The organism is Bradyrhizobium sp. 142 (assembly GCF_023074015.1).
Classification (GTDB): domain Bacteria; phylum Pseudomonadota; class Alphaproteobacteria; order Rhizobiales; family Xanthobacteraceae; genus Bradyrhizobium.
In genome coordinates, this window is the sequence record NZ_JADPKQ010000420.1 from 1 (window position 1) to 45,505 (window position 45,505).

Annotated in this window: 35 protein-coding genes and 2 pseudogenes; 23 read left to right on the forward strand and 14 right to left on the reverse strand. The window is 58.2% G+C overall.

The annotated features are described in order from the left end of the window. Positions 1 to 636 precede the first annotated feature (636 nt). The 5 genes from IVA82_RS38865 to IVA82_RS38885 form a co-directional block, all read right to left on the reverse strand. On the reverse strand, positions 637 to 942 hold the full coding sequence (locus tag IVA82_RS38865) for a hypothetical protein (RefSeq protein WP_247387689.1): 306 nt from the start codon (positions 940 to 942) through the stop codon (positions 637 to 639). Positions 943 to 1,313: 371 nt separating this feature from the next. After that, positions 1,314 to 1,910, reverse strand: a complete 597-nt coding sequence (locus IVA82_RS38870) for a DsrE family protein (protein WP_247387691.1) — start codon at positions 1,908 to 1,910, stop codon at positions 1,314 to 1,316. 34 nt (positions 1,911 to 1,944) lie between these two features. Then, entirely contained in the window at positions 1,945 to 2,505 is a 561-nt protein-coding gene (locus tag IVA82_RS38875; RefSeq protein ID WP_247387692.1) for a hypothetical protein, read from the reverse strand. After that, entirely contained in the window at positions 2,502 to 3,521 is a 1,020-nt protein-coding gene (locus IVA82_RS38880; protein WP_247387693.1) for a TAXI family TRAP transporter solute-binding subunit, read from the reverse strand. The genes IVA82_RS38875 and IVA82_RS38880 overlap by 4 nt, the downstream gene beginning before the upstream one ends. 124 nt (positions 3,522 to 3,645) lie before the next feature. Next, complete coding sequence (locus IVA82_RS38885) at positions 3,646 to 5,157, reverse strand: hypothetical protein (protein ID WP_247387695.1); 1,512 nt, start codon at positions 5,155 to 5,157, stop codon at positions 3,646 to 3,648. 472 nt (positions 5,158 to 5,629) lie between these two features. Here IVA82_RS38885 and IVA82_RS38890 point away from each other — a divergent pair, with 472 nt between their 5' ends. After that, a complete protein-coding gene (locus IVA82_RS38890; protein WP_247387697.1) occupies positions 5,630 to 6,037 on the forward strand; it encodes a hypothetical protein in 408 nt (135 codons plus the stop codon). 1,664 nt (positions 6,038 to 7,701) lie between these two features. Here IVA82_RS38890 and IVA82_RS38895 read toward each other — a convergent pair. After that, positions 7,702 to 7,917, reverse strand: a complete 216-nt coding sequence (locus IVA82_RS38895) for a hypothetical protein (RefSeq protein ID WP_247387698.1) — start codon at positions 7,915 to 7,917, stop codon at positions 7,702 to 7,704. 715 nt (positions 7,918 to 8,632) lie between these two features. On the opposite strand from IVA82_RS38895, the gene IVA82_RS38900 reads away from it, so the two are divergent. From IVA82_RS38900 to IVA82_RS38910, 3 genes are all read left to right on the forward strand, one after another. After that, on the forward strand, positions 8,633 to 8,878 hold the full coding sequence (locus IVA82_RS38900) for a hypothetical protein (RefSeq protein ID WP_247387699.1): 246 nt from the start codon (positions 8,633 to 8,635) through the stop codon (positions 8,876 to 8,878). Positions 8,879 to 9,082: 204 nt separating this feature from the next. Then, complete coding sequence (locus IVA82_RS38905) at positions 9,083 to 10,204, forward strand: serine/threonine protein kinase (RefSeq protein ID WP_247387701.1); 1,122 nt, start codon at positions 9,083 to 9,085, stop codon at positions 10,202 to 10,204. Beyond that, positions 10,191 to 11,264: a nucleotidyltransferase family protein gene (locus tag IVA82_RS38910; RefSeq protein WP_247387702.1), complete on the forward strand. Its 1,074-nt coding sequence runs from the start codon at positions 10,191 to 10,193 to the stop codon at positions 11,262 to 11,264. Before IVA82_RS38905 ends, IVA82_RS38910 begins: the two co-directional genes overlap by 14 nt. A gap of 170 nt (positions 11,265 to 11,434) precedes the next feature. Here the strand turns inward: IVA82_RS38910 and IVA82_RS38915 are convergent, their stop codons facing one another. Continuing rightward, positions 11,435 to 11,821, reverse strand: coding sequence for an H-NS histone family protein (locus IVA82_RS38915; RefSeq protein WP_247387703.1), 387 nt, complete (start codon positions 11,819 to 11,821; stop codon positions 11,435 to 11,437). A gap of 710 nt (positions 11,822 to 12,531) precedes the next feature. On the opposite strand from IVA82_RS38915, the gene IVA82_RS38920 reads away from it, so the two are divergent. Continuing rightward, positions 12,532 to 12,900, forward strand: coding sequence for an H-NS histone family protein (locus IVA82_RS38920; RefSeq protein ID WP_247387704.1), 369 nt, complete (start codon positions 12,532 to 12,534; stop codon positions 12,898 to 12,900). Between the two features lie 63 nt (positions 12,901 to 12,963). Here IVA82_RS38920 and IVA82_RS38925 read toward each other — a convergent pair whose 3' ends face one another. The 3 genes from IVA82_RS38925 to IVA82_RS38935 all read right to left on the reverse strand — a co-directional run bounded on the left by IVA82_RS38925 (position 12,964) and on the right by IVA82_RS38935 (position 18,961). Further along, positions 12,964 to 14,424, reverse strand: coding sequence for an exopolysaccharide biosynthesis polyprenyl glycosylphosphotransferase (locus IVA82_RS38925; RefSeq protein WP_346658778.1), 1,461 nt, complete (start codon positions 14,422 to 14,424; stop codon positions 12,964 to 12,966). Between the two features lie 118 nt (positions 14,425 to 14,542). After that, on the reverse strand, positions 14,543 to 16,552 hold the full coding sequence (locus IVA82_RS38930) for a hypothetical protein (RefSeq protein WP_247387706.1): 2,010 nt from the start codon (positions 16,550 to 16,552) through the stop codon (positions 14,543 to 14,545). Between the two features lie 75 nt (positions 16,553 to 16,627). Next, a complete protein-coding gene (locus IVA82_RS38935) occupies positions 16,628 to 18,961 on the reverse strand; it encodes an AAA family ATPase (RefSeq protein WP_247387727.1) in 2,334 nt (777 codons plus the stop codon). 382 nt (positions 18,962 to 19,343) lie between these two features. Here IVA82_RS38935 and rfbC point away from each other — a divergent pair, with 382 nt between their 5' ends. The 15 genes from rfbC to IVA82_RS39010 all read left to right on the forward strand — a co-directional run bounded on the left by rfbC (position 19,344) and on the right by IVA82_RS39010 (position 40,150). Next, on the forward strand, positions 19,344 to 19,901 hold the full coding sequence (gene rfbC / locus IVA82_RS38940; protein WP_247387707.1) for a dTDP-4-dehydrorhamnose 3,5-epimerase: 558 nt from the start codon (positions 19,344 to 19,346) through the stop codon (positions 19,899 to 19,901). 14 nt (positions 19,902 to 19,915) lie between these two features. Then, a complete protein-coding gene (gene rfbB, locus IVA82_RS38945) occupies positions 19,916 to 20,980 on the forward strand; it encodes a dTDP-glucose 4,6-dehydratase (RefSeq protein WP_247387708.1) in 1,065 nt (354 codons plus the stop codon). A 2-nt stretch (positions 20,981 to 20,982) separates the two neighbouring features. Next, positions 20,983 to 21,972: a dTDP-4-dehydrorhamnose reductase gene (gene rfbD, locus IVA82_RS38950; protein ID WP_247387709.1), complete on the forward strand. Its 990-nt coding sequence runs from the start codon at positions 20,983 to 20,985 to the stop codon at positions 21,970 to 21,972. Further along, positions 21,881 to 22,786 carry a glucose-1-phosphate thymidylyltransferase RfbA gene (gene rfbA / locus IVA82_RS38955; protein ID WP_247387710.1) on the forward strand — a complete coding sequence of 302 codons (906 nt, stop codon included), beginning with the start codon at positions 21,881 to 21,883 and terminating at the stop codon, positions 22,784 to 22,786. The genes rfbD and rfbA overlap by 92 nt, the downstream gene beginning before the upstream one ends. 89 nt (positions 22,787 to 22,875) lie before the next feature. Then, positions 22,876 to 28,512, forward strand: coding sequence for a DUF4082 domain-containing protein (locus IVA82_RS38960; RefSeq protein ID WP_247387711.1), 5,637 nt, complete (start codon positions 22,876 to 22,878; stop codon positions 28,510 to 28,512). A gap of 10 nt (positions 28,513 to 28,522) precedes the next feature. After that, positions 28,523 to 28,858 carry a hypothetical protein gene (locus IVA82_RS38965; RefSeq protein WP_247387712.1) on the forward strand — a complete coding sequence of 112 codons (336 nt, stop codon included), beginning with the start codon at positions 28,523 to 28,525 and terminating at the stop codon, positions 28,856 to 28,858. Next, positions 28,836 to 31,052: a peptidase domain-containing ABC transporter gene (locus IVA82_RS38970; protein WP_247387713.1), complete on the forward strand. Its 2,217-nt coding sequence runs from the start codon at positions 28,836 to 28,838 to the stop codon at positions 31,050 to 31,052. Before IVA82_RS38965 ends, IVA82_RS38970 begins: the two co-directional genes overlap by 23 nt. Then, the gene (locus IVA82_RS38975; RefSeq protein WP_247387714.1) at positions 31,049 to 32,476 is read left to right on the forward strand and encodes an HlyD family type I secretion periplasmic adaptor subunit; all 1,428 of its coding nucleotides are present in this window, start codon (positions 31,049 to 31,051) and stop codon (positions 32,474 to 32,476) included. Before IVA82_RS38970 ends, IVA82_RS38975 begins: the two co-directional genes overlap by 4 nt. A gap of 451 nt (positions 32,477 to 32,927) precedes the next feature. Further along, positions 32,928 to 33,440, forward strand: a complete 513-nt coding sequence (locus IVA82_RS38980; RefSeq protein WP_247387717.1) for a glycosyltransferase — start codon at positions 32,928 to 32,930, stop codon at positions 33,438 to 33,440. Between the two features lie 247 nt (positions 33,441 to 33,687). Then, positions 33,688 to 34,749, forward strand: coding sequence for a Gfo/Idh/MocA family oxidoreductase (locus IVA82_RS38985; RefSeq protein ID WP_247387718.1), 1,062 nt, complete (start codon positions 33,688 to 33,690; stop codon positions 34,747 to 34,749). A 50-nt stretch (positions 34,750 to 34,799) separates the two neighbouring features. Continuing rightward, positions 34,800 to 36,275, forward strand: a complete 1,476-nt coding sequence (locus IVA82_RS38990; RefSeq protein ID WP_247387719.1) for a lipopolysaccharide biosynthesis protein — start codon at positions 34,800 to 34,802, stop codon at positions 36,273 to 36,275. A gap of 34 nt (positions 36,276 to 36,309) precedes the next feature. Further along, positions 36,310 to 36,810: an acyltransferase gene (locus IVA82_RS38995; protein ID WP_247387720.1), complete on the forward strand. Its 501-nt coding sequence runs from the start codon at positions 36,310 to 36,312 to the stop codon at positions 36,808 to 36,810. A gap of 101 nt (positions 36,811 to 36,911) precedes the next feature. Continuing rightward, positions 36,912 to 38,090, forward strand: a complete 1,179-nt coding sequence (locus IVA82_RS39000; RefSeq protein ID WP_247387721.1) for a DegT/DnrJ/EryC1/StrS family aminotransferase — start codon at positions 36,912 to 36,914, stop codon at positions 38,088 to 38,090. After that, positions 38,090 to 39,088, forward strand: coding sequence for an NAD-dependent epimerase/dehydratase family protein (locus IVA82_RS39005; protein ID WP_247387729.1), 999 nt, complete (start codon positions 38,090 to 38,092; stop codon positions 39,086 to 39,088). Before IVA82_RS39000 ends, IVA82_RS39005 begins: the two co-directional genes overlap by 1 nt. A gap of 210 nt (positions 39,089 to 39,298) precedes the next feature. After that, positions 39,299 to 40,150, forward strand: a complete 852-nt coding sequence (locus IVA82_RS39010) for a glycosyltransferase (RefSeq protein WP_247387722.1) — start codon at positions 39,299 to 39,301, stop codon at positions 40,148 to 40,150. A 104-nt stretch (positions 40,151 to 40,254) separates the two neighbouring features. Here IVA82_RS39010 and IVA82_RS39015 read toward each other — a convergent pair whose 3' ends face one another. Next, entirely contained in the window at positions 40,255 to 40,458 is a 204-nt protein-coding gene (locus IVA82_RS39015; RefSeq protein WP_247387723.1) for a hypothetical protein, read from the reverse strand. Between the two features lie 92 nt (positions 40,459 to 40,550). Between IVA82_RS39015 and IVA82_RS39020 the strand changes: the two genes are divergently transcribed. Both IVA82_RS39020 and IVA82_RS39025 read left to right on the forward strand, forming a co-directional pair. Then, the gene (locus IVA82_RS39020) at positions 40,551 to 40,913 is read left to right on the forward strand and encodes a UDP-N-acetylglucosamine transferase subunit ALG14 (protein WP_247387724.1); all 363 of its coding nucleotides are present in this window, start codon (positions 40,551 to 40,553) and stop codon (positions 40,911 to 40,913) included. 348 nt (positions 40,914 to 41,261) lie between these two features. Then, on the forward strand, positions 41,262 to 42,416 hold the full coding sequence (locus IVA82_RS39025; protein WP_247387730.1) for a DegT/DnrJ/EryC1/StrS family aminotransferase: 1,155 nt from the start codon (positions 41,262 to 41,264) through the stop codon (positions 42,414 to 42,416). Positions 42,417 to 42,421: 5 nt separating this feature from the next. Here the strand turns inward: IVA82_RS39025 and IVA82_RS49235 are convergent, their stop codons facing one another. Then, positions 42,422 to 42,961 (reverse strand): hypothetical protein, encoded by a 540-nt coding sequence (locus IVA82_RS49235; RefSeq protein ID WP_346658777.1) that lies wholly within the window; start codon positions 42,959 to 42,961, stop codon positions 42,422 to 42,424. Between the two features lie 141 nt (positions 42,962 to 43,102). Between IVA82_RS49235 and tnpB the strand changes: the two genes are divergently transcribed. Continuing rightward, positions 43,103 to 43,351, forward strand: a complete 249-nt coding sequence (gene tnpB, locus IVA82_RS39030) for a transposase (protein WP_247387726.1) — start codon at positions 43,103 to 43,105, stop codon at positions 43,349 to 43,351. A gap of 205 nt (positions 43,352 to 43,556) precedes the next feature. Here the strand turns inward: tnpB and istB are convergent. Beyond that, a pseudogene (gene istB, locus IVA82_RS39035) lies at positions 43,557 to 44,294 on the reverse strand (IS21-like element helper ATPase IstB). 15 nt (positions 44,295 to 44,309) lie between these two features. After that, a pseudogene (locus IVA82_RS39040) lies at positions 44,310 to 45,090 on the reverse strand (transposase); the annotation flags it as partial. Positions 45,091 to 45,505 lie beyond the last annotated feature (415 nt).

Sequence of the window (45,505 nt, forward strand, 5' to 3'; positions counted from 1 at the left end):
TTGCGTTATCGTCGGGCCGCGACAATCATCCTCCCGCCGCGACCGCCAAAATGGCCATCCTGATTGTCGCTGGCTTCCCATCCAGATTGTCGCGCTACATACGACAGCGCGCGCGGCTTAAGCCTGCCCCGCGACCTCACAGAACCCTCCAGATTCTGCGCCGGTTTGTTCTCGCTATCTGCCCCGAACATCGGCCCGCCATCATGGGAGGCTTCAATGCAGCCAAGGCTTTCCATGACGATCATTGGTGTCCACGTCAGAACGATAGAATTCGACGATGCGGTGCTTCATTGAGACCCGGACACGATAACCAGCGGACATCCACGCTCTCGCTTGAGGACCTGCTCTCTTCAGTGTGCTCCACCACGCAGTGAAGGTGTAAGCTGATTTCGGCAGAGGCTTCCCCAAGATCGATTCAATTTCTGAAAAGGTCAGGCGGAGACTTTGACCGTTCTCCGTTCGCAGCCTTTCATGCAGTGGCTGGTAAATCGACCTTGGCATGCGAGCACTATGTCGACAAAATTGGCCGGCTAACCGGCATTGGAATAGCAGTCTGGTGTATTTAGAGCGCGGAGGCAAAAGGCAATATCATTTAGGTCTGCAAGACCTCGCGGAGCCTGACGCAGCGAGAGTCCTTCAGTGTTCTTTTAGCTCTAGGTCTCTCAACAGCACGTGGAGAAAGTCGCTGGCGTGGTCATAGCGTGCACAACCATTCGCGATCTCGCGGGTGCGCGGCTCCAGTGTGCTGGCGATGGTTTCCGAGCCGAGTAGCTCAGCCTCGTCCGAGCACTGCTGTAGCAGCCGATCAGGAATGTCTTGAGCGGATCCAAACAGCTTCAACACACAATATTCGCCATCGTGCTTGTGGTCGTGATGGGCCTTCGCTGCATAAAAAGCGATCAACCCACGAAAGGCATCACGGGAAACGGCAGGTTTTGGCATTTAACCTCCCCCAAAATAAAATCGACTCGCGCTTTGAGTTAAGAAATCTGGCGTTTTGGCGAAACAAAATCCAGTGGAATTTAATCGCTTGCCTTCGAAAAAGAGGTCATCAGAACTGACGTAAATTGAAGCACCGTGAGTCACAGTTCGCGCCGTCCTGTGTCCGAATTGCCTCCGATACCGTATACCGCTACGGGATAATGAACCTTAGCGGTCGGTCTTGTGCTGCCCGGTGAATAGCGCGCGATAGAACCGGTCCCCGATCGAGGCCCGTTCGATTGCATCGGATGCGGCGACCCACGCGGATAATTGGGGCATCGCGACCGCAGGCCGGCGCCTTGCCGCTCAATAGGCATTGTCCGGTTGCCATTTCATGGCTTGACGTAGGTCCATCCCTGCTCCTGCAGCTGCATCACCCTAACGACGCCCGACCTCACCACCTGGGCTTGGGGAACAATGGGAATGTCCTTGTTTTCGGCCTTTTGCATTTTCTCTTGCGTGTTTCCACAGGCTTTGAATGATACTTCCGGCGTGCTCAGAGCCATTTCCTCGATTCGCGCTTTCACCGGCGACGTATCATCGCGGAGCATATGCAGGCCGGGGCCGAAGGTAATCACCTCAACTTTCACCGCTTCACCAACCTCCTTGTAGTATTGCGTGACGTTGAGCGCATTGTTCAATGCAAGATTCATTGACGCAGAGTCGCTTGTGTTGACCTGAAGGATTAAGCGGTGCTCTTTCTTGGCAGCAGACGGTGGCGCGACGCGCGCCAGCTCAGATTGTTTTTGCGTCGCGCCCCTCGCCGATGAATTCGCGTGCGTCCTTGCCGTGCTATGTGTTGCGGCAGCAGGCGAGCTTGTCTGTGCCGGGAGTAGGCGAGCCTCCTGTGCCACGGAACTAGACAGCCCGACCAGGAGCGAGATGATTGTCGCGATCATGGCTATGATAATCTGCGGAAATTTACTCATTATGATGTTTCTCCGAGCAAGCTGAGGTTCATGATCAATTGTTGGGCTTCGCGATGGCGCGTGGCCATTTGCATGTTGCCGCCAATTTTGCACGCACGCTCTCGATACCATCGAGAGCGAACACTGCACCGGCGCCGGTCCCCGTCCGGCGTGACACATGCACAGAAAGTTCGCTATGGTCGGGGATTGATTGCAACAGGCGAACGACATCGCTTTCAAGCGCGACACCGCGCGCCGACGTGATTGTCGAGACCTGAAAAGGTGGATCATCATTGATGCGCAGGGAAAGGGCATAGTCCTCGCCGCGGCCCGACAAGCCGGCTCCCTCAAGCAACACTTCAGTCAGGCCGCCGCGACAGCGTATCGACAGGCTCATTGCTGCGTCGGAACTGCCACCTTGAGATGGTAGCGTAGCCTTGATGATCGATGAATAGTCAACTGGCGATGTGGTTTCGCTAACGATCCACGCCCCGGCTCCATGCGCGGGCCGATCAGAGACGCGAACCGGCGCCATAGGGTCTTCGGCGCCTTGGGCCCGAGCGAGGTCGTTTGCGATCGCGAGCGTCACGACGAGAGCGATCAGGGTGACCGTCATTGCGCCGCCTGGCTCGAACGCGGCAGACGATCGAGCCAGGCCTGCGCCGCGGGGAAGCGCGTCAGGCCAGGGACCGTCGCCGCCAAGTTGATCGACTTCCATTTCGGATCGAAACCGGGCTCCTGCAGCTTGTCGATCCGCGAGAACAGGCGGTCAACAAAGCGCGCCACACGGTGAAAGCGATTGGATTTGATCGGCCAATTGAAAGCGACCAGCACGGTTGGAACGGCAATAGTTGTCACGCGTTCCCCCTGCCTGATCAGGTTCGGGTAATCAGCTGCGTCCAGCAAAGATGGCAGATAGTAATCTTCGAACTTGCGCTCGTAGGGGACCGGCAAGAACTTGAAGCCGGCATCCCAACGACCACGCACGAATGCATCCACCGGCTTTGATGTTATGAAAACGACGGCGGCCAGCTCACCCCTGCGCATTTGTTCCATCGCAACCTGATGGGGGATGAACGTCTTGTCGACCTCGATCCCCAGCCGGCTGAAAATCAGCGGGCCCGAATAAGCTGCGGCGGTACCTTGGGTGTTGAAATTGACCTTCTTTCCGACCAGATCAGTCAAGCTCTGAATTTCTGGCCTGACGAATATGTGCAGTTCAGACGGAAACAGGTTGAGCACATAGGTGATCCGTCGCTGGATGTCCGGCACTTGGCTCTTGTACTCGTCAAGTGCGTCGGAATTGATGATTGCTGCATCAATGCCACGCAAATACAGCAGCGAATTGACGTTTTCGGTTGCGCCGCGGGTCACGATGGGCAGCACATGGAGGTCCTTTCCATCATCGGCCACTCGCGCCATTTCCGCGGCAAGCCGAATGGGAGCTCCTTCCAGCAGACCTCCGGCAATTCCAACAGTCCAATCGTTCATGGCCGCAATTTCCGGCCTTGCATGCTCCGCACGAGCCCGCTGAGTCTGCTGGGCCGTTGCTAGGCAAGAGCCCATGATCAGAAGCGAAGGGGCTATCACCGTGAGGAGAAGCCAAGGGCGTATTCCAACCAGCTGCTTCATCGATCCAGCTCCCCTGGGAACGTCCATTCTGTTTTGTCCGTTGCGCTCTTCACTTCAATACGTAAGTTTATGTTCGATCTGACAAGTCGAGACAGCGCACGACTATTTGTCTGCACCGATGCTGCTAATGACCAAGTGCGTCGAACCGCTCCTCCGCCTCCTTGAATCCTCCGGCTGCTGCTCTGGCGTAAAGCTCTCGCGCCTTGGACGCGTCGCTGCGCGTTCCGTTAGCGCCCCATTTGGTAAGCACTCTCGGATCATACGTTTCGGCGAGTGCGAAACTTGCCGGCGCACTCCCTAATTCGACAGCACGCTCTAGGACAACTCGTGCCGCGCCAATGTCGCCTTGCCGAAGCAATCCGGTTGCGCGAGCGATCAACCGCACGAGCTCGGCTGCGTGTTCGTTCCCGAGAACCGGAGATTGCGCCTTCGGCTCAGCTGGTATGACCACGAGCTCTCGCGGGGATTGCTCGGGCGGCGGCTGCGGCGAACGCAGCAGCAGTGTCCGGAGCAGTTCCCTTGTCGGCGAATTGCCGGCTCCACCTTCACCCGACACCGCCGCGGGTAGCCACGGTCCGACATTCGGGCGTGCTGCGGCAAGTTCTTGCTCATCTCCGCTAGATTGATGGCGTTCTCGCCCGAGCTGCTTTTTCAACTGTTCGGCTCGATCATCGTTTGCTGCGGCTTGCGCTTCATACGCGAAGAGTTTGGAACGCGCCAACGAGAGCTCTTGCGCCAGCGCATCGGCTTTTTCGTGCTCTTCCTTTAATGCGAGCTTCAGTTTGGCCGAGGCATTCTCCGCCGTTCGCTTGGTCTGCGCCGTTTCTTCGGTTGCCTTCGCGATCTGCCGTGATCGGTTGTCGAGCTCGATTCGCGTCGTCGCGAGCGTCTCCTCCAGCTGTTTGGCACGATCGTGCTCCTGTCTGAGGCTCGCCTGTACGTCGGCCAATGCTTTCTCCGCTGCCTCTTTCGCACTGATCGCTGCGGCTTGTCTGGTTAGCTCTGCCGACTGGGTCTCCAGGTCATGGTGGGCGGCTGTCAGATCTCGCTCCAGCCTGTTTGCCCGATCTCGCTCCCGCTCGGCAGCTTGTTGCAGTTCTCTCGGATCACTCTGTGCCGGGTGTTTGAGATCGCGACCGTCGGTGCCGATTTCGCGGCTTAGCCGCGCCTGCAATTCGAGATCGTTGCGCGCCGTGGCAAGTTCCCGTTCCAGACGCTGCGTGTGCGAGCGCTCCTCCCGGAGAGATTTCTGCAGCTTCTCGGTTTCATTCTCGGCGGCCTCCGCAATGCTGGTCCATTGCTCGCGTGCATGCTGCAACAGCCCCAGCACGGTATCCTGCTCCCGTCGGCATGTTCGAAGGTCAACAGCAAGGGCCTGTATCCTCTCCTGTTCCGGGGCGAGCGCTTGCCGCGACCGCTCGGTATTGCTGATTGTGGCTTGTGCGAGCTTGAGGATTTTCGTGTCGGCGGATTGTTTCAGCTGCGCCGGGCGCCGCTCCCCCGAGCCAGTCGCGCCGCGCAAGTGCGTCGTAACGGCATGGGTGTCGATCGCCGGCCGGTTTGGCTGCTGCGCGAGAACGGGTATCGTCAACACCGACATTACCGTCAGGATAGTCGGTGCAACCCACACCGACATTGTTGCGCACGTGCGCGCACAGCTACGAACGCAATCCGGAGCAAACCATACGTCTCCGCGGCGAACGGGCGATCCAAAGCCCGACCCTACCTGCATCGGCGCTTGTGGCCCAACCCACGACATTAGTGCGCCACTCCGTTTTTCTAATCGCGATTATCGAGAAACAAAATTAAACTCTATTATCATGTTATTCAATGATTTATATTATTAATCTAGCCGTCGACCGATGCGACTGGCCACTTTCCCTTGAGAAGGAGATGGTCCAATGCTCCAACGAATCCCATCGCTCATCGCTGCGATTATCACGAGCGTATCTATGCTGGTCCTGGTCCAAGGAGGCGGTGCAATAGCGGGCTCCGCGGGAGCGGGAAGTGGGACGGGTACGAGCAGCGCCAACACTGGCGGGTCAGCGCCGTCGGGCATGGGCACGAATGCAAGCAGCGCCAACCCTGGTCCGTCGGCGCCTCCAGGAATGGGGACGCAAGACACCGGCACTGGTACAAACCTGAACAGCAACATCCGAAAGAACAATCCGAACGTTCAACCCGCCACGTCAAAGTCGCGGGCGGCGGCGCAGGCCAGAAGAAATGCCGGCGTTGGCCACGCTCAAAATGGACTGCCGATCGGAGCTATTGGCACTGGCACGAGCAACGAGGAGCAGATGATCGTTGGACCGTCATCCAACCGAAAAAGACCGGCAGCGGAAGCCGGCGGAAATATCGGTGGAGCATTTGGGAGGGGCTCCAGCCTTTCGGACCGGGTGAGCCGGCCGCGCGCCGCACGAGCTGGGGAAAAAGTGCTGGACGCCGAAGCGCAGATCCAGCGGCGAACGACGGTTTCGCACAAGCGGATTCCCGACCTGAAAAACGGAACTCCGTAGTTTGAGCAGCCGAGCCGGGCAGCGAGCGCGCTCCGGCATCGACCTGCTCAGGTCTCCATGGCGCCGGGCCGCTCATTCGAAATGAGCGTGCTGTCTGGTTGGGACTGGCAACGACGGGACCGTCTGTTCAATTCTCGGCCGGAACGCGGCCGGGCCATGCCGAAAGGCCCCAGTACTTGAACCCTTTGGCACTGTCGGTTGACCAGTACAACAACCTTCCTGTCCAGGGACGGACTGCCGTTTGAAATTGCTGATGCTAAGGCGCGTGTGACGAGCAGCAACGATCGGGGAACGACCTGTCATTCTGCGTTAGTGTGTTTCAGCCGGAAGACGCCGGCAGGGCTTGGTTCTCTATAAGACGCCTTGAAGAGGGCTGACGCCCGGCAGACGGCCGAGCGGGGCGTATAGAGATAGGCGAGAGCATTCACGCGGTGATGCGCGCGCTCGATTCCGCGGTATTCGGATCATCTCCGATTGGTGGGAGCGAGGAGCCAGCCGTGCATTGTTCGAAATGCTTGCGAAGGACGTCATTAGCCAAGTGCTCCCAGAACTCAGCTTCGGCGAGAAGCTTCCAGCTTCGATCCGGATGATGCGCAGAAGTCTGTCGGCACAGCGACGCCATCGCGCGCAAGCGGCGTACGATCTCCATCCACTCCTCCCATTAGTTTTTCCCCACCTTATTTTCCGTTTTGCGTCGGATTAATTATAATTATATCGAAGAACTAAATTCGCCTTCCATGGCGCATTACCGATGCGATTTGTAGCGAAGGACTTTCGCTTTGCTTTCGAATCGCCCTTCAGATGAAGCGCTGCTTCATAAAACTAAATAGACAGGTAATAAAATAGTCAGGGCTTAAATCCCAACTCAGGTGCGGGGACTCAGCAGCATGCCGCTCGTGGGTGATCTCGGTCAGAGCCGGAAACAGATGCAATGGTGGATCCAAATGCAGCCTTTTCCAATCACGGGGCTTCACTCGCATCGGCCTGCCTCGAACCTCTGCTGAGCGCGGGCGCCCGATTGGGAAGCAATCGAGCGGCTTGGAGCTGTGTCAAAGAGTGATCGGGGACTTCAACGCCGCTATCATTGGACCCGTGTGCGGCAACTCGTGCCATATCGGGGCCTTCGCATCCGCGACGCCGACCCTAATCTCCCTCTTTCTCCAAGACTTCGGCCTTCCGCCCTTCGCACTTGCTCACGAAGCGTCTGCAATTGAGCAAGCAGGCTCACCAGTTCCATCGTCGTTTGATGCAGAACAGCCAGGCGGCTGCAACCCCCACTACTCACTACAACACCCCCAAACAGGTCTTTGCGGGATCAGCAACCGGAAGCTTGAGTTTGTGACGACCTGCCGGTGCGACGCTTGACGCACGGTTCATGGGGCCGTCAGTTCGCTTTACGACGATAGGCCAGAATATTTCGCATCCCTCCGGAGCATCCTTCCGGCAAGCCGTGACAGAAATACCTGCCTCAAAAGAAGAATCTGGATGAGTGCTGCGACATGATTGAGCGCATCTAGTCCCTACGAAGCCCAGTTCTGAGCCGGTGCGGCGGCAATGCCGCTTCAGATTAGCTCCGCCGGCGTGGTGCCAAATGAAGCGGTCCGCCCGAATTAGTGTAAAGCCAATCAGTTCGACTCCGCGCTTGTACCGAGGCCCGCTACGCATCAGCACAGCGGCGCATCACCGAATATCTCCCTGGGCCTTACGACCGGCTCCTCGACCCAGGCCTCGCGAGCGAACCAGTTGTGGTTGGCGCGACAGACCGGGCAATGAGTATTGCCATAAAACACAACGGTCCGCAGGAAAGTCTCACGGTCGGACCTAATACCAGTAGGAATCACGCGACCAGTTTGCGGACATTTGACCATGATCATACCCACGTGAGCCTCCCTAGGAAATTATTCGTTGTTTAATAGAAGAGAACCGGCCGGCTGGAGTGCGTCATCATCTCAGTGTGGGTTACTTGGGGGGCATCGCACACTGGGAGCGCTTGTTCGAGCAAGGGCGGCTTGCTCGTGACGGCGTTTCCAACCGGCCGGATCGCTGCTTGAGCGATTCCTTGGATGCCGCCGGTCTTTGGCTAGGCAGCGCGGGGTGTTGATTATGCGGCCGCCCTCGAAAGCTTCTGGGACGGCACTGAAAACGGGCACAATCTGAGCGGGTGGGGGTTTTGTGCGTGCTGTGCCGCTCGCGACGAAGACGATCATGCCGCCCGTGATGGGCAAATTGGCTAATTCGATCACCGGCTTCACTCCACTCTCGTCAACGAAATATTCTTAGTTGGAATTTAATCTGCAAATTAAGTCCTGCGCTGTCGGTCTGGTTTGCGACTCTAGGCAAATTTTATTTTTGTGCTGTCCTGCACGCAGGTGGTAGTACCACTGAAGAGGCCAAGACCGTCGCGGCGGGTTCTACGACGCCGTTCCCCGTTCGCTGTCGTTTCGACGCAGGGGCGCACTTCTTTGTATTTGAATGATTGCATTCGGTTCAAACATGAAATAAATTTTGATTATATAGAGCAGATATAAATCTCGTTGTTAATTACTGTCAATGACGTAAGCTGTTTTCGTTAATTTTTTTCGGTCGGAGGAGACGATGCGAGAATCAGTCCAGAAGAAGCACAACTCCACCTCGGCTGCGCAGCAGTTGGCCCAAATGCGCGAGAAACTAGCGAGCATCAGCGAGAGGGAGCGCGTTCTAAGAGAGCGGAGTGCTGATCGCGAGGTTTACCGCTATTTGCTGGACTCTCACCGGTTGACCGCGGGGGCGAGTTTTCTCGGAGAACAAGTGTTGAATATTTCTCCATCTGGGGTGAGCGAGGGTGGTCAGCTGGCGGCGTAACTGGGCCGAATGGTCATTTCGAAGCGAAGCGCAGTCAGGTGATGTGCACCCGCGCCGGATGTGGACTTGCATCGCTGCAGTACGGCGATGAAGCTCAATTTCCTTGGCAACTGCAGCTCGTTTGAACGCGCCGGATAGTACATCGCAGGATGTTGTCGCCACCGCGTCGACACAGTGGCGAGACAGATAACATTGATATTGGGCATGGCCATGCTGGAAAAAACATCGGCAGAGATGGTGTTGAGACCCGCCGCGGGTGCAGTCTTCGCGCTGCTGGACGGTCGATCAGTGCTTTTCAGCGAGACAAGGCAGAAGATCTATGAGCTGGACCAGGTGGGGGCATTCATCTGGTGCAAGTTGGCGCAGGGCGCCTCTTTGGAAGACGTCCATCAGGAGCTCGGCCAGCTAGGCATTGGCGAGCGCGCAGCGCGCGAGTTCACGTGGCAGGCGATGAACATCTGGATCGATCGAGGGTTGCTTGAGCTCGACTGGCGAATGTCGGCCAATTGCGCCTTCTCAACGGTTCTTGGTCAGCGCAGGATCAGTATCCGGGCTGCAAATTGGGACCTCTTGCAACAGTTGATTTCGCTATTTTGTGTTCCGGACGACGGCGGCGGGGAGGAGGATATTGCGATCGAGACAATGGTGCTGGACGATCAGGTATTCTTCCGCGGGAATGACGCGAGCATCCATAGATGTGAAGCCGCAGCTTTGGCACCTACAATCAAAGCTCACATCACCGAGCGACTTATCCGAAGCAATCAGTGGGCTTTCGCGCTCCACGCCGCTTCTCTTGCGAAGTGCGGCATGGGCTTGCTGCTGTGCGGCCAACCGGGAGCCGGCAAGTCGACTCTTGCGCTAGAACTGGTGAACGCTGGATTTCAGTATGCCGGCGATGATGTTGCGCTGATTGGGGCCGACGGAACGATCTGCGGCATCCCATTTGCTCTCACCCTCAAGGAGGGATCGTGGGAGTTGCTGTCGCGACTGTATGGCGATTGGAACGGCGTGACGCACAGCCGGTCCGATGGCGCCGAGGTGCGGTATTTGCCGATTGCGGATGCGCACAATGGATGCCTTTCCGCCAGCTGGATCATCTTTCTGAACCGGGTTGCAAGCGGCCCAGTCCAACTGACCTCGCTGGATCAGCTTGATTCGATCAGGCGGCTCGTTGAGGGCGCATTTGCCGCGGACGGAAAGCTGTCGCAGGCCGGCTTTTTCGCTCTGAAGCGGATTGTCGCGGGCGCGCGATCGTTTCAACTTACCTATTCCGAATCGGCGAAGGCTCGGCGGCTGCTGATGGATTTGTGCAATGGCAAGACATAGTGCGGCACTGACGAGCCTTTGCAATTGCTTGCGGGGCTTGCCGCCCGTCGAAGTGGAGTGGACCTCCGTAATCGGGCTCGCAAACCAGACGTTAACGACGCCTGCGCTCATTGATTTCGTCGATCAATTTGCATCGGTGTTGCCGGAGGACGTCTGCACGTATATCCGCCAGATCTATCGCCGAAACGTGCTGCGCAACGAGCGGTTGGCCGGTCAATTGGAAGAGGCCGTCATTGCGATGAACGGCCGGGGAATTACGCCGGTGTTGCTCAAGGGTGCGGCAACGCTAGCCACCTCGCCTGTCGAGCGGCGAGGAGTTCGGCTGATGTGTGATCTGGATATCATGGTTATGCCGGACGAAGCTGAAAGAGCAGTCACCGCTCTGCGCGACATGGGGTATCAGATTCATAGGCGGTCCCCTCCCGAAATCCACAGATGGTATGTCGAGCTGAATCGGTCCCGGGATGTCGGAAACATCGACCTGCAGGGGGTCGCTCCAGACCCGGCGTACTTCTACAGTGGCCCGGGACGTGCTCTGAACCATTGCATCCCTGTGCAGCTGGGGCGGGGGAGCGCGTATGTCCCCACGCCCACCCATCGAGCGCTTATGTTGATCATCCACGATCAGTTTCAAGACTTTGGTTATTGGCTCGGCAACCTCGATCTGCGACATCTTCTTGACTTGCGGGATCTGAACAGTTCCCTCGGGGGCATCGATTGGAACGAGCTTACTTCTTTCGTCTCGGGCGGACTGATGAAGAACGCGGTCGAAACCCAGTTATTCGCTCTCGCCGAGCTACTTGGGGTCGAGATCCCGCGCTCGCTGCGCTCCCGAGTGATTCCGCGTCTGCAGTTCATGCGACAAGCAATGCAAGCACGCTATCCGGCTACTCGTGTGCCCTTCCTCGCGATGACGATTCTGGACCTCAGAAATTACCGCAGGGAAGGGACCATTGGCTCCTCTAGCGCGCGCCGGCGTGGATTGTGGTCTGTGCCACGAGCGGCGACCTTGCAGTTTCTGTTGAGGGAGACCATGGCGGTTCGTGCGGGAAAGGTCTAAAGCCAGCAACCATCGCAGGAGCGCCTTCCCGGGGATTGGGCGGCAGATTTGTTGACGGAACGGCTTTTCAATCAGCTGCGTTCCGCAATGTGCTTAAGGTCGGCAGAGTTCTTTTCGGAACGTAAGACCAAACATTCTCAGGCAATCGACATTTCTGCAGTTGCGCAGAGCTAATGCCCTTGACCACCAGCATTCCGATCGGACGATTCGCCGTTCTCGCGAATCCTGAACTCTTCGAGCGTGTGCCCCGATTGGAGCGCGGCAACTAGCCAGCGCGGCTGTTTACCACGTCCCGACCAAGTCTCTGTCGGGTGGAGTGGATTGAAATATTTCGGCACGACCTTCGGGTATTTGCGGCGCGGCGGCTGGCCCGTTCCCGCCTTGGCCGCGCCGCTTTCAGCTTGACCGAATTGATCCGGCGGGTTGAGTTGCGCAAGACGTTTCTCGAGTTCCCGCTTCTCGATTGTGATCTTTTCGGCAAGTATCTTTGTCAGCTCTTCGTGAAGGAGCCAAAGTTCCTCAAAGTCCATGGCTTCGAGATCTTGCCGACGCAGCATTCTCGTCACCGTTCCACTAACGTCTGATCCATCTGTCATCCTCAGCTTTGAGCATTGTTCCCGAGTAGCGAATCAACGATGGGCAAAGTCAGTGCTTCAAATTGGCGTGACAAACAAATAAATAATATATTATTTAATAATTATTGCGAGAGTTATTTTATTAAATGGGGATAGGCAGATCAATGACTTGCTGCAGAGCAAAGAAAGAGGAGATCTCAATCGAGTTCCTGGTTGGGGGTCTTCAAGATGCAATCGGACCATCCTTCTCGCGGCTGCACGGTCTGAAGGCAAAATCGAGCTCAGGCGACCAGCGCTGGGATGCTGGGGGATATTGAGTTTTATTCGCGCCCGGGGGGAACGCATATGCGAAGGCGCGCAACAACGAGAACGAAGGACAGCCTGCGCGCCAACCTATTCATCAATAGTACTGCGTTGCAGATTGCCCGTGCGGCCGCTTTATGTGGTCCCGTCCCGTCACGTCGGGTATCGCTTGAATGGTTCCATGGCTTGCCCGTGTGAATTTACACTGTCCGGCAATTAAATTAGCGGATAGCCCATTTTTTTTGGCTTGATTGACTGTCGCGACGCAGTTATCTGGAAGGCGAATTTAAGTTCGGTTCCATACATTTTCTTGGGTAAATCGCAATCACCGTCTTGATTAATGTCAATCCGGGGCAATACTAAGCTTGGCGCAACTACAGGATGCGAGCATGTCAGCGAAGAAACTCGAATTAGAATCAATGTCCCTTGACGATCTCTGGTCGCTTCATGAGGAAATTAGTGGGATCTTATCGGATCGGATTAAGGCAGAAAAGCACGAACTGGAGAAGCGCCTGGCGGTTCTCGGGGGCGGGATGGCTGCTTTGGCGGACTCAAGCGGGCCAGGCGTGTCTGCGACCGCCAAAGCGAGACGCAAATATCCGCGGGTGCTGCCGAAATACCGGAACCCACAGACGTCAGAGACTTGGTCGGGGCGTGGCAAGCGTCCGCGGTGGTTGGTTGCTGCCGTGAAGTCTGGCCGGAGGATTGAGGAGTTTCGCATAGGGGATGCAAGTCCGAAGCTTCGTCAGCGCGCGTGACCTAGTCTGCACTGATCGACGGGATGGTTGAGGTCAAATGGTCGGCGCAGCGCTGTAGTGCGCCTAATAGGCGTTGCGTCCCCGCAGCACTTCGATGGGAGTTCGCAGCAGGATTACGAGATCAAGCCGAAGGCTCCAGTTGTCGATGTACCAGAGATCGTATTGTACGCGTGTTTCGACTGTGACAGCTGTGGGGGTCGGACCGCGGCAACCATGGACTTGGGCCCATCCGGTCAATCCTGGCCTGACCCTGCGGCGAAGGGCGTAGTTCCGTACGAGCTTGTCAAATTCTCCGTCGTGAGCCAAGGCATGAGGACGCGGACCCACCAGCGACATGCTGCCGTCGAGAACATTTAACAGCTGTGGCAGTTCATCGAAGCTTGTCCGACGCAGCCATTTGCCGACGCGGGTGACGCGACGGTCGATGCGATGGGCCTGAAGGATCGCAGGCCCGTCCTCGAGCACATGCATCGTCCGGAATTTGCGGATCAGGAAGATCCGGCCATTAAAGCCACAGCGCTGTTGCCGAAAGAATATGGGGCCGGGAGAATCCAGCTTGATCGCAAGCGCGGCCAGCACAAGCAACGGGGCAAATATCGTCAAGGCGAGCGCCGCGCCGACAAGATCAATCATTCGCTTGGTCGCACAGTCCAGCGGCGTAAGAGGACCACGCTGGAGTTCAACACAAACGGCACTTCCAAGACTTCGCGTAGGATGTCGAAGCAGTTCGGATGTCGTACCGACCGGCACGAACACGACCGGTAACGGCAAGACCCGCAAGTCGGCAACGAAGGCCCGAAGTTCGGGCCATCGCTCCGGGTTCGCTTCCACCACCACCTGGTCGAGCTCGGAACTGCGAACGTAGTCAATCACGCGAGCAGTGAGCCGCCTTCGACAGGCAGGACCGAAGCCGACTAGAGGCAAGCTGAACCGGCCCCGGACACAATAACCATGCATCGCCAGCGTCTCAGACAGTCCGGCGTTTTTCGATGGCGGCTGGTCGCTGACCAGAACAATATTTGTGCTGGCGAATTTTCTGCCGCTCAGGCCCCTTCCGAGAAGCGCCCTGACTCCCCACCGCTCGGCCATAAGCAAGCCTAGGCCCAGGACAGCGAAGAGCGGGACTGCTTGCTGGAAAGGATCCGGGCGGATGGCAAAGCCGTATACGGCCCAAACTAACAGCAACGATGACGTCCAGGCCATCCAGACGGCGCGCATCTGACTTCGGAGGACGAGAAGCTCAGCTGGCCGATAAAGGCCGTGGGTCTTCAAGAGGCAAACGAGACATGCTGCGCTGACTAGCGCCAAGCCAAGTGCGTTGCTTAAGTCGCCTGCAGCCCACCCATTCTGAGCTTGGCACAGCCACGTCGAAACGACGCTCGCAAAAACAATAGTCGCAATATCCGCACAGAGCGCCACGTATTCGATCGAGTCGTAACGAAGAGGCCATTTGTGCTGGCGGGATACTATCGGCCCGGGACTGACACGATCCGTAACCTCCCGATCGGGGAAATGTCGGTTCACGAAATTCATTGCCGGGACACCCGCGAGTTAATATTTAATATATTATTAATTGATCTGATCTATCAAGAGAAAAATGCCGGTTTCAGACATTTAAATATGTCGCACTGCTCGGAGTATCCTATCGAGATCCCTGTCGGGAATTCCGCGCGCGCATGTTGTCGAGGTAGGTCGGATCCAGCTCCGAAATTAGGTTCTCGAGATAGATCTTCCCCTCGGCTGAGGCTGACCGGTATGCGGCCACAAGCGCTGGTCTGATAGCAGGCCGACGCGTAACGACGAGGCTGACGTCCCGCTTGATCAAGTCCCGAAATTCAAGCTCGCGTACCACAGCATCTGTAGCGAGCGCGACGGATAGCCTTAACGGAAGCAGATCCAGATCGTTCGGCGCAGTATAGTACGACATCTTGAGCGTGGCTGCCGTCTGGATCGAATTCTGTTTCGACGCCGCCGCGAGCATGAGCCAAATGTCGCCGCGGAGCGGCGACGAGCGCAGCGCGCGGGCAAACGCATTCGACGCTGCCGGAAGTTCCGTTTTTTGCTCGTCCGCGGCGAGAGCCGGATCTCCACGGGATCGTGATTCCCCTCGGATCCAAAATTCTTCATGCGTTGCCGCAGCCGAAACTGGTTTCGAAATTTCGTTTGGCCATGCTGCTGCGGCCGAAACAGCTGCCGATAAAGAAGACTGACCTCCGAGATACCACCACCCAGTGAGGACTATCCATATCGTCTGTATGATCAGCGCTATTCCAAGCACCGTCAGGGCAACGCGCGGCCAAAGGGTGACAAACGCTGGCGCGAGCCTTGGACGAGACGCCGGAGTTGGACCGGCCATCCAGTCCGAAGCCTCCTTCGATTCCCAGGATATGGCCTCACGGCCCGCACCGGAGACGCTTTGACCGAACGCCAGCCCAAAAAGCGCAGCGACCAAAAGCGATGCGCCCAAACCCAGAATTCCATGGTCGGCAAAGGCCAGTATCGTCAGTGCAATCGAAGCGCCGGCGCCCAAGGCTGGATACACGTAGTCGTAAGCTCGTGACAGAGAACGCCTGATCAGAATACAAGCGCCGAGCATCGCTAGAACTACAAGGCCGCAAAGGAACGCCCAGCCCATGTCTATAACCATTGCGGCGGCAGCCGTTGGCCTTTCTCGCGGGGCGCCGATTCCAATGTCCCGATAAAGCGGCAAAAGGACCGTCGAAGCACCCGCACCGGATCCCGCGGGCCTGACGTCCTGTAGCATCCGTTCTGTCGCGATCTGACTGCTCGTTGACAAGGCGATCGTCACATCGGTGTTCGTCCTAAACGGAATGACCGTTGCGCTGGCAATAAAAAATATTGCGGCGGTTGCGAAAACGCCAGCGGTACCCCACAAGCCCAAGAACCACCTGCGAATAGCGAACACCGAGAGCAAGATTCCTGATCCGAGGAGGGCGGCAACGACGGCGGTGGAGTTGGTCCGAATGAGCAGCGCGGCCAAGCAGACAATCATTGCGATGGTCGCGGCGGACAGAGCAAGGAGCGGAGCTGGCGCAATTGTTCCTGGCCGACTGTGCCGCGCTATTTGATCGGCCGCGCGTATTGCCGTCGCGCAGGAGAGCAAGACGCCGAGCACTGCGACGGTTGAGCCATCGGGCCCGGCGACACCGGCAGTTTCCTTGCCGAACCACATGGCCGTGGCAATCATGGCTATCGACAGTAGAATATGCAGAACTTGCGCTGCGCGATATCGGTCAAGCGTGATGACCGCAGTGACGAGGGCCGCGGCGAGTACAGCGCAGTACTGCGCGAGCGAGCGCATAGTCGCCCCAATATCGACTGTGATTATTTCGGCGAGGTGCTCGCTTAAGGCCGCCGAAGCAGTTGCCCAGATGGGATTGCCGAGCGTGTGCATAGGCATCGGCACCGCCTGTAACGCCATCCAGAGGGCCGGAGCCGCGAGCACAACGACGAGACCAGGCCGGAGCCGCTTGGCGAGCCCGAGGAAGGCGGATGATGGAAAGAGCGCTACAACTAGCGCGGCTGTTGCTAGTATGAATGATGCCAATCCCAAGCTTTGCAGGCTTTCCGGCATTGCGAGCGCCGCGGTGATCGCCACAAACTCGGCTAACATGACAAGCCGGATAATCATGTAAACACCATCCTGTGGTGCGGCCAATCCGCTGATCCGCTAGCCGGAGAACGGGGAGGCCGCTACGAGACAGCCTCAAGAGCCGGAAAGGCCATAACGGATGTAGTGGCTGTCATGATAGTAGTAACTTCGATGACCGTCATATCGAGCCATTGCCTTGGTATCCGTTTTGCTGAGAACTGCCCCAATCAGCGATTCATGAATGTTGGGTGCCGTGTGCAGTGCGTGCTGAACGACATCTATTTTGGTGCGGCCCCACTCAACGATTAGAATATAGCCGTCTATTAGAGATGAAGTGACTCGGACATCAACCAACGGGGTCAGGGGAGGAAGGTCGACGATGACGTAGTCATAGTCAGCTCGCAAACGGTCGAACAGCTTGCTTATCGCGTTGGCGCACAGAATTTCGCTGGTGTGAAGCAGGGGTCCCCGCCGCACGGCGGGTAGAAATGCAAGGTTGGTCGTGGAATCTCGCCAAATTGTGTCCGCCAGGGATCGGCTGCCGTTTGCAACTTCGATGATTCCGTTGACAGCCTTGGGCGCAAAGATCGCAGAAAGTGAGGGATTCCTGAGGTCGCAATCGACGATGATAGCTTTCTTGCCGGTGTGCCCGATCAATTGCGCGAGCGAGGCCGCAATCGTAGTCTTCCCCTCATTCGGCAGAGCCGAGGTAATGCCGATGACCTGAGTGGAGATTTTCGCCGGATCGTGGTCAATGGCTAGCTTGATAGAACGAATGGCCTCGGTATATCGAGATAGCGGCATCCCGACCACGGTCCGATGAATTGCCGTTGGAGACGGAACTATCCGTTGTTGAACATCATCATCGGTTGGCTGGGAGCGAACTGGTAGCTTCGCGGATTTGCGGGCCGGTAACAATGGGACCAAAGACAGGCAAGGCAATTCCAGCACAGTTTCCACCTGTGAAGAGGTACGAAAGACGCGGTCCATGATGTCTCTGAGGAGCGCCAAGCCGACGCCCAGCGCGAGACCGCCGAAGATGCCGAACGCCAGCACCAGGCTGGTCTTTGGCTTGCTCTTGCTCCGCGGCGGTGAAGCGGGGAAAAGTACCCGCGTTTCCGAGACGGGAAATGTCTCCTGCTGCGCGGAGCCCATGTAACGCTGCAGGAAGGTCTCGTACAAGCTACGCAAGCCCTTTGCCCGGCTTTCCAACTCCTTGATGGTCAGCTCGGCTGAATTGACTGAACGGGACTGCGAAACGGCCTTGGACAGTTGCTTTTCGATCTCTTGCTGGCGCTGTTTGGCGAATTCGAATTCGCTTCGGCTGACTTCGGCAAGTCTCCTGACTTCGTCGAAAATGGAGACGCGAAATTCCCGCACGCGGTTCCGGACATTGACGACTGCCAGGTGGTCGCGACCAACCCTGGCCGTCAACTCGGCCTCACGTCTCATGAGTTCTAGATACTGCTGACGCAGCCCGTTGATGATCTGACTGTTTGTCGCATCGACTCCGATACCATCCAGAGTGCCCATCGAGGACGGCTTTGTCGGATCGGAGGCAAGGAGTGCTTCATAGCGAGCCAACTTGGCCGTGGCCTCAGAGGTCTGGGCGCGTGCGGCAGCCAATCGATTGTTGAATTCTGTGATCTGCTGTTCGTCGATGGGCTTTCCGTCCAACGAAACGATATTGTTCTGCGTCTTGTAGACGTCAACGGCACGTTGTGCAGCGAGGGCTTGGTCGCCGAGATCGCGCAGCCTCTCCTGCAGCCAGGTTGTTGCCCTGCGATTGGCATCGAATTTTCCATTGAGCTGGTCCGCAACATAGGTGTTGGCTACGGCGTTGACGATCTCCGCGGCTCGGGCTGCGTTGCTCGAATTGAAATTGATCTCGATGACGTTGCTGAACCCGACACGCCCTGCTGAAAGCCGATTGAGAAATGCGTCTACGAGAGTGTCCGATGGTTCGCCATGCGTATCGGATGACGCATCTTCCTTCGATCCAGTCGAGACCCACGACCGAATTCGCTGCCAGAGCGACTGTAGAGACACCCCTGACCCATTGAAGTCCGGATCGTCCGCCAGTTTCAACTGATCGATGACCGCAACCGCAGTGGCCTTTGATCTCAGTAGTTGAAGCTGGGTCTCGATTTGATTGAGATCGAAGGCCGGCTCGGCGAGGAGTGATTGCTGCTGGACAAATTGGGGCCTTGGATTGGCCAACAGGATCTGAACCTGCCCGGTATAGGTTGGAGACACCAACCGCAGATAGAGCATGCTGGCCGCAGTGGCGAGTGCAGCAGTGACAAGGATTACGAGATATTGGCGTCGTAGAAGCCCGATTGCGAAATTGATGACGTCGCGGATCCCTCCGCCGTCTGCCTGAGCGAGTTGTGCCAGGTTCACCGGCAGCCGCAGTTTATCCGTGTGTTGAAGATTGTTCTGAAGCATCACGTACCTGTCCGACGGTGGGTCACGTTGCGGGCACGCGCCCGCAGACCAACATTTAAAGCGGCCCGGGGCGGCGAGAAATTATATACCTTATAAAAATCCGCTTGCCAAATTAAATAAACATATTAATTTAAGCGAGGGTGAGAGATAACAGTGAGGGTGCGGCTTTTGAGCTCGCGTGAGAAAAATAGAAGATATTGCGGTAATTTAGGGCCTGGTCGGCATTTCCGTCGAAAATGAAAATAATGTGTGCGTTTGGAAGTGGATCGAGGGGGCGGAAAATTAATTCCGTCGGGGATAAAATTAATTCCGTCGGGGATTCGGGGATTATGGTCCACCGCATCGAAGCCCGATCCGAATTGAGGGCGGGCAGGAGGTAGCCATGCTGGAACTGCGATCTTTGGCGATCCCTGATGTCAAAGTAATTCGCCCAGATCGGTTTTCCGACGCCCGCGGCTACTTCTGTGAGACGTTCCAGCGATCGGCTTTTGCGGAGAAGGGAATTCTCCATGACTTCGTTCAGGATAATCAGTCCAGCTCAGATCGGATCGGCACGGTGCGCGGCTTGCATTTCCAGCGACCGCCTTTCACCCAGGCCAAGCTCATACGGGTGTTGAACGGGGCCATTCTAGATATTGCCGTTGATCTCCGGCGTTCATCGCCCAACTTCGGCAAGCACATCGCCATCCAGTTGGATAGCGAAAGCGGTGAGCAGGTGTTCATTCCGAAGGGATTCGCGCATGGTTTCTGTACGCTGCAGCCCAAGACCGTCGTCTTGTACAAGGTCGATCAGGTCTACGCCCCGAGCCATGACGGCGGCGTCTATTGGGCTGATCCCGCATTAGCGATCAAATGGCCCGTCACACCGTCAGAGGCTCAGATATCGCCAAAGGACCAGATTCTTCCTGCGCTCAACCAGCTTGCTTGCGTTTTCGAATAGTGGAGATGAGTAGAATGCGTATCCTGGTGACCGGCGGAGCGGGCTTTATCGGTTCTGCTGTGTGCCGCCGTTTGGTGCTGCAGACCGGTGCCGCGGTGGTCAACATCGACAAGTTGACATACGCAGCCGACCTGACTTCACTGGCGAGCATCGAGGGGCTGGAGTCTTATGCGTTCCTGCAGTCCGACATCTGCGATCGAGAGGCTATGGATCTCGCGTTGGCCGACAACGAGCCGGATGCGATCATACACCTGGCCGCCGAAAGCCACGTCGACCGTTCGATCACCGGACCCGAGGCCTTCGTCAGCACCAATATAGTTGGTACCTACACGCTGTTGGAGGCGGCCAGGACCTACTACGAACGTCTGCCGCTTCCGCGGCGGAAGCAGTTCCGCTTCATCCACGTATCGACAGACGAAGTCTACGGGTCATTGGGGCCGGAGGACTTGTTTCGCGAGGACACGCCCTACAGGCCGAGTTCGCCGTATTCGGCCAGCAAGGCGGCCTCGGACCACCTCGCACTCGCGTGGTTTCGAACCTACGGTCTGCCGGTCATCGTATCGAATTGTTCGAATAATTACGGGCCGTACCAGTTCCCGGAAAAGCTCATCCCGCTGACGATCCTCAATGCGCTCGACCGGAAGCCGCTACCGGTCTATGGCGACGGCAGAAATATTCGCGACTGGCTTCATGTCGATGATCATGCCGCTGGCTTGATAAGACTTCTGTACGAAGGAAGACCGGGCGAGAAGTACAATTTCGGCGCAGATGGCCAGCGATCCAACCTGGAGGTGGTCACCCGGATTTGTGACGTGGTGGATCGGTTATCCCCGGGCGCGGGAGCGAGACGATCTCTCATTACGTTCGTGCCGGATCGTCCGGGACATGATGCGCGTTATGCAATCGACGCGTCGAAGGCACGTCGCGAACTTGGCTGGGAGCCGACGAGAACCTTCGAACAGGGCTTGGCCGAAACGGTCGGATGGTATCTCAACAATCGTGCATGGTGGCAGCGTGCTCGCTGCGGTGCCTATGACGGCTCGCGCCTGGGTCTCCTCGTTGCCCAACAATTGAGGTGAAGATGACAGATCGACCCATCCTCATTGCCGGGCGGAACGGCCAGCTGGCAAAGTGTCTTCGTGGTCTCGCGGCAATGCGCGGTCTGCCTGCGGTGGCTCTCGGGCATCGAGAACTCGATCTGGAGAACCGCGAAGGGATCGACAGGCTCATCGCGTCGATCGCGCCGTCTGCAATCATCAATACGGCCGCTTATACGGCGGTCGATCGGGCCGAATGTGAAGCGGCGAAAGTGTTCAGCATCAACCGCGATGGCGCGGCAACGCTGGCAAATGTCGCTTGGCAGATGAATATTCCACTCATCCATCTCTCGACCGACTATGTGTTCGACGGCGCAAAACCGGATGCGTACGACGAAAGCGACATTCCCGCGCCGTTAAATGTCTACGGCGCGTCGAAGCTTGCCGGCGAAGCTGCTGTATTGGCTGCGCATCCGCTCGCGACCGTGATCAGATGCTCGTGGCTTTACAGCCCCTATGGCAGCAATTTCGTTCGAACGATGTTGCGGTTATGCGAGACGCAGCTCATCGTAAGGGTTGTCCGGGACCAACACGGAAATCCGACCTACGCATACGACCTCGCGGAGGCTGTCCTTCAGATCGCAGAACGGTCAGTAACGGTCGATCGCAGGGCCGCGGCCGGCATCTTTCATCTCGCCGGTCAAGGCGAGACAAGTTGGCACGACTTTGCGAAGGCAATCTTCGACGAGCTTTCCCGTCGTGGAGCGCGGATTCCGGCGCTCGAGGCGATCACGACTGAAGAGTTTCCGACCGCTGCGCGTCGACCTCGAAACTCGCGCCTGGATTCATCCAAGGCCGAACGCGTGTTCGGAATTCGGCTGGCGTCCTGGCGCCATTCACTCGAAGCCTGTCTTGACCAGCTGGTAGGAGAAGGAGAAGCCGATGCTGAAGGGAATCGTGCTGGCTGGCGGCAGCGGAACGCGCCTCTATCCGATCACGCGCGTGGTCAGCAAACAGTTACTCCCGATCTATGACAAGCCGATGATCTATTATCCCCTGTCGACGCTGATGTTGGCGGGGATCCGCGAGATTCTGATTATTACCACGCCGTCAGACCGGTGTCAGTTCGAGCGGTTGCTGGGGGACGGGAACCAATGGGGCATTCGGCTCAACTACGCGGAACAGACCCGTCCTGCCGGTCTCGCGGACGCCTTCATTGTTGGCGCGGATTTCATCGGAAGGGATCGCGTGGCGATGGTGCTTGGGGACAATATTTTCTTCGGCGATGGCCTGAGCGAACTGCTTGCCAGGGCCGCAGGACGTGAAGAAGGCGCAACGGTTTTTGCTTATCACGTGCGCGACCCAGAACGATATGGCGTGGTCGCGTTTGATGAGGCGGACCGCCCGATATCGATCGAGGAGAAGCCCATACGACCAGCTTCGAACTGGGCGGTCACCGGTCTGTATTTCTTCGACAATCGCGTTGTGCGGTTGGCCCGCCGCGTCGAACCATCGGCCCGCGGAGAGCTTGAGATCACCGATCTGCAGATGCGGTACCTTTCAACTGGCGCTCTCCATGTCGAGCGGATGGGGAGGGGGTTTGCCTGGCTCGATACCGGCACGGTCGAATCGCTAATTGATGCAGGAATGTTCGTACAAACGCTTGAAAAGCGCCAAGGCATGAAGGTTGCATGCCTTGAGGAGGTCGCCTTCAGGCTGGGACTGATAGATCGCGATCAGGTCCTCGCGCTGATCCAGCCGCTGGAGAAGAGCGGGTATGGCAAATACCTGGGCGAACTTTTGCGGCTTCCACGCCTATCTCCGCCGCCAAAGCGAGTTCCGTTTTAAATTGATAATCAATTTATATCGCATTGAATTGATGCGGCCTAATATTATAAATTAAATATGTTCTCTGCGTGAATTTACGGAGGTTGACCATGCCAGGGGCAAACGCATTACGAAAAGCAAGGCCTCTCTCTTCAGAAGAAAATCATGAAGGAGGTGATCGCGGCTGGCTGGATATCGATTCGCCGCGCATAGCAATCTGGAATGCGATCAACGGCGGCTACGATCCACCCGCGTGGGAGGGGTTTTGGACCCTACCGCGCGCGGCGCCCGTCGGCGGGTCAGAAGACCTGTCCAATGTGATTGCGGGTACGACAGGGCAGCCCGCGTCTCAGGCGAAATTGGCGGATTTGTTGTCCACGGCCGCGACGTTGAGCAGGCAGGTCTCGTTCAACAGGCAGGTCTCGTTCCTGCCGTCCGCCGCCGAGGCCGCACTGTCCCTCGGGGTACATGGCGGGTCGGCCGTCAATTCTCTCCCAGCTGGTCCGCTCTCAGTCACAACTGATCATGCCGACTATGCGCCTGGCAGTACTGCAACGTTTACTGCAAGCGGTATGCGCTTTGGCGCGCCGATCACATTTCAGATCGCGGACCTGCCGAGTGCACCGGGAACCGACGGAAATGCCGATGTTTATGCGCCGTTCACGATCAGGGACGGCGGTAGCGGCGACGTGGACGGTCTCCTCAACGGCACGGTGGTGGCGCGGTGGCTGGTCCCAGCCGATGGTCGGGCCAGCGGCGCCACTTTGAAGCTCACTGCCAGCTCAGGGAGCCGGACGGCAACCACAACGTTCACAGACGCCAACAACAAAATCGTCACTGAGAATCAGAACGCGGGTACGCCCGAGAGCGTATGGGCGATCCATGGCTCCTTCGATAACCAAGGCGACCCGCAGATCGAAGGCTTCGCCACACAGATCAGCACCACCGCCGGGCAAACCGTCTCCTTCAAAATCGATACCGCCTCGAGCGGTTACACGATCGATATTTACCGTCTCGGCTACTACGGCGGCAATGGCGCGCGTCTCACCACCAGCATGCACCATAACGGAGCGGCCAACCAACCGGCCCCAATTTTCAATGATCCGACCAACACCGTTGATGCCGGAAATTGGTCTATAACAGATTCATGGACCATTCCCGCCACCGCTGTTTCCGGCGTCTATTTTGCGAAGCTGACGACGGACACTGGCAATTTCCAGAACATGATTCCGTTTATCGTTCGCAACGATGGCACAGTCTCGGACATTCTGTTCCAAACCAGCGACATGACCTGGGAGGCGTACAACCCATGGGGCGGATATAATCTGTATCAAGGTCCCGGCGGAACCAATAGCGATCGTGCGTATGCTGTAAGCTATAATCGTCCGCTCGCGATCAATTCCCCCTCTAACCTAGCCGGGCCGCAGGATTTCCTGTTTGGCGAGGAGTACGCCGCAATTTATTGGTTGGAGCGGAACGGCTACGACGTCAGCTATATTTCCGGCATCGATAGCGCAACCAATGCAGGATCGCTGCTGAACACGAATGCCTACATGGACGCTGGCCATGACGAATATTGGTCGCAATCGCAATTCGCCAATGTCACCGCCGCGCGCGACGCGGGAGTTGACCTCGCTTTCCTGAGCGGCAACGAAATCTATTGGGACATCGAGCTTGGTACGAGCTTCGACGCGAGCCATACGGCAAACCGAACGATCATCGAGTACAAGGACGTCTGGAGCGGCGCGCAACTCGACCCGAATGGCACGGCCAACGGCGGCGCGGGCCTGTTTCGTGATCCGGTTTATGGACCTGGCACTCCGGAAAACTCTCTCTCCGGTACGATCTTCACCGTGGACGATATCGGTTCGCTCGACAACATCACCGTCCCGGCCAGCATGTCGCAGCAGCGCTTTTGGCGAAACACCAGCATTGCCAGCGGCAACGGAGGAACGCTGACCCGCCTGCTTGGCTACGAGTGGGATAGCGATCTTGACAACGGCTCCCGGCCAGCCGGGTTGATCGACATGTCGTCGACGACACGCAACGTCAATACGCTGCTGTTGGACAATGGGGCGACGACCGGTCCTGGGACGGCCACGCACAGCCTCACGCTCTACCGTGATCCGGAGAGTGGTGCTCTGGTTTTCGGTGCCGGCACGGTCATGTGGCCGTGGGGATTGTCAGACCAATATGTTGCGTACAAGGGCCTCACCGCGCCCGTCAGCTCGGCCGTGCAGCAATCGATGGTGAATCTCCTCGCCGACATGGGGGTGACGCCGCAAACGTTGCAGGCGGGTCTCGTGAGCGCCCAAGCGTCCACCGACCACACCGCGCCCACAGCCGTCATCACCTCTCCGACAGGTGGGACCAACGTCAGCCAGGGCCAGACGGTCACGATTACCGGCACAGCTTCAGAGGTCGGCGGCCGGGTGGCCGGCATCGAAGTGTCGACTGATGGTGGCACGACATGGCACCCAGGGAGCGGCACGACGAGTTGGAGCTATACGTGGATTGCTTCGGGCTCTGGTACGCGAGTCATCGAAGCGCGCGCGATCGATGATAGTGTCAATATGCAGGCCACTCCGGCCACGGTCAGTGTCAACATCACGGGAGGCGGGGCAAGCCTCTTCACTGCTTCCAACGTACCGGCCCAGACCAGTTTGAACGATGGCACGCCGCTTGAAGTAGGCGTGAAGTTTACCTCCTCCACGGCCGGACAAATCACCGCGCTGAAATTCTATCGCAGTCCGAGCGACACGAACTCCGACCTCCTCGACCTCTGGACCTCGACCGGTACCAAGCTTGCCAGCGCGACCTTCACCAATACCTCGGCAAGCGGCTGGCAAACGGTCAATCTGGCGACCCCGGTCACAATCGGTGCCAATACAACTTATATCGCTTCGTATCACACCAACGGCGCCTACGTGGCCACGAATAGTTTCTTCGCCAACGCATTCACGAGCGGCAATTTGACGGTGCCTTCCTCCGCCACATCGGGCGGCAATGGGGTCTATTCCTACGGTGGTACCAGCACGGCTGGAATTTTCCCGACCAATACGTTTTCTTCTTCGAACTACTGGGCGGACGTGGTGTTTGTACCCAGCAATGGCAACAACACGCCGCCGACCGCCGTCGCGGACACGGCCGACGCCACCGAGAAGGGTGGTGTCAACAACGGCACGGGCGGCTCGCCCGGCACAGGCAATGTGCTGACCAACGATACCGATGCCGACGCTGGCGATACCAAGACGGTTATCGCGGTTAGTTTCGGCTCGACGTCCGGTACACTCGGTGCGGCCCTCAATGGCGCGCACGGCACCCTGGTCCTTAATGCCGCCGGTGCGTTCACGTATACCGTCAATGAAACCGATACGGCTGTGCAGGCTTTGCGGCTTTCGACCACTACGCTGACCGATGTCTTCAACTACACGATGCGCGACGCCGCCGGTGCGACATCGTCGAGCACGCTAACCGTCACTCTTCACGGTGCCAATGACGCCCCGGTGCTGGCCATCCAGACCGGCAACCAGACCGCAACGGTGGGCTCGGCCTTTTCGCTGACACTGCCGGCCGGCACCTTCACCGACGTCGATTCCGGCGATTCACTCGCCTACGCCGCCACCACCGCCGGCGGCGCGACGCTTCCTGCCTGGCTAACCTTCAACGGGTCGACCCGGACCTTCAGCGGCACGCCGACGTCTGCCGATGTCGGTACGCTCGGTGTGAAGGCAACCGCAACGGATCTCGGCAGCCTCTCCGCAAGCGAAACGTTCAATATTACCGTGACGACCACTCCGAACGCGCCGCCGACTGCGGTCGCCGACACGGGCGATGCCACCGAGAAGGGCGGTGTCAACAATGGCACCGGCGGCTCGCCCGCCGCGGGAAACGTGCTCACCAACGACAACGATCCAGACGCCGGCGACACCAAGACCGTGACTGCGGTCAGCTTCGGCTCGACTTTAGGCACGCTCGGCTCGGCGCTGAATGGAGCGCATGGAAGCCTGGTGCTGAATGCTTCGGGTGCTTTCAGCTATACCGTCAACGAAGCCGATCCCGCGGTACAGGCCCTGCGCCTTGCAGCCAACACGCTGACGGACGTCTTCAACTACACGATGCGCGATGCCGCCGGTGCGACATCGTCGACCACGCTAACCGTCACCATTCATGGCGCCAACGACGCGCCGGTGCTGGCGATCCAGACCGCCAACCAGACCGCGACGGTCGGCACGGCGTTCTCCCTGACGCTGCCTGCGGGCATCTTCACCGACGTCGATTCCGGGGATTCGCTCGCTTACTCAGCGACCGGACTGCCTTCCTGGCTGAGCTTCAATGCCTCGACCCGCACCTTCAGCGGTACACCGGCATCCGCAAACGTGGGTACCGTCAGTGTCAACACCACGGCGACCGACCTCGGCAGCCTCGCTGCGAGCGAGACGTTCAATATCGCGGTGACGACTACCCCATCAACCGTGAGCTTGTTCTCGAGCTCAGATACGCCGTCAGTGCTGTCGAATTCCGACACGTCACAGGTCAACCTTGGGGTGAAATTCACCTCGTCCGTTACGGGTACTATTACTGGGGTCAAGTACTACAAGGGTGCCAATGATACGGGCACGCACTCCGGCTCATTGTGGAGCAGCACGGGTACGCTGCTGGCGACGGCGACGTTCACTAATGAGACCAGCAGCGGCTGGCAAACCGTCACGTTCAGCAATCCCGTGTCGATCACGGCCGGTACCACTTACGTATCGAGTTTCCATAGCAACGGTCACTACACCACCACGTCCAACTACTTCACCACTGCCCACAGCAACGGGCCGCTGACGGCCCCGGCGAGCGGCAATGGCGTTTACACATATGGTAACGGAAATCTGTTTCCGACCAGCACCTTCAATGCCACGAACTACTGGGTCGACGTCGTGTTCAACAGCTCTGGCGGTGGTGCCAACCAGCCACCAGTCGCAAACAACGACAGCGGCTTCAATGCCAGCCAAAACACTCCACTTACCATTGCAGGGACGGCATTGCTCGCCAACGACACGGATCCGAACGGCGATATCCTGACGATTACGGGCGTCAGCGGAGGCGTCAACGGCACTGCCAGCTTCAACGCACAAAACAACACGGTGACGTTCGCCCCGGCCAACGGTTATACCGGATCGGCTTCATTCAACTACGCCATCTCGGATGGCCGTGGCGGTACAGCCAGCGCAACGGTAGGCGTCACCGTCCAGGCGTCATCGTCCAGCACCGTGACCTTGTTCAGCTCGAATCCAACGCCGAGCATTGTCTCAGTCAATGATCCAAACTCGGTGGAACTTGGCATGAAATTCGTAGCTTCCACCGCAGGCGACATTGTCGGGTTGCGCTTCTACAAAGGACCGAACAATACAGGCACGCACGTCGCCGATCTCTGGAGCAGCACGGGCACCTTACTGGCCACTGCTACCTTCACCAACGAGACAGCGAGCGGCTGGCAGCAGGTCAACTTCAGCGCGCCCGCGACGATAGCGGCGGGAACGACCTATGTTGCTTCCTACCACACTGCGGGAAACTACTCCGCAGATCCAAATCTCTTTGCCAGTTCGGTCACCAACGGGCCGTTGACAGCTCCGTCGTCCGCGTCCAGCGGTGGCAATGGCGTGTACGCTTACGGGACCGGCGGCCTGTTCCCGACCAATACCTTCAATTCCACCAGCTATGCGGTCGACGTCATCTTCAGACCGCAGCTCGCAGCATAGGAGCCATAGGATGCACGCCGAAATCTACACTGATGGAGTGGACGAGATCACAATCGGTGGGTCGATTGTACGCATCGATCTGATGAGTCTCTCACCCACGGAGCGAGACGCCAATAACGCGCCCAAGAAGGTCTTCTGCCAGAGGCTGATATTCTCGGTGGAGTCATTCGCGAACTCGGTTGAAGTGATGCAGAACGCTCTGCAGGGCTTGATCGACGCTGGGGCGGTGCGGCGCAGCCAGCCGAGGACATCGGCGGAGCCTTCGCACAGCATTGCGTCGGTCGAGCGCGGTCCCTCTGTGATGAACAGCTCACGGTCGCCGAATGTCTCAAGTAATTTCAGCTGATATCCCTGCCACGGAGACGGCGGTGGCGACTTCTTCCGAAACGCCGCAGTCGGCTGCCTGGACTGCGCTGGAATGCCTTGCCAAAGTCGCTGCTCATTACGGCATCGACCTGCCCGTGGACCGCCTGCGCCACACCTATGCCGTTGATGGCAAGTTCTTTTCGACAGACCTGTTGCTGCGCATGGCACGCGAGGCCGGGCTTCGGGTGAAAATCGCGCACCTCGATTGGGGTGCGCTGTGTCGTCTGGGAGAGGCATATCCGGCCATTGCTCGGCTCGCAAATGGGAACTGGATCGTTATTCTTGGCGCCGGAGCGGGGGGGGACGGTGCCGAGACCGTCGCGACGCTCGATCCACTTGCCGACCGTAAGAATGAGCCTCTGATCGTTGGGAGAGACCGCTTCTGCGCGTGCTGGACGGGAGAGGTCATCCTGTTGAAACGCGAACGTCTGTCGTCAGATGCAGGGAAGACGTTCGGACTGCGCTGGTTCGTCCCCGAACTTCTGCGGCAATGGCGGCTGTTCGGCAATGTCGCGATTGCCGCCATCTTTCTCTACGCGCTCGGCCTGGCGCTTCCAATTTTCTTTCAACTCGTCATAGACAAGGTCCTTGTGCACGAGAGCTTCACGACGCTCTACGTACTCACGGCCGGCGCGATGGTCGCACTGGCTTTTGACGCGATATTCGGATTTCTGCGGCGTTACCTTTTGCTCTATGCAACAAACAGGGTCGATATCAGGGTTGCGACGAAGACATTTGGGCACCTTCTCGGGCTGCCCGTGACGTTCTTCGAGCACATTTCGGCCGGCGTTCTGGTGAAGCATATGCAGCAGGCTGCGCGGGTCCGCGAGTTCCTCACGGGCCGGCTGTTCCTGACCACACTGGATGCACTGTCGCTGTTTGTCTTCCTTCCAGTGCTGGCGCTCTACAGCGCCAAGCTGACATGCGTGGTGTTGGCCTTTACCGGCGTCAGCGCGACCGTGGTCGCCCTGCTGATGGGGCCATTTCGGCGGCGGCTCTATGATCTCTATCAAGCCGAAGGCGCGCGGCAGGCACTCCTCGTCGAAACGGTTCATGGCATGCGAACGGTGAAGTCGTTGGCGATGGAGCCGTTGCAGTGCAGGGTGTGGGATGAACGTTGTGCGCAGTCGGTAACCATGCGGTTCGGGGTTGAGAAGATCTCGGCGGGCGCCCAGGCGGTCACGGGATTTCTTGAGAAGATGATGACGCTCGGGATCATCGCCTTGGGCGCGCTCGACGTCTTCAGTGGAGAAATGACGATCGGGGCGCTCGTTGCCTTCAACATGTTGGCGGGGCGGGTCTCGGGACCGCTGGTCCAGCTCGTGACCATGGTGCACGAATATCAGGAGGTCGCTCTCGCAGTCAAAATGCTCGGTGAGGTGATGAACCAGAAGCCCGAGCGTGACGGCAAGAGCGACGGCTTGCGCCCCGAGTTTGTCGGCAAGATCGAATTTGAGAGTGTCTCGTTCCGGTATGGATCGGAAGGGGCGCCGGCGCTCGATCAAGTCTCCTTCTCCATTGCCCCGGGCTCGATTTTCGGGATCGTCGGCCGGAGCGGCTCTGGTAAGACGACGCTCACAAGGCTGATTTCGGGAATGTATCCGATACAGCAGGGCTTGCTGCGCATCGACGGATATGACGCCCGGGAGCTCGATCTCGCACACCTGCGCCGGAATCTTGGAGTGGTCTTGCAGGACAACTTCCTGTTTCGTGGAACGGTCCGCGAGAACATCGCCTGTGTGAAGCGCGATGCGACGTTCGAAGAGGTCGTGAGGGCGGCGCAGCTCGCGGGCGCCGACGAGTTCATCGAACGATTGCCGCGCGGTTTCGACACCATGCTGGAGGAGGAGGCGTCGAACCTCTCTGGCGGGCAGAAGCAGCGGCTTGCCATCGCGAGGGCTCTCATCTCCAACCCGCGTATCCTGATTCTTGACGAGGCGACCAGTGCACTCGATTCCGAGAGCGAGATGATCATCAAGCGCAATCTGCACCGTCTCGCGGAGGGACGGACCGTTATTATCGTCTCGCACCGCCTTTCGATGCTAGCGGGAGCGAACCAGATCCTGGTGATCGACCGCGGTCGTATCGTCGACGTGGATCGCCACGACCGCTTGCTCTCCAAGTGCACGATCTACCGCCATCTTTGGAACCAGCAGACAAAGCACGTCGCATGAGCAGGATAGAAAAAGAGCGCGCGAATACAAAGCCCGACGGATCGGCAGCGAAGTCGGTCGCACGAAGGCGCCGAACCTTATTCAGGCCGGCTGTGCGGGGATCGCACGTCGTTACGGAGTTCCAGCCCGACGCGATTGAGGTTGAGCATCGGATACCGTCGCGGGTCGCGTATGTCACGCTCTACGCTGTCGTTGCGCTGATCGCGGCGGCGATCGCATGGGCATCAGTGTCCCAGGTCGACATGATCGTTACCGCTCAGGGGAAGCTGACTACCACGTACCCCAACCTGGTGGTGCAGCCGCTGGAAACGTCGGTCATCCGGGAAATTCACGTCAAGCCCGGCGATCGAGTCAAACGCGGCGACCTGCTGGCGACGCTAGATCCGACTTTTTCGCAGGCGGATCTCGACCAATTGCGTATCCGCGTCGCTGCCTTCGATGCCACCATTGCGCGGCTCCATGCCGAGTTGGACAGGACGGAGTATATCGTCAAGAGTCCTGCGAACGCCGATGAGGTGCTGCAGCAGAAAGTGTTCCTGCAGCGAAAGAGCGCCTATGACGCCCAGTTTCAGAACTACGAGGCGCAGATCGCTTCCGCGCGGGCTAATCTGAAGACAGCGCAGGACGAAGAGGCGGTCCTGATACAGCGACTGGACAACATGCAGCTGATCGAAACTATGCGAAGCTCGTTGATGGCCAAGGAAGTGGGTTCAAGGCTGAACTTCCTGCTCTCCCGTGATGCGCGGCTGGAGGTCGAGAGCAGTCTGTCGCGCGTTCGGGGCAGCATCGCCGATAATTCGCATCGTCTGGACAAAGTCCGAGCAGATCAACAAGTGTTTGCGGAGGAGTTTCGCCGTACCGCCTATCAGGAGCTCGTCGAAACCCTAAGCAAGCGCGAAGGCGCCGCTGAAGAACTAAAGAAGGCTGAGCTTCGCCGACAAATGATCGTGTTGCAAGCTCCAGCAGACGCGGTTGTGCTCGAGATCGCCAACCGGACAGTCGGGTCGGTGGTCCGCGAGGCGGAAACGCTGTTCGTGCTCGTTCGCCGCGACGTGCAGTTGCAGGCGGAGGTTAACGTGGAGGGCAGGGATGTCGGCCAGTTGACGGTTGGGCAGCCGGCGCGGATCAAGTTCGAAGCGTTTCCGTTCCAGAAGTACGGGACCGGCAAGGGAGAGGTTCGGGTCGTTAGTGAGGACTCGTTCTCACCGGACCCGAGGGCCGAAGGTGCGCGCCGCACGCCAGCTCCCTATTATCGCGTGCTGGTCGATTTGCAGGATGCGCACCTTCGGCTGCCGCCGGAGCGCATTCAGTTGATCCGGGGCATGGCGGTCACGGCCGAAATGAAGGTTGGGCGGCGCAGCGTGATCTCTTATTTTCTGTATCCGTTGCTTCGCGGTCTGGATGAAAGCATTCGGGAATACTAAGGCGCCATATGCACCCGAACGGGCGCCAAGGTCCTCTTCGTCGCCGATCGTCGTCTCGCCTGATAAGCCAACAATCGAGCCAGATCCGTGCGGCTCACGACGGTGCCGAGAGCCCGTTCAAGCCGGATAGCTGTCCATCGTTCCTCTTCCCCCTTGGACCCCGTCTTTGACTTGTCGCGCAGAGCCTCCGCGTGTTCCAGATTTCGACACCTGCGCAGGACACGAGCGCAATTCGGGTACGAAGGCGCGATATTTAAAAAAGATATAAAATAATCTTGCTTTTAATGGCGTTCGTGTTAATTTGAGAATCTAATTAAATCGAACGATTATATTAAATATGAATTTCGCTTTAATCGAAGGCGCCCGATGCGTCAAGGCCTGAGATCTCGGAGCCAGACTCAGCGGTCAGATACGGCGCCACAAAACGGCTTCACTATGCAGGATCCGTGTCATGATTCTCGTAACAGTTGGTACCCAGGTCCAATTTGATCGTCTGATTCGAACGGTCGACGATTGGGCCGGTGCACGCGCAAGAAACGATGTTTTTGCTCAGATCGGGCCGTCAAACCAACGATTCAAGCACATCCGCACCGAGCGCTTCATCGAGCCGACCGAATTCAGAAACTCCGTTGAAGCCGCAAGCCTGGTGGTCGCGCATGCCGGCATGGGCTCCATTATCACTGCCCTCGAACTTGGAAAGAAGATCCTTGTCATGCCACGTCGTGCGAGCTTGGGCGAACACCGAAACGATCATCAGGTCGCAACGGCAAAACGGTTCGCCGCACAGGGCCGCATTGAAGTCGCTTTCGACGAAGGCGAACTAGCGGATAAGCTGGATCATTTGGATGTCCGCAATGGAAGCGAGCGCCTCGGTGGTGAAGCATCGCCCCAACTGATCCGGACACTTCGGACCTTTATCGAAGCGGGACGTGTTCGTTCCGAACCTACCAACATTTCAGCTTAGGCGGTCGACGTGGAACTACAAGACTGTCGAGCTTCTATTTCTCTCGCGCGCCAACGAAGCCTGCCGAAAGCACGCATAGGCTTGCTCGATGTATCCGCGCTGATCGTGGGCGGAAATGCCCGCGTGACGCCGTGCGTACGCTCAATCCTTACTCGGCTATCGGCCAGTAGCGTGGCTGTTGCCAGAGCCATCCAGCCGACAGCCGGATAAATACAACCCAACCCGATTTTCAATCACTGGGGCAATTATGTCGAACAACTCGCTTGGAATTGGAGTTATCGGGTACGGTTATTGGGGGCCGAACCTCGTCCGCAATTTCGCCAGCAATCCTTCAGCGCGGGTCGTCTGCGTTAGCGATCTGGACCCCCAGAAGCTCGCCGTCAGCAAGCGCCTTCATCCGAATTTGATGACAACGTGCGTCTATGAAGATCTCATCAAGAATCCGGAAATCGATGCGGTCGTAATCGCAACGCCGGTGCACACGCACTATGAATTGGCGCTCGCCGCGCTCAAGGCGGGCAAGCACGTTCTGGTCGAGAAGCCACTTGCGTCGAGCGCCGAGATGGCGCGCCGCTTGATCGATGAGGCCGATCGGCGCGGCCTGACGCTGATGGTCGATCACACGTTCTTGTACACACCGGCCATTCAGAAGATCCGCGAGTTGTTGCTGAAGGACGAACTCGGCCAGATCTACTACTATGACAGCACGCGCTCGAGCCTCGGCCTGTTTCAGAAGGACGTCAATGTGATCTGGGATCTGGCAGTGCATGACATTTCGATCATTCACCATATCTTGGATGAGGAGCCGGTGGCGGTTTCCGCGACCGGGTCCTGCCATGTGGCAGGTTCGCCTGAAAACATGGCGCATATCACGTTGTTTTTCGATAGTCCCTGCGTCGCCCACGTGAGCGTCAACTGGCTGTCGCCGATCAAGGTGCGCCAGACGTTTGTCGGGGGCAGCAACAAGATGATCGTGTACAACGATCTTGAGCCAACCGAGAAGATCAAGGTTTACGACAAGGGTATAACCCTCGATGGCACAACTGAAGATGCCAAAGAACTCCGGATCGGATATCGAGCTGGAGACATGTGGGCTCCTCATATTTCCACGAAGGAGGCGCTGCAGACGGAGGTCGAGCATTTCATCGACTGTGCGCGTAACGGGACGAAACCGATTTCAAATGGTATATCTGCGTTACGGGTGATCGAGGTGCTGGAGGCCGCGTCGCGCTCGATCGCACAGCAGGGCAGGCCGATCTTTCTCAAGTCGCCGCAGCAGATAAGGAAACGAGCGCGGGCCACGGCTTGAATCATGGTGCCGATCGGAAGTCTTATCTGCGACAATGCGGTGGTTCCGCGATGAGTTCGGTACAACGCTCAATCTTGTTTTCGGCGAGCGAACGGTATGGCAGCGTGCTGCTGTTCATTGTCGCGACTGCGATCCTCTCTCGTCTGCTGTCGCCGCAGGAATTCGGAGTCTTTGCCGTCGTCAATGCCGTGACCGCTGTAATCGCCGCCTCGTTTCAGGAGTTCGGGGGCCCAAACTATCTGATTCAAAAGCGCGAATTGTCGCCTCGAGACGTTGGCTCGGCGTTCACGATCACATTCGGGATCTCGGTGGCAATTGCGCTTCTTCTGTTCGTCCTGGCTCACACACTGTCGCAAGTATTCGGGCAAAATAACCTTCAGAGAGGTATCGAGGTCTCCGCACTGAATTTTCTGGTGACGCCAATCTCCGGGACGATATCCGCGTTGCTGCGACGCGACATGAAATTCGGTGCACTTGCTGTCTGCAATCTCACAGCTGGAGTGGTCACCGCCTCCGTATCCGTCGTGCTTGCGATGGCAGGGTTCAGCTACATGGCTCCGATCTGGGGTGGCTTGGCAGGCAGCATTGTCCTTGCACTGGCGCTGCTGGCCAGCCACAGGGATCTCGGCGCACTGCGTCCCTCGCTGTTAGAGTACCGCGAGATCGTCAACTTTGGCCTCTACTCCAGTGGGGTCAGCCTCATCAACGTCTTTTACAATCTTGCGCCGCAGTTATTGCTTGCCCGTATTCTGGATTTTGGATCTGTCGGTCTGTATAGCCGCGCCACCAATCTGACACAGGCGTTCGAGCGGCTCGTGACGCAAGTTCTCAATCCTGTCGTCATGCCCGCGATTGTCGCTCAACGCAGAGCTGGGGCAGATCTGAAGGCGGTTTATCTGGAAGCCGTTCAACTGCTGTCCGTTGTCCAGTGGCCCTTCCTGACCTTTATCGCAATCATGGCGCGGCCGATCATCCTGCTTTGGCTCGGTGAAACCTGGCTGGAAATCGTTCCATTGGTGCGTTTTCTTTGCATCGCAAATCTGGCGCTCTTCGCAGCTTGCCTGACCTATCCGGTTTTCCTCGCGGTTGGAGGTGTGCGCGATGCGCTGGTGTCTTCCTTGATCTCGCTGCCGCCATCGCTTCTTGTCATTCTGTGCGCATCGTTTTTCGGGGTCGAGGCTGTCGCGGCGTCCGCTCTTGTGACGCTGCCGTTCCAGGCGGCAGTAGCTATTCATTTTCTCAGGCGGCACCTGGCCTTCAGGCCAGGCGAGTTTGTGGGTTCCTTGCTGAAGAGCGGTCTTGTAACGGTCGGAACTGCGTCGGGCGTATGGGCTTGTGCCGCGTTGACCGAGGCGGGAGCGCTCGCGTCTCTGACCGGCATGGTACTGTCGCTCGTCGTCGCTGCATTCTGCTGGTGGTGCGGATTGGTATTCACCGGACATCCATTGCTGCATCAGGTGCGTCATGCCGCGAGGGACCTGGTCCGGATCGCGCCCGGGCTGCGACCTTCACGTCCGGCGCTATAGATCGTTTTATACGGTGCTCTCTGGGAGACGAACGATGCCGGTAACGAAGGACGTACAGCTCGGTCGCGACGTGAGGATTTTCCATCCCGCGTTGGTGAATCTGTATGGCTGCACGATAGGCGACGAGACGAGGATCGGCGCTTTCGTCGAGATACAGATCGGAGCGAAGATAGGGGCACGGTGCAAGATATCATCGCACAGCTTCATCTGCGAGGGCGTGACCATCGACGACGAAGTTTTCGTAGGGCATGGCGTCATGTTTACAAACGACAAATATCCGAGGGCGACCACGGCAGAGGGCCGTCCTCAGGGAGCTTCCGATTGGACATTGCAGCACACTCACGTGGGCAAGGGGGCATCGATCGGATCGAACGCCACATTGTTGTGCGGGGTGAGGGTTGGTGCGGGAGCGACCGTCGGCGCCGGAGCGGTGGTCACGAGGGATGTCCCGCCGGGAGCAGTTGTGGCGGGAGTGCCGGCCCGAACTATATCCGCCGCGGAGAATGCGGCTCTCTCCGGCGCCGTCGAAAATTAATTACAAATATTAAATGAAGATTGCTTTCTCTATTGATTTAATTAGAATAATGCATCCGAATAATACTAGATTTATTGAATCGCCGTGAGGAGGGTTTGCCCTTGATACCCTTTCTGGATTTGAAGGCACAGTATCGGCAGATTAAGCCGGAAATCGATGCCGCGATGGCGCGAGCCATTGAGAGCACCCACTTTGTACTCGGGCCGGAGGTGACTGCCTTCGAGAAGCGCTTTGCGGAGTATTGCAGGGTGGCGCATTGCCATGCGGTGAACAGCGGTACCTCGGCGCTACATCTTGCGCTGCTCGCGTGCGGTGTCGGACCGGGAGACGAGGTGATCACGGTTTCGCTCACCTTCGTTGCAACAACTGCTGCCATTCTCTACACGGGAGCCAAGCCGGTTTTCGTCGATGTTGATCCCGTTACATGGACGATGAATCCGGCATCTATTGAAGCTGCGATCACTCCGCGGACAAAGGCGATTGTGCCGGTCCATCTTCATGGACTTGCGGCTGACATGGATCCAATCATGTCGATCGCCCGACGTCACCGTCTCCTCGTAATCGAGGACGCTGCCCAGGCGCATGGCGCGGAATACAAGGGGCGCCGGGCGGGTTCGATTGGTGATATGGGCTGCTTCAGCTTCTATCCCGGCAAGAACCTCGGCGCCTTTGGCGAGGGAGGAGCAGTCGTAACGGATCAACCTGAACTCGCGGGTTGCGTGTCACTGCTGCGCGATTGGGGGCAGGAGTCCAAGTACAATCACGTTGTCCCTGGATACAACTACCGAATGGACGGCATCCAGGGCGCCGTGTTGAACGTAAAGATGGATCATATAGAAGCCTGGACGGAAGCGCGCCGGTCAGTAGCCGCGCAGTACGATAGGCTGCTGTCGAATCTGCCGCTCGCTAGTCCTCAGCCGCCCTGGTATAGCCGCCATGTCTATCACGTCTATTCGGTAAGGCTGCGACGCCGAGACGAAGCGCTGGCAATATTGAACGAAGCCGGCATTGCCGCGGGGATCCACTACCCGGTTCCGGTGCACCTGCAGAAAGCGTATGCGGATCTCGGATATGGGCTGGGCGATCTCCCGGTCACGGAAAGGCTCGCGAAAGAATTCCTCTCGCTTCCCATCTATCCGGAGCTGTCGGCTGAGCAGGTGGCCGAGGTCGTCTGCGCGTTGACGAAGGCGGAGCCGCTGCAGGCTTTTCAGCAGTTGACGGACGAAGAAGTGGCGTCGCAAAACATCTTGGCAAGGCCCAGCAACAGGAGAGCGTCTTGATGAATCTCAAGGGGAAACGCATTCTGGTCACAGGCGGAGCGGGGTTCATCGGCTCGCACATCGTCGATTTACTGTGCGACGAAGGCTGTATTGAAATCGTCGCTCTCGACAACATGGTGAGAGGCAGGCCCGAGAATCTGCGTCGGGCGCTGGGACGCGGGCCTGTGCGACTAGTCCATGGCGACATACGCGATGCCAAGCTGACGGGAGCGTTGGTCAAGGCGACCGACATCGTTTTTCACCAGGCTGCGCTGCGCATCACACATTGCGCGAGCGAGCCTCGTCTCGCCAAGGAGGTCATGGTGGACGCCACCTTCGACCTCCTTGAACTCTGCATCAAGCACGACGTCGAGAAAGTGATCGCCGCGTCGTCGGCATCGGTATACGGCATGGCGGAGGAGTTTCCGACAACGGAGCGACAGAATTCATACGACAACCGAACCCTTTATGGGGCTGCAAAGGCGTTCAATGAAGGCCTGCTGCGCGCGTACAGCGACATGTACGGCCTTGATTACGTGGCATTCCGCTACTTCAACGTCTATGGTCCCCGCATGGACATCCATGGACGCTACACCGAGGTGCTGATCCGCTGGATGGAGCGCCTGGAGGCCGGCCTACCGCCGGTCATCTTTGGTGATGGTCAGCAGACAATGGATTTCGTGCACGTGCGCGATATCGCCCGAGCCAATATTCTGGCAGCGAAGGCGAAGGTGACGGACGAAGTGTTCAACGTAGGCACCGGCACGGAGACGAGCTTGGTGCAGCTCGCAACGGCTCTTGCGTCGGTCATGAATCGTCAGGGAATGCTCCCTGAGTTCGCGGCGGAGCGTTCGATCAATCCGGTGCCGCGCCGGCTGGCATCAATAGGGAAGGCGGAACGGCTCTTGGGGTTCCGGGCCACCACGACGCTTGAACAGGGATTGGCAGATCTTGTGAAATGGTGGCGCGCTGAACGTGGCCTCACCGCCGTCCGTCAGAGTGAGGCCGCCGCATCTTGATACCGATCGCAATACCCGTTCTGCCGAAGAGGATGCCGCGGGGCCATGCTTTCCGGTTGGGCCTCGCAAAGTCCGCAGTTGTAATCGGCGCCGTCCAAGCCTGCGCCTCACTTGCGCAAGATCCTCACCCTGTGAGGCTGAAGCACCGCCATGCGGCTGACCGAAGCTAAAGAACGTAGGTCAATCTGATACATTCGGCCCTGGATAGCCATGATCTCGATCGTCGTGCCAGCCCACAACGAGAGTTCTGTGATTGCACGGACCTTGAGTCAATGGGTCGGCAACCTGGCTTCGGATGAGATCTGCGTGGTTGTCGTTTGTAACGGGTGTACGGACGACACTGCGAACGTGGCCCGGCGCTTCGGTCCAATCGTCCATGTTGTCGAATCCGATATCGCAAGGAAAACCCACGCCCTGAACCTCGGTGATCAGATCTCAGGCGTGTTTCCGCGGGTTTATGTTGACGCCGATATTGTTATCACCGTTGAAGCCATCCGGGCCCTGGCAAAACGCCTCGAGCAGGGGGACGTTTTGGCGGTGGCTCCTACGGCCGATATCGATCTGACAAGCTGTTCCTGGCTGGTCCGCAAATACTATGCAATTCGGTCACGGCTACCATCTTCGCGCGAGGGCATCGGCGGGTCCGGCGTCTACGCGTTATCCGAGGCGGGGCGCAGGCGATTCGGCCAATTTCCAGAGATCATTGCTGACGACACCTATGTTCGCCTTCAGTTCAGACAGGAAGAGCGGGAGACATTACCCTGCGTGATGTCCACGGTATTTCCACCACGCACCGTGCAGCAGCTGATCGCGGTCAGAACTCGTGCCTACAGGGGAACGTTCGAGCTCGCCCAGCGCTATCCTGAGCTGCGCGTGAACAAGGGAGAAGCCAACAATCGGACGCTCATTGCATTGTTCAAAGAGCCCCGTTCGTGGCACGGACTAATGATCTATTGTTGTGTCAACATGATTGCCCGATGCAGGGCGGCCATGGGCGGAGCCCATCTCTGGCCCCGCGACGAAACTTCTCGAGCCGCGCTATCTGCTGATTCACTCCACTGAGATTGTAGTTTCGGTGTTCGCATCGGGCGTGATTTCCATCCTTCGTGGCCCGCGCCAAAGCTCTCAAGGTGGGCCCTTTTTCGCTGCCATAGCGAGACGTCAAATCAGATTGAATTCTGAGCGGGCACAAAAAATATCTTGATTTTAAATAATTCAGCATTTAATTTGTTATCAATTAAACTCTTGGTCGCGATGATCAAATCCGCCGTGGGGTTTGCGAGGCTGCGGCGTTCATGGAGGCGAACCGATGCTTGGGAGCCCGATCCTTCACCGCAAGACGTTGCTGAATGACAGAACGCTGCAGTCACGCAGCATTCGCCCGAAATTGCTCGCGGTCTCCTCGGGCGGGGGGCACTGGGTGCAGCTATTGCGCATCAAATCGGCCTTCGAGGATTGCGAAGTGACGTTCGTCACCGTTCATGCATCGTATCGCGCGCAGGTGCCCGGCCACAAGTTCTATCTGGTCAATGATGCCAACCGCTGGACCAAGATGGGGCTGTTGAAGGCAGCGCGCAGAATCGCCTGGATAGTCTGGAATGAAAAGCCGGATATCGTGGTTTCGACGGGCGCTGCTCCCGGATATTTGGCGCTGCGGCTCGGACGAATGATGGGTGCACGCACCATCTGGCTCGACAGCATCGCCAACGTCGAGCAGCTTTCGATGTCGGGAGATCGAATTGGTCATTGCGCCGACCTCTGGTTGACCCAGTGGCCTCACCTGGCGCGACCTGATGGACCCCACTACACCGGCGCGGTGCTATGATCTCTCGCGACTGTCGGAAGGCAGGGATAGTTTCACCGTCTTGATCCGCACTGCCGACCAGGGGGCCGGCACGCACGGCGGCGCTGATGGGTCCGCAAGCTGCGGATCAGGGCTGTGTAGGTTTGTAACGATGAGTCTGATTTAATGTCATTGTGATTGATTGGTCTGATGAGAAATTTGGATCTCATGAATTGCGACCCGGATCAGCTGTTCAAGATTGGAATAAGTCCTTTGATACCCTTCCCAGAGTTGAAAGCTCAGTATCGTCAGATCAAGTCTGAGATCGATGCAGCGCCAAGTTCGAGCGTGGATCGCTCCGGTGCTCGCCAACAAGAGGGTGATAACGCCGTGATTCCAATCGCATTACCGCTGCTTGCCGAGGAGGAGGCCGAAGCGGCGCGCGCAATTGTGCTCTCCGGCTGGGTCTCGCAAGGCCCGCAGGTGGTCTCCTTCGAGCGCGACTTTGCGGCGCTAGTCGGTGCGCCCTATGCTTGTGCCGTTTCCAACTGTACGACCGCCCTGCATCTGGCGCTCGCAGCCCTGGAGATCGGGCCCGGCGACGAGGTCATCACCGCCAGCCACTCCTTTATCGCCACGGCCAATTGCATCCGGTATTGCGGCGCGACGCCTGTCTTTGTCGACATCGATCCCGCCACCTACAACATCGATCCCAACCGGGTGGCTGAAGCGATTACCCCGCGCACCCGCGCGGTGATTGCCGTCCACCAGATGGGCATGCCCTGCGATCTGGCGGCCCTCGCCACGCTGGCCGATCGCCACGGCATCGTCCTGATCGAAGATGCGGCTTGCGCCGCCGGCAGCCAGATCCGGATGAACGGCGACTGGGAGCGCATCGGCGAGCCGCGGGGGAAGATCGCCTGCTTCTCCTTCCATCCCCGCAAGGTGATCACGACCGGCGAGGGCGGGATGCTCACCACCGCCGATGCCGAGCTTGACCGCAAGTTCAGGCTGATGCGACAGCATGGCATGAGCGTTCCGGACACCGTGCGGCACGGATCGTCGCAGGTGATCTTCGAGGACTACCTGGTAGTCGGCTTCAACTACCGGATGACCGATATCCAGGCCGCGGTCGGGCGCAAGCAGCTCGAGCGGCTGGCTGATTTGGTGTCCCGACGTCGCGCGATCGCGGCGCGCTATGGCGAACTGCTCGGCAACTTTGAAGGTCTGAGACTGCCTGCCGAGCCGGGCTGGGCGAGGTCCAACTGGCAGAGCTATTGCGTGCGGTTGCCGGACCGCGTTGACCAGCGCACGGTCATGCAAAGCCTGCTGGATCAGGGCATAGCGACTCGACGCGGCATTATGTGCTCGCATCGGGAAGCGCCGTACGCCAACGAGAAGCCGCGCCACGATCTGCACCAGTCCGAGCTCGCGCAGGACAATTCGATTCTGCTGCCAATTTACGCACAGATGAGCGAACAAGATCAGGAGCGGGTCGCCGATGCGCTGATAAGGGAGCTCCAAGCGTGTGCGGTGTACGGTTGAGAATGTCAGTTCGGTTCGAAGCTGGCGAAAGATGCCGCGTGGCGAGGTGGTGATCGTTGTTCCCTGTTGAATTGATGCCGCCCCGTGCGTGGGAAGGGCCCTGGTCGGTCCGTCGCTGATCTTCGAGTTTTGATCATTGACGATGTCTCATCGGATCGCTCGCTTGTGTCTGCGTGGGCCAAAATATACCCGGCGCCAGAGGTGAAATTGCGCAGGTACATGGTCTCGTCAGACGACAAGGGTCGGTCCTGATGCCCGCAGGCGGTGTTCACTACGGCATCGGGCAACGCATCGTACGTTGGCAGTTGGAGATGTCGCCGCTGACTCCCGACTGAGGGCCGTCGGCGGCCTCGCTTCCGCAATGATGCGCTTGACCTCGTCACAGGTGCCGGCCGGTATGGTCGATTGTAAGTTAGCCGTGATCCTATCGATGCAAGCTTGACTTTTTGCGGAATCGCCACGGCAATGAGGTCTTCGATTTTGCTTTGTGGATGGCCGGCGATGATCACCTCGAGTGTTTCGGCGATGTAGGCGATCGGATTCACATCGTTCAGCTTGCAGGTTTATGCCGCCCGCCGAACTATGCCGAGTCGGGTTGTTTTCCCCAGATTCCTCGCTGACCGGCGTTTGGTCGGTTCGGCATAGTTCGTTCTGTGCCTCCGCTTTCAACAGCGGAGGACAGGAAGATGGAGGTTGAAGAGTACTTGGGCAGAAGCCGGCTGTACCGGCGTCTCAGAAGCGGGCCGCACGGACAGCTCTGGCACGATTCTCAGGGAGCGTGCCTGTTTACAAAAAGACTCGAAAGAGGAAGATTCATCTGGCCTTCGGCTGCCGGTGAAGCCGTGACGATCTCTCCGGCGCAGCTTTCTTACCTGCTATCTGGGATCGACTGGCGGAATCCTCAAGAAACTTTGCGTCCAACGCGAGTTGGATAGCATTCTGCGATTGAACCTACCGGGAAATCTGATTCACTGGCTTCATGAGTTTGAAGCCGGATGACCTTCCTTCGGATCTCGCCAGTGCGCATTTCGGGGATTGTGAGCGGCGATTTCAGGCGATCGTGAGCACTCGTTTCGTTTGATCGTGAGTAGGTATTTCACGCGATCATGAGCGGCCGCTTCGACCGACATGGTGATTGGTTCAGGAGTTTGAGTTTGCGTCAAGAGCTTGCTTGCGGGCGGTCTGCTTTCGCATGCTTTCTCCGGTAAGTTGAAGGCGTGAGCGTTGTGAACGAGGCGATCCAGGATCGCACCGCCCAGGCCACTGATCGACGGGGAGCTGGCTGGTGACGATGGTGGAGCGGCGGCCGTAGCGATCATCGAGGATCTCCAGAAGGTCGCGCCGTTCGGGCGGATTGAGAACTGACAGGCCCCAATCGTCGAGGATGAGGAGTTGAACCCGCCCGAGGGTTTTGAGCAGGCGGCCATAGCGGCCATCCCCGCGCGCGAGGGCGAGCGCCTCGAACAGGCGTGGGACGCGATGATACTGGACCGATCGGTTGTCGCGGCAGGCTTTGTGACCGAGGGCGCAGGCAATCCAGCTCTTGCCCAGCCCGGTCGCTCCGGTGACGAACAGGTTCTCATTGCGATCGATCCAGTCGCCGCCGATGAGTCTGGCGAAGACGGCGCGGTCGATGCCGCGTGGCGTGCGCCAATCGACGTCTTCCACGCATGCGCTCTGGCGCAGCGCGGCGAACTTGAGGCGCGTGGTGAGACGTTTGGTGTCGCGCTCGGCGGCTTCACGATCGACCAGCAGTCCGATGCGTTCCTCGAACGACAGGGCATTGAGATCCGGTGATCGCCGCTGTTCCTCCAGGGCTTTGGCCATTCCGATCAAGCCGAGTGCGATCAGCCGTTCGTGGGTGGGATGCGTCAGCATTGAGGTCTCCATGGGTCAGTGGAAATAACCCTGACCGCGGATGTTGCCGTGGCGCAGGGGTTGGTTGGTCGGATGTCTCGTCGAGGAACGCCCGATCGAGGCCGTTCTTGAGAATCGAACGGATCGAGGCGACGGAGCGAGCCTTGATGAGAATGCCGCGTCGGCAGGCTGCATCGACGCGCGCATGGTCGTAACTCCTGGTCAGCGACAGGATGCCGAGGCAGGTACGAAAGCCTTGCTCGGGATGCGGCCTTGCCGCGATGACGGCCTGGAAAAACGCCGCGGTAGAGGGCCCGATCTTCTCGCCGGCCGCGATCAGCCCTCCCGGCGTCCACTTGCCGTAGCGGCGATGGGCGCTCGGCATGTGATCGGCGATGGTGGTGTGGCCACGCCGGTTGGGCGCACGGGCGTGGCTCGCGATCCTCTGACCCTTGTGGAAGATCTCGATCGTCTTGTCGGCGATACGCACATCGACGAGTTCTCGGATCAGCCGATAAGGGGTGGAATACCAATGCCCGTCGATCTCGACGTGGTAGTCGGGGGCGACACGGCAACGCTTCCAGCGCGCAAAGGCGTAGGGTTGCTCCGGCAGTTCTCCCAGCTTGGGACGATCGATCTCGGCGAACAGTTCGACGCGGCTGGAGCCGAAACCGCGCATCTGGCGGGCGTTGAGTTCGCCGACCAGGACGTGGATGGCAGCGTTCAGTTCCGCCAGGGAAAAGAAGCGCTGATTGCGCAGGCGGGCCAGGATCCAGCGCGTCGCGACCTGCACGGCGACCTCGACCTTCGCCTTGTCGAAAGTCGTCGACTGCACGCTGTGTGGGTACGATCTCCCGCAAGGTGCGTATCACGCACCCGTTTCATCCGCGGCATGGTCTTTCATTCGACTTGATCTGCCGACGCCGTCATTGGGGCGAAGATCGTGTGGTCTATGAGGGCCCAAACGGTCGACTGTGCACGATCACCAGCGCATTCACCGATGTCGATCCTATGGATGACTTCCGGATAGTTGCTGCGGATAGAGCGGCCTTCCGCACGGTTGATCTGTTGGCGTTGTGTGATGTGTTGAGCCGGCTCGCCGAGAGCGTAGAGACCGGCGATGCGTAAAGGTAATTAGGCCTCATATGTAAACGAAATGACGCCTACACGCTGCCATGGCAGGGCAACCTATAGGGTTATAGCTGCAAACATTCCTTCATGTTGCGTCAGAT

What these genes read in the sequence shown, in the direction of transcription:
- IVA82_RS38970 (WP_247387713.1), top strand. Translation starts at nt 28,836, where the DNA reads ATGTCTCAAGTAATTTCAGCTGATATCCCTGCCACGGAGACGGCGGTG.
- IVA82_RS38930 (WP_247387706.1), bottom strand. Translation starts at nt 16,552, where the DNA reads ATGATTATCCGGCTTGTCATGTTAGCCGAGTTTGTGGCGATCACCGCG.
- IVA82_RS38900 (WP_247387699.1), top strand. Translation starts at nt 8,633, where the DNA reads ATGCGAGAATCAGTCCAGAAGAAGCACAACTCCACCTCGGCTGCGCAG.
- IVA82_RS38885 (WP_247387695.1), bottom strand. Translation starts at nt 5,157, where the DNA reads ATGTCGGTGTGGGTTGCACCGACTATCCTGACGGTAATGTCGGTGTTG.
- IVA82_RS38905 (WP_247387701.1), top strand. Translation starts at nt 9,083, where the DNA reads ATGGCCATGCTGGAAAAAACATCGGCAGAGATGGTGTTGAGACCCGCC.
- IVA82_RS38915 (WP_247387703.1), bottom strand. Translation starts at nt 11,821, where the DNA reads ATGCTGCGTCGGCAAGATCTCGAAGCCATGGACTTTGAGGAACTTTGG.
- IVA82_RS38880 (WP_247387693.1), bottom strand. Translation starts at nt 3,521, where the DNA reads ATGAAGCAGCTGGTTGGAATACGCCCTTGGCTTCTCCTCACGGTGATA.
- IVA82_RS38920 (WP_247387704.1), top strand. Translation starts at nt 12,532, where the DNA reads ATGTCAGCGAAGAAACTCGAATTAGAATCAATGTCCCTTGACGATCTC.
- IVA82_RS38995 (WP_247387720.1), top strand. Translation starts at nt 36,310, where the DNA reads ATGCCGGTAACGAAGGACGTACAGCTCGGTCGCGACGTGAGGATTTTC.
- IVA82_RS39005 (WP_247387729.1), top strand. Translation starts at nt 38,090, where the DNA reads ATGAATCTCAAGGGGAAACGCATTCTGGTCACAGGCGGAGCGGGGTTC.
- IVA82_RS38965 (WP_247387712.1), top strand. Translation starts at nt 28,523, where the DNA reads ATGCACGCCGAAATCTACACTGATGGAGTGGACGAGATCACAATCGGT.
- IVA82_RS38985 (WP_247387718.1), top strand. Translation starts at nt 33,688, where the DNA reads ATGTCGAACAACTCGCTTGGAATTGGAGTTATCGGGTACGGTTATTGG.
- IVA82_RS38935 (WP_247387727.1), bottom strand. Translation starts at nt 18,961, where the DNA reads ATGCTTCAGAACAATCTTCAACACACGGATAAACTGCGGCTGCCGGTG.
- rfbB (WP_247387708.1), top strand. Translation starts at nt 19,916, where the DNA reads ATGCGTATCCTGGTGACCGGCGGAGCGGGCTTTATCGGTTCTGCTGTG.
- IVA82_RS39010 (WP_247387722.1), top strand. Translation starts at nt 39,299, where the DNA reads ATGATCTCGATCGTCGTGCCAGCCCACAACGAGAGTTCTGTGATTGCA.
- rfbA (WP_247387710.1), top strand. Translation starts at nt 21,881, where the DNA reads ATGCTGAAGGGAATCGTGCTGGCTGGCGGCAGCGGAACGCGCCTCTAT.
- IVA82_RS38910 (WP_247387702.1), top strand. Translation starts at nt 10,191, where the DNA reads ATGGCAAGACATAGTGCGGCACTGACGAGCCTTTGCAATTGCTTGCGG.
- rfbD (WP_247387709.1), top strand. Translation starts at nt 20,983, where the DNA reads ATGACAGATCGACCCATCCTCATTGCCGGGCGGAACGGCCAGCTGGCA.
- IVA82_RS38975 (WP_247387714.1), top strand. Translation starts at nt 31,049, where the DNA reads ATGAGCAGGATAGAAAAAGAGCGCGCGAATACAAAGCCCGACGGATCG.
- IVA82_RS38890 (WP_247387697.1), top strand. Translation starts at nt 5,630, where the DNA reads ATGGGGACGCAAGACACCGGCACTGGTACAAACCTGAACAGCAACATC.
- IVA82_RS38865 (WP_247387689.1), bottom strand. Translation starts at nt 942, where the DNA reads ATGCCAAAACCTGCCGTTTCCCGTGATGCCTTTCGTGGGTTGATCGCT.
- IVA82_RS38960 (WP_247387711.1), top strand. Translation starts at nt 22,876, where the DNA reads ATGCCAGGGGCAAACGCATTACGAAAAGCAAGGCCTCTCTCTTCAGAA.
- IVA82_RS38870 (WP_247387691.1), bottom strand. Translation starts at nt 1,910, where the DNA reads ATGAGTAAATTTCCGCAGATTATCATAGCCATGATCGCGACAATCATC.
- IVA82_RS38875 (WP_247387692.1), bottom strand. Translation starts at nt 2,505, where the DNA reads ATGACGGTCACCCTGATCGCTCTCGTCGTGACGCTCGCGATCGCAAAC.
- rfbC (WP_247387707.1), top strand. Translation starts at nt 19,344, where the DNA reads ATGCTGGAACTGCGATCTTTGGCGATCCCTGATGTCAAAGTAATTCGC.
- tnpB (WP_247387726.1), top strand. Translation starts at nt 43,103, where the DNA reads ATGGAGGTTGAAGAGTACTTGGGCAGAAGCCGGCTGTACCGGCGTCTC.
- IVA82_RS38990 (WP_247387719.1), top strand. Translation starts at nt 34,800, where the DNA reads ATGAGTTCGGTACAACGCTCAATCTTGTTTTCGGCGAGCGAACGGTAT.
- IVA82_RS38980 (WP_247387717.1), top strand. Translation starts at nt 32,928, where the DNA reads ATGATTCTCGTAACAGTTGGTACCCAGGTCCAATTTGATCGTCTGATT.